The sequence below is a fragment of the Pedobacter sp. UBA5917 genome (assembly GCF_002432345.1).
GTDB lineage: Bacteria > Bacteroidota > Bacteroidia > Sphingobacteriales > Sphingobacteriaceae > Pedobacter.
The window spans coordinates 1-48,054 of the sequence record NZ_DJDT01000033.1 but is presented as its reverse complement, the minus strand read 5'-3'; the positions used below and the strand labels follow the sequence as shown (position 1 = coordinate 48,054).

34 protein-coding genes and 1 tRNA gene are annotated in these 48,054 nt (G+C 39.0%); 14 read left to right on the top strand and 21 right to left on the bottom strand.

Annotated elements, in window-relative coordinates; genetic code table 11:
- The 5 genes from B2V92_RS02335 to B2V92_RS02315 form a co-directional block, all read left to right on the top strand.
- A partial coding sequence (locus B2V92_RS02335; RefSeq protein WP_293304482.1) for a TIGR02594 family protein occupies positions 1–3,354 on the top strand: 3,354 nt, incomplete at its 5' end.
- Positions 3,338–4,546 (top strand): hypothetical protein, encoded by a 1,209-nt coding sequence (locus B2V92_RS02330; RefSeq protein ID WP_293304480.1) that lies wholly within the window; start codon positions 3,338–3,340, stop codon positions 4,544–4,546. The genes B2V92_RS02335 and B2V92_RS02330, both read left to right, overlap by 17 nt.
- Before the next feature lie 142 nt (positions 4,547–4,688).
- The gene (locus tag B2V92_RS02325; RefSeq protein ID WP_293304479.1) at positions 4,689–5,291 is read left to right on the top strand and encodes a hypothetical protein; all 603 of its coding nucleotides are present in this window, start codon (positions 4,689–4,691) and stop codon (positions 5,289–5,291) included.
- Between the two features lie 4 nt (positions 5,292–5,295).
- On the top strand, positions 5,296–6,756 hold the full coding sequence (locus tag B2V92_RS02320) for a hypothetical protein (RefSeq protein WP_293304478.1): 1,461 nt from the start codon (positions 5,296–5,298) through the stop codon (positions 6,754–6,756).
- Between the two features lie 10 nt (positions 6,757–6,766).
- Positions 6,767–7,450, top strand: coding sequence for an SMI1/KNR4 family protein (locus tag B2V92_RS02315; RefSeq protein WP_293304476.1), 684 nt, complete (start codon positions 6,767–6,769; stop codon positions 7,448–7,450).
- 515 nt (positions 7,451–7,965) lie between these two features.
- Here B2V92_RS02315 and B2V92_RS02310 read toward each other — a convergent pair.
- The 10 genes from B2V92_RS02310 to B2V92_RS02265 all read right to left on the bottom strand — a co-directional run bounded on the left by B2V92_RS02310 (position 7,966) and on the right by B2V92_RS02265 (position 20,849).
- Entirely contained in the window at positions 7,966–8,976 is a 1,011-nt protein-coding gene (locus tag B2V92_RS02310) for a YncE family protein (protein ID WP_293304474.1), read from the bottom strand.
- Between the two features lie 60 nt (positions 8,977–9,036).
- Positions 9,037–12,102 carry an efflux RND transporter permease subunit gene (locus B2V92_RS02305; RefSeq protein ID WP_293304472.1) on the bottom strand — a complete coding sequence of 1,022 codons (3,066 nt, stop codon included), beginning with the start codon at positions 12,100–12,102 and terminating at the stop codon, positions 9,037–9,039.
- Between the two features lie 2 nt (positions 12,103–12,104).
- Positions 12,105–13,031, bottom strand: a complete 927-nt coding sequence (locus tag B2V92_RS02300) for an efflux RND transporter periplasmic adaptor subunit (protein WP_293304470.1) — start codon at positions 13,029–13,031, stop codon at positions 12,105–12,107.
- A gap of 2 nt (positions 13,032–13,033) precedes the next feature.
- Positions 13,034–14,281, bottom strand: coding sequence for a hypothetical protein (locus tag B2V92_RS02295; RefSeq protein WP_293304469.1), 1,248 nt, complete (start codon positions 14,279–14,281; stop codon positions 13,034–13,036).
- Positions 14,282–14,612: 331 nt separating this feature from the next.
- Entirely contained in the window at positions 14,613–16,130 is a 1,518-nt protein-coding gene (locus B2V92_RS02290; protein WP_293304467.1) for an ArnT family glycosyltransferase, read from the bottom strand.
- Between the two features lie 100 nt (positions 16,131–16,230).
- Entirely contained in the window at positions 16,231–17,022 is a 792-nt protein-coding gene (locus tag B2V92_RS02285; RefSeq protein ID WP_293304466.1) for a phosphatase PAP2 family protein, read from the bottom strand.
- 2 nt (positions 17,023–17,024) lie between these two features.
- Positions 17,025–17,432 carry a PepSY-like domain-containing protein gene (locus tag B2V92_RS02280; RefSeq protein ID WP_293304465.1) on the bottom strand — a complete coding sequence of 136 codons (408 nt, stop codon included), beginning with the start codon at positions 17,430–17,432 and terminating at the stop codon, positions 17,025–17,027.
- Positions 17,433–18,253: 821 nt separating this feature from the next.
- Complete coding sequence (locus B2V92_RS02275; protein ID WP_293304463.1) at positions 18,254–19,507, bottom strand: sensor histidine kinase; 1,254 nt, start codon at positions 19,505–19,507, stop codon at positions 18,254–18,256.
- Entirely contained in the window at positions 19,504–20,181 is a 678-nt protein-coding gene (locus B2V92_RS02270) for a response regulator transcription factor (RefSeq protein ID WP_293304462.1), read from the bottom strand. Before B2V92_RS02270 ends, B2V92_RS02275 begins: the two co-directional genes overlap by 4 nt.
- Positions 20,182–20,249: 68 nt before the next feature.
- Positions 20,250–20,849, bottom strand: coding sequence for an HD domain-containing protein (locus B2V92_RS02265; RefSeq protein ID WP_293304460.1), 600 nt, complete (start codon positions 20,847–20,849; stop codon positions 20,250–20,252).
- Positions 20,850–21,495: 646 nt separating this feature from the next.
- On the opposite strand from B2V92_RS02265, the gene B2V92_RS02260 reads away from it, so the two are divergent.
- The 4 genes from B2V92_RS02260 (at position 21,496) to B2V92_RS02245 (ending at position 27,213) form a co-directional block, all read left to right on the top strand.
- Complete coding sequence (locus B2V92_RS02260; protein WP_293304459.1) at positions 21,496–23,919, top strand: TonB-dependent receptor domain-containing protein; 2,424 nt, start codon at positions 21,496–21,498, stop codon at positions 23,917–23,919.
- A gap of 117 nt (positions 23,920–24,036) precedes the next feature.
- Entirely contained in the window at positions 24,037–24,741 is a 705-nt protein-coding gene (locus B2V92_RS02255; RefSeq protein ID WP_293304458.1) for a hypothetical protein, read from the top strand.
- A gap of 127 nt (positions 24,742–24,868) precedes the next feature.
- Entirely contained in the window at positions 24,869–26,848 is a 1,980-nt protein-coding gene (locus B2V92_RS02250; RefSeq protein WP_293304457.1) for an LTA synthase family protein, read from the top strand.
- Positions 26,848–27,213, top strand: a complete 366-nt coding sequence (locus B2V92_RS02245; protein ID WP_293304456.1) for a helix-turn-helix domain-containing protein — start codon at positions 26,848–26,850, stop codon at positions 27,211–27,213. Before B2V92_RS02250 ends, B2V92_RS02245 begins: the two co-directional genes overlap by 1 nt.
- 10 nt (positions 27,214–27,223) lie before the next feature.
- Here B2V92_RS02245 and B2V92_RS02240 read toward each other — a convergent pair whose 3' ends face one another.
- The gene (locus tag B2V92_RS02240; RefSeq protein ID WP_293304454.1) at positions 27,224–27,718 is read right to left on the bottom strand and encodes a DUF416 family protein; all 495 of its coding nucleotides are present in this window, start codon (positions 27,716–27,718) and stop codon (positions 27,224–27,226) included.
- Positions 27,719–27,896: 178 nt separating this feature from the next.
- On the opposite strand from B2V92_RS02240, the gene B2V92_RS02235 reads away from it, so the two are divergent.
- A complete protein-coding gene (locus tag B2V92_RS02235; protein ID WP_293304452.1) occupies positions 27,897–28,703 on the top strand; it encodes a helix-turn-helix transcriptional regulator in 807 nt (268 codons plus the stop codon).
- 73 nt (positions 28,704–28,776) lie between these two features.
- A complete protein-coding gene (locus B2V92_RS02230; RefSeq protein WP_293304450.1) occupies positions 28,777–29,733 on the top strand; it encodes a nitrilase family protein in 957 nt (318 codons plus the stop codon).
- Positions 29,734–29,790: 57 nt separating this feature from the next.
- Here B2V92_RS02230 and B2V92_RS02225 read toward each other — a convergent pair whose 3' ends face one another.
- The 4 genes from B2V92_RS02225 to B2V92_RS02210 form a co-directional block, all read right to left on the bottom strand.
- Positions 29,791–30,597, bottom strand: a complete 807-nt coding sequence (locus tag B2V92_RS02225) for an AraC family transcriptional regulator (protein WP_293304448.1) — start codon at positions 30,595–30,597, stop codon at positions 29,791–29,793.
- A 56-nt stretch (positions 30,598–30,653) separates the two neighbouring features.
- Positions 30,654–31,673 (bottom strand): SDR family NAD(P)-dependent oxidoreductase, encoded by a 1,020-nt coding sequence (locus B2V92_RS02220; protein WP_293304447.1) that lies wholly within the window; start codon positions 31,671–31,673, stop codon positions 30,654–30,656.
- A 197-nt stretch (positions 31,674–31,870) separates the two neighbouring features.
- Positions 31,871–34,243 (bottom strand): ABC transporter permease, encoded by a 2,373-nt coding sequence (locus B2V92_RS02215; protein ID WP_293304446.1) that lies wholly within the window; start codon positions 34,241–34,243, stop codon positions 31,871–31,873.
- 674 nt (positions 34,244–34,917) lie between these two features.
- Positions 34,918–34,990, bottom strand: a tRNA-Lys gene (locus B2V92_RS02210).
- A 403-nt stretch (positions 34,991–35,393) separates the two neighbouring features.
- Here B2V92_RS02210 and B2V92_RS02205 point away from each other — a divergent pair.
- Positions 35,394–36,026 carry a Crp/Fnr family transcriptional regulator gene (locus B2V92_RS02205; protein ID WP_293304445.1) on the top strand — a complete coding sequence of 211 codons (633 nt, stop codon included), beginning with the start codon at positions 35,394–35,396 and terminating at the stop codon, positions 36,024–36,026.
- A gap of 153 nt (positions 36,027–36,179) precedes the next feature.
- Here the strand turns inward: B2V92_RS02205 and B2V92_RS02200 are convergent, their stop codons facing one another.
- On the bottom strand, positions 36,180–40,058 hold the full coding sequence (locus tag B2V92_RS02200; protein WP_293304443.1) for a TIM-barrel domain-containing protein: 3,879 nt from the start codon (positions 40,056–40,058) through the stop codon (positions 36,180–36,182).
- Positions 40,059–40,246: 188 nt separating this feature from the next.
- Between B2V92_RS02200 and B2V92_RS02195 the strand changes: the two genes are divergently transcribed.
- Together B2V92_RS02195 and B2V92_RS02190 are read left to right on the top strand one after the other, a co-directional pair.
- Positions 40,247–40,690: a hypothetical protein gene (locus tag B2V92_RS02195; protein ID WP_293304441.1), complete on the top strand. Its 444-nt coding sequence runs from the start codon at positions 40,247–40,249 to the stop codon at positions 40,688–40,690.
- A 685-nt stretch (positions 40,691–41,375) separates the two neighbouring features.
- Complete coding sequence (locus tag B2V92_RS02190; protein WP_293304439.1) at positions 41,376–41,759, top strand: LytR/AlgR family response regulator transcription factor; 384 nt, start codon at positions 41,376–41,378, stop codon at positions 41,757–41,759.
- A gap of 250 nt (positions 41,760–42,009) precedes the next feature.
- Here the strand turns inward: B2V92_RS02190 and B2V92_RS02185 are convergent, their stop codons facing one another.
- From B2V92_RS02185 to B2V92_RS02165, 5 genes are all read right to left on the bottom strand, one after another.
- Complete coding sequence (locus B2V92_RS02185) at positions 42,010–42,798, bottom strand: NIPSNAP family protein (protein ID WP_293304437.1); 789 nt, start codon at positions 42,796–42,798, stop codon at positions 42,010–42,012.
- Positions 42,799–43,025: 227 nt separating this feature from the next.
- A complete protein-coding gene (locus tag B2V92_RS02180; RefSeq protein ID WP_293304435.1) occupies positions 43,026–43,916 on the bottom strand; it encodes an AraC family transcriptional regulator in 891 nt (296 codons plus the stop codon).
- Positions 43,917–44,067: 151 nt separating this feature from the next.
- Positions 44,068–45,309 carry an NAD(P)/FAD-dependent oxidoreductase gene (locus B2V92_RS02175; RefSeq protein WP_293304433.1) on the bottom strand — a complete coding sequence of 414 codons (1,242 nt, stop codon included), beginning with the start codon at positions 45,307–45,309 and terminating at the stop codon, positions 44,068–44,070.
- Positions 45,310–45,339: 30 nt separating this feature from the next.
- A complete protein-coding gene (locus B2V92_RS02170) occupies positions 45,340–46,341 on the bottom strand; it encodes a 4-hydroxyproline epimerase (RefSeq protein WP_293304431.1) in 1,002 nt (333 codons plus the stop codon).
- Positions 46,334–47,920, bottom strand: a complete 1,587-nt coding sequence (locus B2V92_RS02165; RefSeq protein ID WP_293304429.1) for an aldehyde dehydrogenase (NADP(+)) — start codon at positions 47,918–47,920, stop codon at positions 46,334–46,336. Before B2V92_RS02165 ends, B2V92_RS02170 begins: the two co-directional genes overlap by 8 nt.
- Between the last annotated feature and the right edge of the window lie 134 nt (positions 47,921–48,054).

The window sequence follows — 48,054 nt, the reverse complement described above, 5'->3', positions numbered from 1 at the left end:
GAAACTAAACTTATTGCCACAACGCTGGAAAACAAACTGCTCAACCTCAATTTCGGTCAGTGTAAAGTTCCCGATCCGAGTAAACCAGTCCCATGCACGGCTAAATTGGAATGGAAAGATTATTATGAAAAGATAGTACTTCATAATGGAGCATATGTACTTACCGATAAAAGTACTGCATTATGTACGGCAAAAGGAGGAAACATAAAAATTGTACAACATGGTCAACAAGCCAACATTACCGCACAAGTACTTGAAAATGCCAGTTCAGGCAGTTGGGCCGCTGATGGTCCATTAATCACTGAAGAACTAATACATACCGAACAGGAAGCAAAAAACGATGATGAAGATGGTGCAGCCGTAAAATCGATATCTACTTTAATGTATGGTGGAGAGCAACCTTTAAATAGTCCTATAACCTTTAAGGCAAATTTTATTGGCCAGCCAAGCGATGAGGATAAACGGGGTGTTAATTGGGTGGTTTATGATGCAGATGGCAGACCAATTCAATTGAGAAGTGATGCAGGAGAAATGCTGACAGTAACCTTCAAAAAAGCCGGCACTTACCTGATCGAAGCTTATGGCAAAGCGAGTGGTGATAAGAAAGTAACCAAAACTTATACCATTAAAGAAAATGAGATTGAAACTGTAACTACAATTGATGGACAAACAAAAGTAAGGATACAAGTACCGATTGAATTCAGGCTTAAAAGTCTTTTTCCAACTGTAGCTATTCCCGGCGACATCCGCGCAATTACCTGGGAAGTAACCAAAATTAGCGGAAAGGGCAAGCCTGCCATATTAATACCCACAGGAAACATGACCAAGGTAGTTTGCCATGACGAATGTTCTTACGTTGTGTCTGCCTGTTTTAATGGCATTCCAAAACAATCGGTAAAGATACAGGCTATAAAAAATGGGATTAAATCTATTAGCGCTTCTATTGAAAGTACGAGGATAAATGAAGGAGTAAGCTTTAGTGTAAAGGATCAGTTTAAAATATTACCTGCCCTGCCAGAAGAAACTGCTGCAATAAAATGGCAATGCAAAGATGCTGAAGGTAAACCAATTGAAGCATTTAAATCTAAAACAGGAGAAACCATTAGCCATCATTTTATACAACCCGGCGAATATACCGTTCAGGCCTATTTAGAACAACCAAGCTCCAAAGTGGCAGTTAAAATAACCGTTGCCCAACCCGAAATTATACTTGCCCAATGGGAATACCCCGAAGGTGGCAAAAAAACAAAAACAGGCTGGGGAGAATTAAACCGTGCCTATCTAAAATTTAAGGCAGCCGAAGGCATAATGGTAAATCTGGAATATGGTTATCTAGATACTTCAGGGAATACCAAATCCATACATATTATTAAAGGGTTCAAAATACCACCAAGTCAGGTTTTAGATACCGTTGGCTATGATTTTGTACCGCACGCAGAAAAATACCGGAAGCTGTTAAAGGAAGGCACAGAATTTTACTTTAAAGTAGCGTCAGCCAACAAAAAATATGAGATTTTAAACGGAAATATCCCCCAGCCTTTGCAAAAACTACAATTGGTTACAAAAGAAGAGATTGTAAGTATTGAGTTTTTGGCCGACAACAGGCAGGTTATACAGGCTTTGTATGGCAGTAAAATGAAATGCCGCATCCGGACCCGAAACCTGAGTGCAAGAGAAATAGCTGTTAAAATATACCGTAAAGAAAGCCGCTTGGGGTTAGATAAGTTAAGAAAAGACACCATTGTACATCATCATAAATACCCGTTAAATGCTAACGGTGTAGTTGAATTTGATTTTACCTTATCCAAGAACTGGGAGAAAACCTACAGCGAAAAACTCCATCATTTTTATGCTGTGATTGAAGAAATGGAGTTTTTTGGCATCAGTAATACTTTGGTTGCCTTTAAAAATGATGTTCCGGCAAATGGAGGAAAGGCTTTGGTGGGAATAGGCCGACAGGAAGGGCACAGCGAAGGTAACTGTCCGAGATGTAATGCAGCGATAACCATAGCCGAATTGAAACAGATTTTTAAAGATGCTGATGATGGAACAATCAAAACCGTAGCCGAAACCTACAACAAATATATGGCAGAATTTGGTATGAACACCTGTTGGGTAAAGGCACATTTTTTTGCGCAGATCAGGGTCGAATCGAGCACTAAACTCCATGTAAAAACCGGAGAGAATATGAATTATAGTGCAGATACTTTAATTAACGGCAACCTGAATAAAAAGACAGGAAAACGCGATAATCCTCCGTTTTCATACTTCGTTAAACATAAAGAAGAAGCTTATAAATACGGCCGGACAAAAGACCATGCAGCCAACGAACAAATGATAGCCAACCTGGCTTATGCCGATAAAAACCGTAGTATTAACAACAGGGTTGGCAATACGCAAGAGGGTGACGGCTGGAAATTCAGGGGCAAAGGTTTGATACAACTTACCGGACGGGAAAATTATGCGAAGGCAAATACCTATACTTTAAAATATGAAAAAATAGATATCCTGAAAGATTCTGACATCGTTGCGAAAGATATTAAGATTGCAGTTTTAACATCGATGGCTTTTTTTAAGTGGAGGGGGTTGGTGGCGAAGAGTAACGGATTTCCTCAAGCGGAGCCAGTATCTAAGGGTGTTGGGAGTGAAGTCGGAAATAGTTACACAGAAAAACAACACGCTTTTGATAATTATACTTCCAAAATATTCAAAATAAAAGATTGTGATTGGAAAGAAATTGACATTAAAATAATTGGTACTAGAGCACCATGGATGACCATCGCTCTTAACGAAGCAAAAGCAATGAAAGGGTGCTACGAAGGCAAAGAACCAATGTATTCAAAGGCAAAATCTTATTTAAAATACTGCGATAATAGTAATGAACCAACCGATGGAGATAAAGGACCTTGGTGTGCGGCTTTCATGAATTGGTGTATTAGCAGAACAAAGAACTCAAAAAACAAAAATGAGCCTTTCAGTCATACAAACTCTGCAAGTTCTTTAGCTCCAATAAATAATCCGAAGTATAAAAAAATATCTACTCCTATTTATGGCTGTTTCGTCGTCTATCGACATATCAATGGCAAAAAGGGACACACAGGCTTATTATATGGTAAAAGTAGTAGTGGTAAATATATATTACTTGGTGGTAATCAAGACGATTCTATACGTTTTAGTGAATATGGCGAATATACCAGCCAAAATAAAAAGAAAAAGTTATACGGATTTTATATTCCCATCGATTATGTAGAAAAAGAAGAAGATAAATTGACTGAAAAGGACATCTATCCTAACGCTAGTGTTCTTAATATTAAAATAGGAATTAATGATCAACAATATGGAAAAACAAATTAAAAAAACAAATATGGGTACAAATAGAATAGTAATCTTATGCACCGTTTTTTTATTACTGGCAGTATCATGTAAGAATAAAGCAATTAACACTAAACAACCTCAAATGTCTCTAAGTCAAGTAGAAATTAGCCAAATCAAACAACATATGGACTATCAGAAGAGAATTGAATCTGATGAAATAGAACAGGATAATCCTTATAAAATGACAGAACAGGATTTAATTTTAGCTTCGAAGATAGTACTTGAAGGCCTAAAAAGTCAGGGATTTATAAAAATTTCTGAAGAAGCATTTAATCAGAAACTTAAAGAAGTATTTGGGATAGAGAAATTAAAAAGTGTGCATAATAAAATACATGCAAAGGAGAATTACATTTCAATTTTAGATAAGGAAGATCAATTTCAATTTAAAAAGATACTCGAAGATGAATTCGGTAATTCATCACTGATGCCAATTTTATTTTTAATGAGAAAAGATCATATAATTACAGAAGCAGAAACACTGAAAAATATAATCCAGATCAATAGTGATAAAACTTATAAGATCACTATCCAACCACATATTATTCATAGGAATAAATATTTGTTTAATAATGACAAAGCCAGTTTAGCTTGGCTTTTAAATAATGAGCAATACTTTTTGATTAAGCTACTTGATGATTTTGGCTATGATAAGGAGCCTAAAATAAATAAAATGGTATTGGATTCAATTTACAAGAAAAACCTAAATTATAGCCCCTTATCAGGACAGCGAATCGCAAATCTTTTTTTTGTAAAAGACTTAAACAATAAGTTAGAAATAAGGAAAGGGTTATTAAAATATGTAGAAGCAAATACAAGTTCAACTGACAACCGTTTTATCTATGCATTAGGAAGTTTTATAAGTACATTATATTATGGCGATGGCAACAAAATCTTCGATGAAGACCCTTCCAAAAAATTCACTGCTGTAGAAAAAGCAGAAATCGTAGCTAATATTGCCAACATCGAAAACCCAGCTATAGAAAAATACAAATCTCTCGAATCATCAGATGTATGGAATTTACCCGGTTCTTCTTTATACAACCTCTCCGTTTCGCATCCCGAGGTAATTATAATAATAGAACAGCATAATTATTTCGGTTTGCCCAAAATGAAAGCGATTATAGCCAAACTACAGGAAGAAGCACCGCCAACAGGGGCTGATCCGGAATAAAGGATAATCACTTTAAAAAATAAATTTAAATACAAATAACCACACTAAATTTTATTAGTAAAACTCCGAAAGCCACTTAAACTATAAGTACTATAGTATTTATAAAATCGTCCCTCTCACATTTTAAAAATTTAAATTAACAATGAAAAAATTAACACGCTTTAAAGGCAAAGCAATGGCTTGCCTAATCGTAATGTGCCTGCTCCTAGCATCCAGCTGTAAAAAAGACCTATTACAGCCGAATTCTAAAGATCTTCAAAATGGGCTATCTATTGCAGAGGCCAAGAAATATTTCGAAGCGAATGTAAAACAGATTGCAAAAACTAAAAAATTAATGTCATCGGGTAATGTTACTCCCACCACCGATGAAGAATCTGCAGAAGCAATCTTAAACAGTAGAGAATTGATTTGGGAGAGTGCATACCAAAAATTAATTTCTACGGGCAATGCTGTTAAAATACCGCTCAATTTTAGTAAAACGTATGCTGTTGTTGATGTGGAAAAGAAAGAGCTCATACCATTTGGAGCTCTAAATTATCTTTTCATGTATAGAGATAGTCTACACAAAATTAATTCAGAATGGGTGACACTGCTTCCTGATAAAGCTTGGCTCTATGGAAAGAGAGACCAATATATAGGCAAAATAGTTGTGAAAGATTGGGAAGGCAATTTTATTAAAGCTTACGATTGTAAACCGGTTGCTCCAGTAACAAGTATGAATATTGGGCCGAAAAAAATCAACTAATACCTTGACTAACTCTATTCCTGGATCAGTAGAGCCACCGATAACTCCGCCTGGACCAAATGCCCCTAGTGTATGGGTGATATGCCTTACAAAGTGTCATGAGTTTTGTGGAACAACTATAGTTGATAGCAGAAAGTGCATCATGATTCGTGGCACTGAGGGGCCCGGAGATGACGGCTGGGAAAATGGCAGTAGTGGCAACACTAATGGAGAAAGTAATGCTGGAGGCCCTGGTTGGGCCGGTGGTACCACCAGGGCTGATTATTACCCTCCAAACGGCCTCAATTGTAATCCAGATCCAGCGTATAAATTGCCAAATTATCCAGCTCCCGAAGGTTATAGTTGGCTATTGCCATGCGAAGGACCTGGCGCTATTCCTGTTCCAGTAGGACCATCTGTTAATTCTGTAAAATTGAGTTTCATCATTAATTTTATGGGCATAGCCGATCCTGATAAACAAAATTTTCTGTTGGCACATGATGAAATTTACGAGGCATTAGAAAATTATATAGCAATAAACTCAGTTTCTCCAAATAAGGAGCTTGTTGATTGGGCCGTTGGTTATTTGATAGAAAATCCAAATAGTTTTAATCAAGCGTTTAAAGATCTACTAAATGGCACATATAACGAAAATTCTCCTATTTATATACCCAATAATTTTGATGTAGTATATGATCAACAGTGGTATGATAATGAAGATGAACTGGGGATTATTGATGTGGAGCTACAACAACAGGGACTGCCCAATGCTGATCCTATACCTGAATCTTATTATATAAAAGGTACAGGCATTGACATGACAGCTGCCATGCCTAGAAGTGGCCGAACCGTGCATGGAAATCCAAGGAATGCAAAATATTTTTGGGATCAATTGATTAAAAAAAGGCCAGAAATGTTTAGTCCTGAAAATAGAGCCTTTATTGCAAAGAATCAATTTAATAAAGTTAATGCTGATGACCAGTGGATTAAGTACAACCCTACACATAAATCGTATAAATTTAACCAACTTGTTCATCATCACCACAAACAACGTAATATTGCTTTTGCTATTCCTCAAAAAGTGCATCAAAAGTGGACAAGCAGATTGCATTTAACAAAACTAAATTTACCAAAAATAAGGAATAGGTTAAATTCATTGGGGCCTTTTATGGAATTGTTTTCCATCTTTACCGATATCAAAACTGGTAATCCTGATGCATGGGTAAATGGTTTTGGCGCAACGGATGAAATTGGGAAATTGTACAAAGAACAATTACAAAATTTTTATTTTGAAATTATCGATCAACGTGTGTTTAAAAACTCTAGTGGTACAGTAATTAGAGCAGTTGTTACTTATGATGCTTTTGAAGACTATATTTGGGATGAAGATGAAAGGCGTTACATGGGAATTTTTAAAATTGCGACTTACGAAGAAGATATTGACGTAGCCAATCATCGCACAAATAGCTTAAAAAAAATCAATTAAATTGAAATATATGAATGAAATAATCCATAACTTTTTTAAGGCTTATTTTAAGTATTCCGATTTTTCATTAGGATATGATGAAGAAAAAACCCCAAAAAATATGATTAATTCATCTGTTAATCAAAGTGGATATTACATATGGAAACCCATTGACGGAACATTAGCAGATGAAGACTATTATAGTATTGAACAAAAATTCAACATAAAATTTCCTAAAAGTTTTATAGAATGGCATAAACAATACTTTTTTCTCGATTGTTCCTGCCAGCTTATGGGGTTACCTATTTCATCTCCAACCGAACCGCTACAGCAGATTATTGATAACCTAGATTATTCCTTGGCCAAAGATCTTATTGATGCAAAGCTGTATCCATTTGGTGATGAGGGTAATGATGCAGGCCCGTTAGTTTTTGATGGCAGATATGAAGTTGCGAACAATGAATATCCGATTAGGGTTTACGATCATGAATATGGTGGTGATTTAGATGGATTAAGCGAAATTATCTTTTCGTCTTTCACTAAACTTTTAGAATGTTTTACACATTACATACAAGAGTTAAAAAGCAGAAAAAATTTTGAGATCATCCCGGATTTTTTTCAGATTGACCCTAATGGTGCAGGGAAAACGGGGATTGATTATTGGTTAGATTGGGTGGCAATGGAAAAAGAAAACGATGAACTTTTTGGCGATTGATTAAAACATTCGATAGATAATGAATAAACTCTTTTAAATATTTTTCAGACAAATGTATACTTTAAATATCTTGATGTGAAAGTGCTAAAAATTATTTATGTCGTAGCATTATCAATCTGCGCAATTCAGTTATTTCAATTCCTATTTGGCTCGAATGGTATCTTTTATTCATTTAAAGATGCCTTGTTTACACCAGCAAAAGATGGCCGGATAATTTCGATAAGTTCACATTACAATTTCGACAGTAATTATGTCAAAGTCCTCAAATTATTGAGTAAGCTTAACACGATTGGCTATTTTATATCCTTGATTGGAACATGTGTATCACCTTCATTTTATAAAATGGATCGAAAAACTAAATATATCATTGGGATTAGTTTTTTTATTGCATCATTAGTATTCTCTCTAATTACTGGACCGATATGGGTTCATCTTCTTCAGAAAAGTTATTCAGGCTAAGCAGGTTGCCTCAAATGAGGCAACCTGCTTTATTATAATACTATATATTTCTCCGCCTAGCCTTTCCCCACCTCCAACACCTTAAAACTACCCGGCACACGTGCTGCCTTTTTACCACCATTGCTACCTTTTTCGAACTCGGCAGTGGGTAAAAACAGGTGATGTGTAGTGGCATCAAGTGTTATGGTCCTGGCCCCTACTGCTGTTTTTACCGTTTCTACCACAGCAAATTTATTGGCGTTTATTTCTTTTACTATGGTAATATTACCCTCGCCATTGGCACTGTAGGCCAGTTTAGTTGCAGGATCGAAAACCACACCATCGCAGTTATCGCCGATGGGTAACGAAGCTATCTGTTGGCCTGTTTTGGCATCCAACACAATCATTACCTTATTGGCACATACGGTAAATAACCTTGATGTAGCTCTATCAATAGCCAAACCCGATGGTTCTTCGGCATTTTTTAATTTATACCTCGATAAAACTTTGTAGCTGTTTATATCAAAACAAACAATTTCGCCAGTATCCTCGATATTTACATATATTTTGCCTTTTCCATCTGATACACCTGCCTCTGGTTTGCCACCCAAAGCAATGCTTGCCACTACCTTGTCGGTTTGTGGATCGATAATGCTGGCATCGGCACTTTTGCCATTAAAAACAATTACTTTTTTGCTGTAATCATCAAAAAAAGTGGCATCGGGGTTTTGCCCTACCTTAACCTCTCCTAAAACCTTAAAATTGTTCAGATCGAAAACCGTACAGGTACCGGCTTTGCCATTGGTGGTATAACCCTTGCCAAAAGCGCCGGCAACGGTAATGCCGTGCACACCCGTAGTATTGTTAATTACCCCTACCGAATCGCCCGTGGTTTTATTTAAAATATTTACCTGGTTACCGTGCGAAACAAACAGGTGGTTACGCTGCCCATCGATAGTTAAATAATCCCAGCCGCCATCGCTTTTAATTTTATGCACGGCCAATACTTTTAAAGTGCCTTTTTGTTGGGCCATCGTGGTAATTGCAAGGGCTAAAAAAGCCGCTGTGCATAATAACTTACTTTTCATTTTTTGTGTTTAATATGGTTTAAATTTTATAGTCACTTCGGGCTATAACCTGTGCAGCAATTAAATATTGTGCTGTTTAAGCAGGCTTTCCCTAGCCTGCTCCGATTGGTAAACTTTCCTGATCAGGCTTGGCAGCGCCACCAACAATAAAGGCAGTGCGATGATAAAACCACCGATTACGGCAATGGCCAATGGCTGGTGGAGCTGTGCACCTGCTCCTATCCCCAGCGCCAAGGGCATCAGCGCGATGATGGCCCCAAGGGCTGTCATTAACTTTGGCCTTAAACGGGTAGATATGGCAAAAGTGATGGCATCATCTACACTTTGGTTATTTAGCGATTCTTTAAACTGCAAGAAGGTAAAAATGGCATTTTCGCCAATAATGCCCACAATCATAATCAGGCCGGTATAACTGCCCACATTTAATGGCGTATGGGTTAAAAACAGGGCCAGGTAACTGCCTGCAATACCCAGAACAGAGATTAATAAAATAAGGAAGGCAATTTTAAAATCCTTAAAGAGGAACAAAATTACACTGAACACCAGCAAACTCGATGCAATAAGAATGGTTAACAATTCTGAAAAAGATTGTTGCTGCTCTTTATAGGCGCCGCCATATTCGATATGGTAGCCCGATGGCAGGTTAACATCTGTATTTACAGCTTTCTGGAGATCCTTCATTACGCTGCCCAAATCGCGGTTATCCAACCTGGCGGTAACCACACCGATGGTTTGCAGGTTTTCGCGTTCTACCTCCGCATTACCTGCTTTCAGCTCTACCTGGGCCATTTGCTGTATAGGTACAGCTGTAGCATCGGGCAGAAAAATCTTCATTCTATTGATATCGGCCACTGCAAAAGTGCGGCTGCCCGGATATACCATGCGGATGGGCGAAAGCTGTTGTTTATCGTACAGATCACCGATTAAACTACCCTGCATAGCGGTTTGCAATTGCGATTGGAACGAAGCCGGGCTTACTCCATACTGTGCCAGCAAAGCAAAATTTGGCCTTACGTTAACGGTTGGTCCCGAGAGTACAATACCATCAAAAACATCGGCCGTGCCCGCAACATGCGAAACAATGCCCGCAACCTTTTTCGATAAAACCTGTAATTTCTCCTGGTCGTTACCAAAAATCTTCACTTCAATCGGTTGGGTAGAGCTCATTAAATCGCCAAGCATATCGCCTATTACCTGCCCAAAATCTACCTTTAATGCAGGCTGCGTATGTTCGATATGTGTACGGATATCAGAAATTACCTCATCGGTACTTTTGCTTCGGTTGGGCTTTAACTGTATCAGGTAATCGCCGGTATTAGGTTCGGTAATAAAAAAGCCCATCTGTGTACCCGTTCTGCGCGAGTATGCCTGTACATCGGGGATTTTTACAATTTCCTTTTCTACTTCTTTCAGCATCCTGTCGGTTTCTTCTAAAGAGGTGCCCGGCGGCGAAGCATAATCGAGTACAATACTCCCCTCGTCCATTTCGGGCAAAAAGCCGGTTTCCAAACGTGGAAAAACGAGTACAATGGAGGTAATCAATACCAGAAGGAATACAATAGAAATATAGGGCCGTTGTATAAAATAGCGTACCCAGTTCTGCGGTTTTACCTCGTGTACTGCTGTTTTTTTACCCGATGCGGCATGGCTGCCGCCTTTGCGGGTAAGCAAAAGGTAAATTACGGGCAAACCGATCCAGGTAACAAAAAACGAACATACCAGCGTAATGATCATGGTATTGGTCATTACCTGAAAATAAGAACCCGCAACCCCGGTCATCAATACAAAAGGCACAAATATAACGATGGTACTGATGGATGAGCCCAACATGGCCGGGAACAGATAACCTACGGCCTTGCTTAACAGCCGCATGGTAATTTCTTCCGGGTGTTCCTCATGCGTTCGGTGTATCTGCTCTACCACTACAATGGCATCGTCTATAATTAAACCAATGGCCGCTGCAATGGCACCCAGCGTCATGATATTGAGCGAATAACCGATAAAATAAAGTACAATTACCGTTAAACAAAGGGTAACCGGGATGGTAATTAATATGGTGGCACTCGCCTTTACCGAACGGAGGAATATAATGGCCACCACAATGGCCAGGGCCAAACCGATCAATAAACTATCGCGCACACTTTTTACCGATTCGTTTACAAAATCAGCCTGTACATAATAAGGCTTAATACTTACGCCGGCTGGCAAAATGCGTTTTAACTGTTGTACTTTGGCGTACATCTCGTTAGAAAGATCGACCAGGTTGGCGTTGGGCTGTTTAATTACCGCAATCAGGATCCCATCTTTACCATTAGCGTTAATGCGGGTATACTCCACACTTTGCTGGATGTTTACTTTGGCAATATCCTGCACCCTGATCATCCGGTTGCCTTTTCTGCTCAATACCAGATTTTCCAGATCACTTTTATTTTTTACCGTGGCATCAGTTACCGATAGGTACAGGTAATTATGATCGGCCAGGTAACCATTAGATTTGATAAAATTGGTTTGGCTAAGGGCGTTGCTGATCTGATCGGGTGAGATACCCAGTGTCTGCATTTTCTGTGCATCGAGCTCCAGCCAGTACTCTTTGCTTTTACCGCCGATAACTCGGATTTCGGAAACGCCATCAACCTGCGAAAGAAAGGGTTTTACGGTATAAGTGGCAATTTTTTTCAGCTCGGCGGGCGAGTAATTATGGCTTTCTAAACTGTAACCGCTTACCGGAAGGATAGACGGATTCATCTTCTCTACCGAAATATTAACCCCTGCCGGCAATGAGGCACTAATTTTGGCAATCTGCGATTCGATGCGCTGCTGACTGAGATCGATATCGGCGCCGGGATTCATAAATGCAGAAAGTTCGCAACTGCCCCTGCTAGTTGTACTGCGCACCAATTGAAGATCGGGCACTTGTTTTACGGCATTTTCTAAAGGACGTGTTACTGTAACCACCATTTTATCAACCGGCTGCAGCTCGGCATCGGCAATAATTTTGATTTTCGGGAAAGTAATTTCAGGAAAAAGCCCGGTTTTGAGCTGTGTAAAGGCATATACCCCACCCACTATAATAATGAGCAGAACAGCCAGGATAGGGTTTTTATGGGAAATGAAAAACTTGTTCATGGCTATTTTTGGATTTTAACTTTGGCCGTATCGGCTATGCCATAATTCCCGCTGGTAACAATCCGGTCGGTTTTTGCAAATTTTGGCTCCAAAACTTCGATACTGTTATGGTTCTCGATACCTTTTTTTACGTTTACCTTTACGGCTGTAGAATCGTTGATGAGTTTCATTACCCAAAACTGATCTTCGGTTTCGTTAGCCAGTACGGCCGATTTTGGCAACACCTGTGCCTGGCTATGTTTTATTTTGGTTAACCGCACCTTGGCAATCAGACCTTCGGGAATATCTTTACCGGCGGCAACTTTAAGAATGTAACGCTGCGTTTGTGCGGCAGAGTCAACAGATGGCATGGTACCAGAAACCGATCCGGCAATTTTTGTCCCATCAGGCAACAGGATATCCAATGTACGGTTCTGGTTAATGAGCTGATTATATTCGTAAGGCAGATCGAGCAGAAAAACAAGGCTATTGCGGTTGCTTATGGTGGCCAAAGCTTCACCATCCTGCACATAATCTCCCTTTTGATGGTTTACCTGTACAATAGTGCCCGCCTGATCGGCCCTGATGTTCGAAATCCCTGAAAATTTAAAACCTGCATCGAGTTTGTTTACGCTGTTACCGATCGATTTTGCTTCTTTAGTAATCAAACTGAACAAAAGTTGATGACTCCCTACCTGTTTGCCTATAACGGCCTGTGCACTTTCTACATAACCATTGATGTTGGCCTTTACAAAACTCTTTTCAAGATAAGCCGAGACTGCCGAAAGCTCTACCGTTTCTGCTAATGAGCTATCGCTTACCGTTGTAATCTGAACAGGCGTAACGGGCGAAGGTTCATCTACGGCATCGGCCGGTGCAGAAGGATTACATCCCGAAAAAACAAACATTGCGGCTATACCTGCACACATTAATTTTAGATCGCTATTCATGGTTATCGGTTCCAGTAATTAAATTGATTGATCAGTTTTAAACGGTTAATATTGGTTTGACGGAGCAAGTTCTGTGCTGCCATATAGTTATTGATGGCGATTACGAAATCGGCTACCCTTAAATCGCCGGTATGCATCAGTTTGCTATCTACTTCGATTAAACCTTTGCTAAAGCGGATCTGCTCGTTTATTTTAGGGAATAACGCATCGGTCTGGTTAATCTGCTGGCGGATGAGGTTTAACTGTTGTTGCTGTTGCCGGATAAAAAAATCACGGTAATTGGATACGGTTTTGGAAGCCAGGTTAAGTTTATTATACTGCATTTTTTTCTGGTGACCATCATAAATGGGTACCGAAAAAGTAAAACCTACACTTGTACCAAAGTTTTTATAGGACTGCAAAATAAAGGAAGAATTATAGCCTCCGTTTGCATATACCCCTAATTTTGGTTTATAATTAAAATCGATGGCGTTTTTTTGATTGATGTTTTTTAAACTGTCTATTTCGAATCGTTTTGTAAAAAAACGCTGGGCCGTTGTGCTGAAATCCGTCTGTAATTTTGGATCGGCGAGTTTAACCGTTGTGGTATCGGCAATGCCGGCCAGGTAATTTAAAGTGGCATAATCGTTTTTAAACTGTAATTCGGCCTGTTTTACCACCAGTTGCTGTTGCTGCAAGGTAACCAGAAAGGTTAAATACTCTGATTGTTTATAGATATTGCTCCGCGTTAATTTTTTAAGCAGGGTTTCTTCTTCCTGGAGTAGTTTAACAACCCCGTAGTTAAAATCAACCTGCTCCTGACTGGAAAAAGCCAAAATATACTGATCAACAATGGCTCTTTGTAAGTCGAAACGTGATAATTGTCCGGCATATTTAATAGAATCACTTTGGATTTTAATACCTTCCAACTGGTTATTGATCTGTTTTTTGTTCAGCAGATCGTAGTTTACATTAAGCAAGGCTTCCAAGGCCTGTCCGTTGGTAAGCACTTCATCAAAACCATAACCGCGGATAACGGGCGCATACATTCCGGCAGAAGTGGCCGTAACCTGTGGTTTTGCGGTAGCGCGGACAATTAAACTATCGATACCTGCGGAACGTTGCTGGTTCTGAAAATCTTTAAGCGCCGGATTGTTAAATTCAGCTTCTTTTAAATAATAATCGAGATTTTTTACCGGTTGCTGCGCCATTGCCCCAATAGATGAAAAGGCAAGCAGGTAAAAAATCAGGTATTTTAACTTTAGGTCCATTTTATTTTTTATTGCACTACAGGTGTTTTTCGTTTTTATTCACCATTAAGGAGTTAAGAAAAATAAGCTACTTTCTTAATGTCCTTAATTTCTTAATGGTAGTATTGTTTAGTTATTTTTTAACCATTAAGGGGTTAAGAAAAATTAAGTTTTATATCCTCACTTCCTTAATGTCCTTAATTTCTTAATGGTAATAGTGTCTAGTTATTTTTCAACCATTAAGGAGTTAAGAAAAGTTAAGTTCCATTTTACTGCTTTCTTAATGTCCTTAATTTCTTAATAGCCAGGAACTACACATAAACTAATTTTGTTTTATTAGCCAAATTACGGATCAATTATGAAGAAAATCTGTAGCGGCTTTATTTGGATGGTATTTATAACCTTTGCACAGGTAGATAAAAAATTTACGTACTGCTTTACCTTTTTCGTTAATAATAACAGGTTTTAACTGTGTAACTGAATCGAAATAAGGGAGAACAGCAACAGGGCGAACAGCGCTTAGTTGATTATCATTAAAGCCAGGATCAGAATTTATATAAATTGCATCCATACCATTGAGTGTGATCAGTTTAGTACCAATATAATCAAACTGTAGCGCATTTTGTCCGATTACATTTTGCCCGTAAATAAAATAACTACTGTACAGATTAAGTTCGGCAGCGGTTTTATAGTTATCAGCCGAAAACACAAAGTCGGCATGTTGTTCATTTTTTATCTGCGTAATTTTTTGGTGTAATTTTTCCCATCCTACCCAGGTATCATCTGATTTGATGGGAACAGGATAAAACAACAGTTCGATAAGCAGCCCGAAGTGGATAATAAATGAGGTAATGATTTGTATGCTTAACCATTTTTTATTGATATAAGATGCGGCAAGCATAACTCCTGTAATATATGCAGGCATCATCCAATTGATCTTGATCCAGTAAATGGGTGATAACAACAGAAAAGCAACAAAAATCGGCAGGAAAAAGCAAAGCAGGAACAGGTTAGTTACAGGTACTGTACGTAACGAACGTACATAAGTTTTAACGGCCTTATAAAGCATTACCACAACGGCAATAAAAAGTACGGGGATCAGCAGCAAAAGCTGGTGCCCTAAAAGGCCTAACACAAATTTCGGTTTTAGCTCGAGTGCAGCAGCAGCATGCATTCGCTGCGATCCCTGAAAGGCAAACGAGGCAAAGTGGTTTCTTACATTCCAGATAATTACCGGCGAAGCAATCAAAACCATTATAACAAGACTTAACCAGGGCCATACCGTTAATAAAAGTTTCCTTTTGGGTTGATTGAGTAACAAGAACAAAAGTGTTCCCAAAGGCAGGAAAACCGCTGTATATTTACTGTCGAAAGCCAATCCCATTAAAACTCCAGCCAGTAGCCACCAAGCTTTTTTTTCTTCGAACAGGGCTTTATAGAGTGCAAACAGCGAAAGTGTCCAGAAAAAAAGTAAAGGTGTATCGGGCGTAGAAACCAACGACAGGATGCTTACCATAAGTGTACTCAAAAAAAGTACAATAATCTTCTGCGATTGATTTTGGTTAAAGAATTTTAACGCAAGCCGATAAACCGCTACGGAAGTTAATGCTGTCAAAACTGAATCGGCCAGTTTAATGGCAAATACATTTTTCCCTAAAACCCATGTAAATAATTTAAGCAGGTAAGCAATGGCAGGTGGATGATCAAAATAAGATAAATCGGGATGTTGCGCATAAAAAAAGTAATAAGCATCCTGTGGCATAGGTCCCATTAAGCCTATGGCAATTAATCTGATCAGCAATATGCCAACAAACAGGAAAAATGGTATTTTATTGAGTGTAAAAACTGTACTTTTTTCTCTTAAATCCATGTTATTAAGGGAGATATAACCAAAACTATCTTTGGATTCTGTAGAAATGCTGAAGAAATGGCTATTGTAAGTGAAGCGTTACAAAACTTCTATTCCTAGCTCAAAACCTGCCCGAAAGCATTAAACCTGTACTTCCTGGTTGGTGAAAAGGCATAAAGGTAAAATTGCCTTCTTTTTTTGCAGTGAAAAGACTTTTAATATAGGGATATACCAGATAGGATATTTTGGTTGAGGCAATCCCAAAACCTGCACCTGCCACCACATCGCTAAACCAGTGTTTGTTGTTGTACATGCGCAGCGTGCCGGTAGCAGTAGCTACAAAATAACCTGCATAACCGATCCAAGGGTTAACATCTTTATATTCCTGGTGCAAAAATTCGGCAGCCATAAAAGCAGAAGCAGTATGGCCTGACGGAAAAGAATTTTCTCCATTTCCGTTCGGTCGCATCCTGCCAACGCCCTGCTTTACAAAATGTGTTGAAACACCCATAATTGCAGCCGATGTTGCATATAACATAGATGCATCGAACAGGTTGTGCCTGCCTTTTACACCCGATAAATTAAGTGCATATACAGCAGCTGCCGGTGCGAACTGGAGATAATCATCAACATGGGCTGCAAATAATGGATGGTCTTCCTGTAACTCCGCCCTGGTACTTACATCGAGCTGTTTTAATGCGCCATGATCATAAACTGCTGCAAAACCATAGCCTGCCAATACCACTGGTGCAATAAAAGCAACCGCCTTAAATTTCTGTTTAGGCATCGGATTGCCCGAATACCATCTTCCCAGCGAATCTGATGATATGTTTTGAACAGAATCTACCCTTTGGGCAGCGCATGAAAAACTGAATGCAACGAAAAGTACGGTGCAGTGGAAGAAATTACGCATAATTAGGGTTTTACCGGGTTTCCGTTAGCATCAAACAATAGATCTTTGCCTTTTACCTCTGCTTCGTAATAAATGGTTCCATCGGCTTTGGTAATTTTGGCAGCCTCAGCAATTTTAGCACCTTTTAATTTACCCAGTACCGCAGCTGGTAATTCGGTAGATTTAATCTCCGTTTCGGTTTCTAAAAGCATACCTTTTGCCGAGTAAACTTCCGAAGTTTCTTTGCCGTTCAATGTAAAACCAGCTTCGTAATCCTGCTTTTCCATTTCCCATTTAACTTTGGTTCCGGCATGATTTTTAGCGAATGCAGCAATAACGGGAGCAGGTACTTTAGCTTCGTTAAGTTTCTGTGCGTGCGCAGCGGTAGCCATACCACCCACAAGCAATAAAATTCCAAAAATTGTTTTCATAGTTTTTAAATTTTAAATCAAAACTATAAGCCAATTATGGAGAAATTCTGTAGTTATGAGGGTTTTAGGGAAAATTCTGAGCAAATCGTATTAAATCTGCGAAAGAAAATGAGGCGGTAGGGTTTCCCGCTGATTACGGGGATTTTCGCAGAAGGAACTTACTTTGACAATCATTTAGAAATATGCCCGTAAGATTGTCAAAGTTTATATTAATTGACTAAATAAATAAAATCGTCATTTCGACCGAAACGCAGTGGAGTGGAGAAATCTATCTCGAGACAGATTTCTCGCCTGCGTTGCACTCAGCTCGCAATAACAAATTATAAGATCTGCGTGCATCATCTTAAATCTGCAGGAGAAAATAAGGCGTTAAGGTCCCCTCTGATTACGCGGATTTTCGCAGAAGGAACTTACTTTGACAATCATTTAGCAATATGCCTGTAAGATTGTCAAAGTTTAGGTTAAATAACCACTTCAATTCGCAATGACGAATTACGGAATTTGCGTGTATCTTTTAAATCTGTGGGAGAGAATGAGGCGTTAAGGTCCCCTCTGATTACGCGGATTTCCGCAGAAGGAACTTACTTTGACAATCATTTAGCAATATGCCTGTAAGATTGTCAAATTTTAGGTTAAATAACCACTTCAATTCGCAATGACGAATTATGGAATCTGCGTGCATCATCTTAAATCTGCGGGAGAAAATAAGGCGTTAAGTTTCCCGCTGATTACACGGATTTTCGCAGAAGGAACTTACTTTGACAATCACCTAGCAATATGCCTATATGATTGTCAAAGTTTATATTAATTCAGGATGACAATCAACCTTCAAAATAAACAGCAAAAACATGTTCTCCATTTATTTCCCGGTACTCAATTCTGAAACCATAAAGATTACAAATTTGCTTGGTGATGGCCAAACCCAGGCCCATTCCCTCTGATTCTACAGATTTTGAGAAACGATCAAAGATTTTGGTCTGCAGGTTAGCTATTTTACCAGAATTGGAAACAGTTAAAGCGTCTTTATTCAACGTTATATTGATATGCCCACCAGCTACATTATGCCTTACGGCATTGCTAAAAAGATTGTTCAGGAGAATATCCGCCAGGTAGCGGCTCATTTTAATTTCAACCGGCACGAGTTTTTCATTAAGCACCAATCCATCTTTTCCCAATAGTTCCTGGAATTGACGGCCTTTTGCTTCCACCATTTCTTTCAGTTCGATGGTCTGCAGATCGGAAATCAGGTTATTTTCGATTTTTGCCAGCAGTAATAAAGATTGGTGCAATCTGGATAGTCTACCCGTAGCATGATAAATATCTTCCAATAAGGCACCCTGTTGTGCGGTAAAAGATTCGGTCTGTAGTAAAGAATCCAATTTGGAGTTGATCACGGCCAAAGGCGTCATCATTTCGTGCGAAGCATTATCGGTAAAACTTTTCAGTTCCTTATAATCCTGACGCACCCTTTCGGCCATGGCATTTACGGATTTGTTGAGCTCGTTAAACTCGTCTATTTTGGTTGGCTCGTGTTCAATATTATCCATCCGGGTTACCTCAAAAGCTTTCATCCGGTTTAAAATGGAATAAAAAGGCCGCCAAAGCCTGTTCAGTACAAACCTGTTGATCAATAACAGCGATAAAAGCAGTACCAGGGTAATGCCAACGGTAATGAGTAATATAATCCTCACCAAATCTTCTGATTCTACCCTCGATTTGGTTATGGTTACCTCAACGGCCTTACCATTTACATGTACAACGGTAATTAAACTCCGCCCGGGTTCGTTCTCCTGTTCTTTAGGGTTATAATAAGTGGTGTATAAAAATTCGCGTTCGGGGCTAATGCCTTTGATATTCTTATAAGCAATCTGCTGATCGAGGTAACTGGCAGGCAGCGGAAGTTTATGAAAAGTGCTTACATACTGGTTAATTTCGTTCTCTTCTACAGCTAAATCGCGGTCTAATTTTTCGGTTAAAATAAAATGGATTACCACATAATAAATAACTCCTGTAATGATAAGTACCACAATGGAAGTTAAGATATTTACGCGGTTATAACGGTTGGAGAGTTTCATATATCGCCAAATTTATATCCGATTCCGTAAACCGAGCGCAGGTAATCAGCTGCTCCGGCCTCCAGTATTTTTTTACGGAGATTTTTAACATGGGTATAAATAAAATCGAAATCATCCGAAAGGTCCATTTCATCGCCCCAAAGGTGCTCTGCCATCGCATTTTTGGTTACCACTTTATTCCGGTTGGAAAGGAAATATACCAGCAGATCGAATTCTTTTTTGGTAAGGTTAACCGGATTGCCTTTAACGCTAACTTTCATTGCCGAAACATCGACTGTTATTTCATTAAAAACAATCACATTGTCGCCATCAAAATTTTTCCTACGGATAATGGCACTTACGCGGGCCTTAAGTTCGGATAAGTGAAAAGGTTTTACCAGATAATCGTCGGCACCAAGATCCAGACCGGCAAGTTTATCATCCAAAGAGTGTCTGGCCGAAATAATCAGCACACCATCCCTTTTTTTCAGTTGTTTAAGCTTAGTCAATAATTCAAGTCCTTCGCCGCCTGGCAGTCCAAGATCCAGGAGAATACAATCGTAATTATAAAGTGATATCTTTTCGTTGGCAGAGGCAAAATCAGAAGCATGCTCACAGATGTTACCTTCACCGGTAAAATAGGCAAGGATACTTTCCAATAAAGCCTGTTCATCCTCAATAACTAAAATTTTCATGGTAATAAAATATGTTTCTCAATGCGCATCAATAAAAACCGGAATCTGAATATACAGTTTTAAGCCGGTTAGGTAAAACGCTGCACCAGTTTTTCGATGTTCAGGTTCTTTTTCTTTTGCAGGATTTTTTTACCATAACCGGTAAAATATTGGTGGCCGGTAAGCATATCTAAATTAATAGCGTCCCACTCTCTATTATTATATACTAAATGCAGGCTTTCTTCCCACTCTCTTTTTAATCTATCGGCGAAAGCTGTATAATTTTGGAGGGAAAAATGATAAAAGTCGGCATCGCAGATAATCTCCTCTAAACTATTTTTTGGTAACTGTGGGTATTTTGTTGCTAATATCAAACTTGTTACCGTTTCAATATGGAGCGGATCCAATTCGTTTTCGAGCAAAAATGTTCTGGCAATCTGCGTACTGGCCAACTCGTGCCCGATGTATTGTTTGGTATAGCCCACATCATGTAAAAAAGCGGCCAAAGTGAGCAGAAATAAATCATTTTCGGCAATATTACTTTGCTTACCAATGAGTTTAACGCCCTCAACCACCAATAAAGTATGCTCAAAATTATGGAAGTACATATTTTGGGGCAGCTCTTTTTCTAAAAGTTCTTTAACGAAAGTTTCGGCTTTTATCAGCAAAATATTATGCTCTTTTTCCATTTACCTATCTCCAATAAACATACAATAGTAGCAGTTAATTCTGAAGAAATACTGTAGAGTGTATGTCTTAAAAAAGAATAAATTATATAGTATCCATAAATATTATCGCATATTAACCTTTACATTGATTTTTCGAATATTGTTAATAATATATTTTCTCTTTCGCTCCTATGCCGCTAGGCATGGTAGTTTTTCACGGTTATTGTTGTTTTTAATTGTGTTCAAGAATGCTTCGCATTTTGGAGCGCCAAAGTACCCAAAGCGCTTCGTCAATCCAGCTATGTGCTTCCCACAAGCCCTTTCATATCAAAAAAACAGCGGCACTTTGTTTAATCAGTTTTAAATATATTTTCTTTTGTCTGATTGAGCCCTTCGGGGTTTGTGCAGAAAAGATGCTAGAATGATCAGAGGTTTGGCAAGGTCTGCACAAAACCACTGCGTTTAGGTTTGGAAGTGGCAATTGTTCTGTTTTGCAACTGTTTTTTTGATCCCCGCACTTGGGATTGACTGGCGTTCTTCGGTAAAACCTATTTGTGCTTCAAAGCAAGCCTACATAATGCCAAAAAACATAATATTAATCAAACCTCATAGCGTTCAGATTCTCTTCAGAATTGCTTTCTAATTTGCCGGCGGAAAACTTACAATTATGAAAAACTACAAACGGATATTAAAGCTATTCTGCTTTTCTATATTCCTGTTGGCGGATGATATCTGCGCACAGGAAAAACCCATTACGGTATCAGGACAGATTAAAGAAGCGAAAAACAAAACTACGCTACCCTATACCAACATTGTTTTTAAAAAACCAAACGATGAGAAATTTCTTTTGGGTACAATCAGTGATGACCAGGGGCGCTTTTCGATCAAAGACCTCCAACCTGGCAATTACCAAATGCAAATCAGTATGATGGGTTATCAAACTTTAAAAAAAGACATTAACATTGGTACATTGAGCCCATTTCTAGATCTCGGTATTTTCGAACTGCCCGAAGATGCCAAAACCCTGCAAACGGTTAATGTTCAGGGCACTCAGAATGAAGGGTTAAGCAACAAACTGGATAAAAAAACTTACGATCTTTCCAAAAATACCAGTCAGTTAGGTGGATCGGTGTTACAGGCCATGCAGAACCTTCCGGGTATTACCATCCAGGATGGAAAGGTACAGTTAAGGGGAAATGATAAAATTGCCGTACTGATTGATGGCAAACAAAATGCCATTACAGGCTTTGGCAGTCAGACCGGGCTCGATAATATCCCTGCTTCGGCCATCGAACGTATCGAGATTATCAATAACCCTTCCTCAAAATACGATGCCAATGGTAATGCAGGCATCATTAACATCATTTATAAGAAAAACAAACAGGAGGGTTTTAATGGTAAACTGGGCATGAGTACGGGTTTGGGTGCTTTATGGTTACGCAGGGAAAATCTGCCCGGAATCAGTGCACAATACCAGGCCACACCAAAATTTAATCCTTCGTTATCGTTAAATTACCGGAAAAACAAATTCAATACCTTTTTACAGGCCGATTATCTGTACACCCAAACGTTAAATAAAAACGAATTTTCGCAAAGGTTTTACGATGATGGTACTATTCTTAACCAACAGGTAAAACGCAACCGTACCACCACATTCAGCACGGTAAAAAGCGGTTTCGATTTCAATCCGAATGAACACAATAGCTTCACTTTTTCGGGCTTTTTTAACCGCGAAAAAATCGGCGATCTCGGTGATATTCCCTATTTCAACAGCGATTTTTCGGTACGGAACCGTTTATGGCAATTTGTGGAGGATGAAGTAAAATATACAGCAACGGGTTCTGCAGTTTATCAGCACAAATTTGCACAGCCAGGACATACTTTAAACGCAGGCTTTAATTATACATGGCACAGGGAAGACGAAAAATATTTCTTCACCAATATTATGCCCGCCTTTACGGGAATGGATGCCTTTAAACTACTATCGGATGAACATGTTTCGGATTTTAACTTAGATTATGTACGTCCGTTAAAACACGGACGGATTGAAGCGGGGGTTAAATACCGTTACCGTTTTATCCCTACCGATATGCAATTTTATCCGGGCTTAAATTCTCCAATCGACGTTAATGCTGGTGGTTGGGCCGATTACAGTGAAAATATCCCGGCCGTATATGGCAATTATGTTTACGAGAACAACAAAATCGAACTGGAGGCTGGTTTGAGGATGGAATATGTGAAAGTAGATTATAAGGTAAATCCGAACCACAACACCTATAAAAGTGATGGTTACGAATATTTCAGGCCCTTTCCCAACCTGCGTTTCGCTTATAAGATTAACGAAAAGAATAAAATCAGCGCTTTTTATAACCAACGGGTAGATCGGCCGAACGAAGTAGACATCAGGATATTCCCCAAATACGATGAGCCAGAGCTGTTAAAAGTGGGTAACCCTACCCTGCGTCCACAGTTTACCCATGCCATCGAACTCGGCTATAAAAACAATTGGGATAAGGGCTATTTCTATGCTTCGGCCTTCCATAAAATCGTAAACGGTACCATTACACGTATTGCAACCGTTGTTCCCGGCAATACCATTATTTATAACATTTTCCAAAATGCCGGGAGAAGCTTTAATTCAGGAGGAGAGTTACTTTTACAACAGGAACTTGCGCCATGGTTTTCGTTTAATCTGAGTACAACGATTTACCAGAACAAGATCAATGCTTTTACCATTACCAATCAATATCCGGTACCAACGGTATACAGCATGCCTGAGCAATCGATCGTATCGGGCAATGCGAAATTTAACGGACAGTTTAAGCTACCCGGAAAAACAGACATCCAGCTATCGATGGTTTACCTTGCCCCCGACATTATCCCTCAGGGAAAAATCGGTGCAAGATTTTCAACCGATCTGGGTATTAAAAAACAGATCCAGCAAGGAAAAGGGGAAATTTTTCTGAATGGGAATGATATTTTAAATACGTTAAAAATCAAAAAAGAAATCAATGGAAATGGTTTCAGGTTAAGCAGTACCGATTATTATGAAACGCAGGTTTTTAGGTTAGGTTATAGTTATAAATTTTAGATATTGGGTTTAAAGGGGTAAAAAGGGCATTTTTAATGCAACTTCAGAATTGCTACAGAATTGAACTGTACATTGAATACTGAAGTTTAACTAACTTTTTACCCCTAACCAAACAACATGAAAAAACTTTACACCATTACTTTAGCGGCGCTTTCTGTGCTGTTATTAACCAATTGTACTAAAAAGGATGTAGTGGCCGACACCAAATTGAGTTACAGTTTTAGCGCAGGCAATTTAAATGCCTCGTTGAGCACCAATGCCAGTGCAAGTGGGGCTGTGGTAGCTGCCGGTACAAATGGAAGCATTAACTGGACAACTGCCAGTGTTAACATTGCCAAAGTAGAATTCAGTGCTACAAAGGCGAGTACACCGATATCGTTAGAATCTAAAAATTTTTTCCTGGTTAATGCCTTAAAACCTGATTCTTTATCTGGTACAGTTTCTCTGGCATCGGGCGTTTACGAACATAATGAGTTTAACCTTAGCCTAAGCAGTTCGGTTAGCAACCCACCTTTGTTGTTAACCGGAACGTATATTGAAGCATCGGGCACCAAAATTCCGGTTAGGTTTGAAATGAACCAGGCCCAGGTAATTAAACTGGAAGCTGCCAGGGTTGAAGTTACCTCGGGTACATACCTGGCCAAGGTAAATATAATGTTAAATGCATTGGTAATTGGATTAACAGCAAGTGATTTCGGACAAACCACACGCACAGGCACCAATAATATGATCATTATTTCCAACACGATAAACAAAACATTGTACGATAAATTGGTGGCCCGATTTGCTTCAACATTAAGTGTTAATTTTTCAAAACAATAATCCGTTAACAAATGATTTATTAATAAATTGTTAAGTCGGTTACTTATCAATATCTTTAAACGCTAACCAAACCTTCAGGATTCCTTCAGAATTGGAACTTACCTTCGCCCTTTGCTTGCATAAAAGTATGGCGGGTAAGATCAATTTTTCGGATCCAATCATTAAAATGAGTATTAAAGAAAACACACTTAAATTATTAAATAACAGGTTTGGTCCTGTTTTCCTTGTTACCGCTTTATTGTGCGGCATATCGTTGCTTACCAGACTTTCCTTATTGCTTTATAGCGCCTCATCTGTTGATTGGTCGGTACTTAACCTGCTTAAAGTTTTTATTATTGGCCTATTTTACGACCTTGCTGCTGCATCGTTTGCGGTAATTCCGATTGTAATTTATTTATGGTTAATGCCTTCGAAATGGTACGACCGTAAATTCAACAGAATATTGTTGTTTATCTATTTTTTCTTTGTTGTTTTCACACTTATTTTCAACGCCATTTCCGAATGGTTCTTTTGGGAAGAGTTTTCTGTACGTTATAATTTTATAGCGGTCGATTACCTTGTTTATACCACAGAAGTAATCGGAAATATCCGCCAATCATACCCTATCAACAGCATTATGCTTGTTTTAGTGATTGTAACGGCCATAGTTGTTTATTTTCTAAGGAATTACATCACACCATCAACCACCAATAAAAGTACTTTCGGCAAAAGGACAAAAGTTGCATTAGTTCTTCTATGTCTGCCGGTATTTACCTATTTCTGCGTAAGCCATAAATTGAAATACCTGAGTAAAAACCAGTATGTTAACGAACTTTCGGGCAATGGCATGTACGATTTTGGTTTTGCTTTTTGGAACAACCAGCTCGATTATAATACTTTTTATAAAACACTGCCGATTAAAAATGCCGAATCGATCCTTAATGGCTTATTACAACAGGATTCGACTGCGAAAAACGGAACATTTAAAAATACTTCGAGAAACATCAATAATGTAGGCACTGAAAACAAGATGAATGTGGTGCTGATCAGTGTAGAAAGCTTAAGCGCTGAATTTTTGGGCACCTTCGGCAATACGCAGCACATTACGCCGCAGCTCGATTCTTTAGCGAAAGAAGGCTTGCTTTTCAGCAATTTATATGCCTCAGGCACGCGTACGGTACGTGGTTTGGAGGCCCTTTCGCTCTGCATCCCCCCTACGCCCGGCCAATCGATTGTGAAACGTCCGGATAACCATAATCTATTTACATTAGGTAGTATATTCCGCACCAAAGGTTACAACAGCAGGTTTATTTATGGTGGTTATGGTTATTTTGATAACATGAATGAGTTTTTCTCCAACAATGGTTACCAGGTAACGGATAGAAGCGCATTGCAGGATTCGGAAATCCACTATTCTAATATCTGGGGTGTTGCCGATGAAGACCTGTTTACCCTATCGTTACGTGAGCTGGATAAGGACTACAAAAACAACAAGCCTTTTTTCGCACAGATTATGACGGTTTCGAACCACCGTCCTTACACCTATCCTGATGGAAGGATCGATATTCCTTCGCATACGGGCAGAGAAGGCGCAGTTAAATATACCGATTACGCAATCGGAAAATTTATCCGCGAAGCCAAACAGAAACCATGGTTTTCGAATACTTTGTTCGTCATTGTGGCCGATCATTGTGCCTCAAGTGCAGGTAAAGTAGAACTTCCGGTAGATAAATACCATATTCCGATGATTTTTTATAGTCCGGGACACATCACACCGGGTAAATTCGAAAAATTAACTGCTCAGATCGATATCGGACCAACTATTTTAGGTTACCTTAATTTCAGTTACGACAGCAAATTCTTTGGCCAGGATGTGTTTAAAATGAAAAATACTGATGAAAGGGCCTTTATCAGCACATACCAAAGTTTAGGTTACATCAAAAACAATAAATTGATCATTCTCGATCCGAATAAAAAAGTGGCTACTTATAAGCCAGATTTTGCAACCGGAAGTGCCGTAACTATACCCGCAGATCAAAAATTAATTAACGAAGCGATAACGAATTATCAAATGGCCTCGTATTTATACCAAAATGGTTTGTATGGTTTTGAATTTAAAAAGAAATAATGGGCATTAACATTGGTATGCTGATCTGGAAAGAGATGAAAATAAAATCCATCAGCAGAGAAGAACTGGCATCTGCAATTGGTATTACTAAACACCGCGTAGGCACTTTACTTAAATCGGCATCAATAGATACCGACATCTTAAAACGGATTTCGATAAAGCTCGGCGTTAATTTTTTTGAGTATTACCGTAAGGATGAAGATCTGAGCCGATTTGAAATCGATCTGGTGGTACAGAACCATCAGGAACTTAACCAGCTAAAAGAGTTGATCAAAGAAAAAAACAGGTTACTCGAACTTTGTGATGAAACCATAAAAAGTCAGAAGAAAATTATTCTTTCGTTAGAAAATTTACGTAAATCATAAAAATCAGTAATTATTTGCTTAATTCTAACTGATAATTCCATTCTTTCAACATTTCGGGATGTTTTAACAGGTCTTCTTCATTCAAATCGGTTTCCAGTTCGCTTAATTTAAAATCAAGGGTATCTGTTATTACACTACTGATGTTTAATAAATGATCTATTTCAGGATCGATCAGATATTCCAGCAGTTCGAACACCGCACAAGCGGCATTTAAGGCATAAGTACCTACTGGATCGGTAAATTCTTCCGTATCCGGTATAACTTCTTCCAACCCGGCTAAAAGCTGATTTACCTTTTCTTCATCAACAACATCAGCAACAGAATCCTTAACGTACTGGATTGATTTTTTTAATATTTCAGGATCTCCCCAATTAAATTCATGGTGAAATTCAATATAATCAGGCAAAAGCCTTTCGCAAATATCTAATCCAAAACTGATCAGTCGATGTTTAGGTAAAAAGGTTAATTGCTTGCTTAAGCGCTCGTAAAACTGCGTAGAATCCATTTATTGTAATTGTTCGAAAATCACTTGGCCATTAAATAACTCATATAATTAAGAAATACGCTTAATCTCTAAATGCATAAATGTGCCAGGCCGCAAAGATAGACGTATTTTTTACCGGAACAATTTTATTCCCCCTAATGGTTCTCGTGTTTTATACAATTGCTACATTTGTTTGCCTATGCAATTACCTCCACATCATTTACTTCAGGGTTTTGTTAAACATTACTTAATTATAGACCAAAAAATTAGTAATGCGCAATCCTACCGTATGTTTTCTGATGGTAATCCCGGCATTGTTTTTCATTTAAAAGATCCGTTTTTGCAGTTAAACGATGAAAATTCGGCAGCTATTCTACAACCACAAAGTTTTGTTTATGGACAACTGAGCCATCACAATACGATCCTTATTCAAAGCGATTTGAAGATGATAGTTGTGGTTTTAGCGCCTTGTGCATTATTTACCCATTTCGATACTGCAGCGTATGAATTAAATGATGAAACGGCACCTTTGGCTATTTTTTTCGGACAGGAAGCCCGCGATGTTGAAGAACAATTGATTACAACTTTATCAACTGCTGATGCCATTGCCATCATTGAACGGTTTTTAATTAACCGGCTTACTCCATTAAGATACTTAACTACCGATTTTAGTATGGCCATACGTAGCATTTACCAGCACCATGGCTTAATCAGTATCGAAGATTTACTTCAAACACTCCCCATAACCGAAAGACAGCTGGAGCGTAAGTTCCGCGAGTATGTGGGTACCTCGCCAAAAAGATTTGCAGATACCATAAAGTTGCAACACTTTCTTAAATTACTTCAAAAACAGCCGGATAAGGAAAAAATAACCGATTTGATTTATATTTCGGGATATTACGACCATGCCCACCTTAACCGTAATTTTAAAAAAATGACTGGTTTTACACCTTTTCATTATAAACATACGAACCAAATGCTGGCAATAAATCTGATGCGGCTTTAAATCTATCAATTGTCGGTTTTATACAAATTTTTCCTGATGGTGCTGATTAGTTTTGATCAGTTAAAACATCAAAATGGAAAACTTTAAAATAGCCACAGCGCAGTTTGAGAACCGGAATGGCGATAAGGTATATAACCTTTCTATAATTGAACAGCTTTCTAAAAAAGCCTCAAATCAGGGTGCACAGGCAATTGCCTTCCACGAATGTTCGGTAACGGGTTACACTTTTGCGAGGCACCTTAATAAGCCGCAGATGCTCGAACTGGCAGAATTAGTGCCCCATGGCCCCACTATCAGGCGTTTAATCGAAATTGCCAAAGAATATAATATCGCTATCCTTGCCGGGTTATTCGAAAAAGATGAAAACAACAACCTCTTCAAAGCCTATGTTTGTGTTGATGGAAATGGCCTTATTGCCAAACACCGAAAACTGCATCCGTTTATAAATCCACATCTTTTACCGGGCAATGCTTACACGGTATTTGATTTATATGGTTGGAAATGCGGCATTCTAATCTGCTATGATAATAATGTTATCGAAAATGTGAGGGCAACAACCCTGCTGGGGGCACAAATTATTTTTATGCCCCATGTAACCATGTGCACACCATCTACCCGCCCTGGAGCCGGTTTTGTAGATGCTAAACTTTGGAAACACAAAGAGTTGAACAGCGCCATTTTACGTCAGGAATTTGATGGCCCTAAAGGCCGTGAGTGGCTAATGAAGTGGCTTCCTGCCCGCGCTTACGACAATGGAATATATGCTGTTTTTGCCAACCCCATTGGCATGGACGACGATCAGCTTAAAAACGGATGTTCGATGATTATTGATCCTTTTGGGGATGTTGTGGCAGAATGCAGGTCGTTAGGTAGTGAATTTGTAATTGCTGAATTAAGCCCCTCCAAACTTACAGATGCCGGAGGATACCGATATATCCAGGCCAGAAAACCAGATCTTTATAAAAATATCATTGGTAAGCCACATGAAAGTAATCAGCAGGTGGCCTGGCTTAAAAAGAAGGCTATCTGATCGGCTAGGTGAAAAATAAAATCAGACAACATTTTTATATTGTCTGATTTTAATATTTCATTTTATTAAGGCAGAAGGTGCATATCCAAATTCCTTTTTAAAGGCAAAAGAAAAGTGCGAAAGGTCTTCGAAACCCGATTCCATATATACTTCAACAGGTTTCTTATTTTTTTCTACCAGTTTATAATGCGCCAGTTCGAGCCGTTTTTTGGTGAGCCATCTTTGCGGCGAAAGATTAAAAGCTTTTCTAAAATCACGGTTAAAGGTTGATAAGCTGCGTCCGATCAGGTATCCGAATTTCTCCAATGGCATATTGAACATGAAATTTTTCTCCATAAAATCAACAAGATCCATTTTACCGGGTTCCTGAAAATCGGCCAAAACATGGTCTATTCCCTCATCGATAAACCGCAGAATATTGATGGCTTCGTTGATTTTCATTGCAGCAATATGCTCCGGAAAGGCTTCCTGAAGATCGAAATATGGAATTAAAGAGGCTAAACAGCTTTCGAGCAAAGGATGGTGACTAAAACTCAATATTTTCTGCGATACCTGTACCTGTGGCTTTATTGTAATGCTGGCATAAAAATCGCGCAAACGATTGGCCGATAAATGCATCACCACGGTTTTATGTGGCAGGCCATCTTTTGGGTAATTGATAATGGTAGCCAGTTGATTTCTTGGGATTAAAAAAATATCGCCTGCGTTAAAAACATGCTCTTTATCTGCTTCTATAATCTTAGTTTCGCCTGAGATAAACCAGATCAGCATGTGGTTATCAAACACCACTTCCGTTTTAAACAACTTGTCCTCATAACAGGAAAGTTTAATTTCGGGCGTTATATATTTCGTTTGAAATTCCATTTATGGTGAGCTGATCGGTTTAAATTACTTTTCTAAAATACAAATAATCTGTTTTATTAATCGGCATCGAAAGTAATACCCAATAATTGCTCGCTTAAATCCCAAAGACGTTTCGCATTGGTTTCATCAACAGCATATGGCTGCACGCCACGTAAAGTAGAAGGTTCAGAGATCAGGTGTTCGATATTTCCCAAATCCAGTTCGGCCACATCGGCATCTTCGCAGTAAACCCCACCAATACCATTCAATAAAGGGCTTGTGGCACACCAAACGGTGGTGGCCGCACCCTGCGAAAGCTGTTTAAGTTTCTTTTCTACCTCCGGAAAAATATTTCCATCGGCATCGTGTGTGCCCATTTGCTGGTATAGTTCCATTGGGGCTTCCCTACCCAAATCGGTGTGGTTAACAGAACCTGGATGTAATGAATATGCCCTGATACCGGATTTGGCAGCGCGTGCATCCAGTTCAACTGCAAATAGATTATTGGCCGATTTAGATTGTCCGTAACCTACGAGGGTTTGATATTCGTGCTGTTCAAAATTAGGATCTTCAAAATTGAAAGGCGCAATCTGGTGGCCGTATGAAGATACATTTACCACCCTTGCACTTTCCGCTTTTTTAAGTGCAGGCCATAATTTAGCTGTGAGTTGAAAGTGGCCTAAATGATTGGTAGAAAACTGCGATTCGTAACCACGGGCATCCCTGCGTAAAGGCACCCACATAATACCGGCATTGTTGATCAACAGATCGAGCGGACGGCCACTGGCTAAAAACTTTTCTGCAAAGGTATTAATCGAGTCAAAATCCATTAAATCCATGGCTTCAACTTCTACGTTAACCAGTCCGGTTAGGTTCTTTCTTGCTTTTTCAATGTCGCGGGCTGGTACAATCACTGTTGCCCCAGCCTGTACAAAGGTTTTGGTGGTTTCTAAACCGATACCTGCATAACCGCCGGTAATGATAGCTGTTTTTCCTTTTAAGCTAATACCTTTTATTACTTCATCTGTTGTTGAGCTTGCATTAAATCCTGAACCGATTGGTTGTTGTAATGCACCGTTGTAATTATTGCTTTTCATTTTTTATTGTTTTAATACACAACAAAAATAACGGGCTTAACAACAGGCCGCTTTGCTCAAAATGTCAATCTTACTTTGTTTGAAATGTCAGATTTTAGAATAATTGATATCATTTATAATTTGACCATATCAGAAATGTAAGGGCATATAAGCTTATATGAAACTTATATACCTTATATGGTTAACCAATTAACAACTTACTCATATTTCAAAGCCTCAACCGGATTGGCTTTGGCCGCTTTATAAGCCTGGAAACCTACCGTTAAAAAGGCAATAGCTGCTGTTCCTACAATAGAAATTAGAATGATAGAGAACGATATCGTAGTCCTAAATTCAAAACTGGCGAGCCATTTATTCATGAGGTAATAAGCCAATGGTACGCCGATAAATGCGGCCACAAATACCATTTTCAGAAATGAGAACGAAAGTAACTGCATAATGCTGTTTACCGAAGCACCCAATACACGGCGTACACCAAACTCTTTTGTGCGTTGTTCGGCGCTGTAAGCTACTAAACCATAAAGTCCCATGCACGAAATTAATATGGCTATGCCACCAAATAAATTTGATAAAATGCCTAAAATCTTTTCAGCCTGCAGTTTCTTTGCCATCAGATCGTTTACAAAATTAATTTCTACCGGATATTGTGGGTTGATATTTTTGGCAATCGCTGTAATCCGTTCTACATTTTCGCTCAAACTATTATTTGGATTTAATCGCAAATTGATGTTCCCTCCATGGTTTTTACTAAAATTCACTACCATCGGAAGGCCGGAACGGTAAGGGGATTTCCATATAAAATCATTAAAAATGCCGATCACTTTTACTTTATTGCCAAAGAGATCCAAACTTTTTCCCAGAGGATTTTTTAACTGCATCATTTTTACGGCCTTACTGCTTAACAAAATGCCGGCAGTATCAGAAGCAAAATCTTTAGAAAAATCTCTTCCGGCTAAAAGTTGTACTCCACTCGTTTTTACGAAATCGTATTGGGTTTGCAAGCGGTTAAATACAATTTCTTTTCCTTTTTCTTCCATTCCGGGCCATGTAAGTCCATAAAACCAATTGCGTACCTCTGTCATACTCTGCGATGACTGGTTAACCCCAATGGCTGCACCACTGTTGAGTACCTGTGTTTTAAACAGCTCGAATTTACCGGACAAATCGCCATCCTGGGCCATTTCTGCAAGTAGATTGGTATTATATCCTATCGGTCTGTTTTTGATGAACTGCATCTGTTTATAAATCACCAATGTGGAAATGATCAGCATAATGGCGAAACAAAACTGGCCTACCACAAGCACCTGTCTTAAATTAATGGGAATAAGTTTCGCTCTTGCCGTTTTTCTTTTAAGGGTTTGGATGGGATTAAACGAAGAAAGGAAAAATGCAGGATACATGCCAGATAAAATACCGGTTAGCAGGGCAACGCCTAAAATCCCCATCCAATATCCCATATTGGTATAACCGATAACGATATCAATATCGAGGAGGTTATTGAATATGGGTAAGGTAACTTCAACAATTACCACTGCAAATAATACCGCAACTATTACCAACACCATAGCTTCGGTTAAAAACTGAACCACCAAAGATGTCCTTGTTGCGCCTATGGTTTTTTTAATACCCACTTCTTTGGCCCTGCGCTCTGATTTAGCGGTAGCCATGTTCATGAAATTAATACAGGCCACCAGTAAAATACCAAAAGCAAGAGCAACAAAAAGATAAACACGATCTATATCACCGCCAACGTTTTTACCGTTTTTAAATTCGCCATGTAAGTGCAGATCGGAAAAGGGAAACAAAAAATTCTGGTTCTTCTGATCTTTATAGTTCTCGTTGAAGAGCTTTTTAACTTTAGCATTAATAGGTTCGATAAGCACAGGATTACTAACCCTTGCTATGGCCAGAAAGCTAAAATTACTCCAACCGGGGTTTCTAACATAATCGTTTATGCTAGAGTAGAAAGACCAGGGCATTAAATAATCAAAACGCAAGGTACTATTGGCGGGTAAATCTTTCATTACACCCGTCACTTTTAAATCGAAAGCATTTTGATAACGGACAGTTTTATTTAGCGCATCGGTAGTGCCGAACAAAAGTTCGGCCATATGCTTGGTTAATACAATTCCATTGGGCGTATTTAAGGCCGTATTCGGATTGCCTGCAATAAATTCGTATCCAAAAACTTTCAGGATTTCGGGATCGGCAAAAAGATCTGTTTTTTTAAAGCTTTTTTGTCCGTTGGCAATAAGTGTATTATCTCCTCCACCAATGCGTGTAATGGCATCAACCTCAGGTATTTTTGATTTAATGGCCATGGCAATTCCATTTCCGGGTATTCCACCTGTACTGGTAATTTTACCTGAGGCATCCTGAAAATTGGTCATTACCTGATAAATTTTGTCCGGATCTTTAAATTGCCGGTCGAAATTCAGTTCGTAGTTTACATATAACAGCAGCAACAGACAGGCGGATAAGCCAACGGCCAAACCGATAATATTGATTACAGAAGAGATCTTATTCCTCCAAAGGTTGCGCAAAGCGATTTTTAAATTAAGACTGAACATGGCAGCAATGTTTTTGCATTAAACAAATATAATGTACTGAGCACAACCAAGTATGTGCCAATAACGAAAAACACATTATACGCGCAAACAAGCCAGTATTCAAGCTTAATAATAATATAGAGCGTTCATTATCGAACATTTGGTGTGCATCAGCGAACAGTTGAACATTGCAACTTACAACCTTCACACAATTAAACGTTTTTCACCATATAAGGAATTTAAAAACATGTAGGTAGATTCTAAATTTAATTACCTTCTTAAATATAATATTTGGCGGCAGAGCATTCCAACTTTACAACATCATTTTCACCACCTGAGACACCTGAGTGCACCTTAGTTTTTAAGCTACAACAAATTTACTGGCGAACAGTTAAACATTGCAACTTTACAACCTTACAACAATTAAATGTTTTTCACCATATAAGGAATTTTAGAACATGTAAGGTAGATTCTAAATTTATTACCTTCTTAAATATGATATCAGTTGGCAGAACATTCCAACTTTACAACATTTCAACATCATTTTCACCACCTGAGACACCTGAGCGCACCTTAGTTTAAAGCTTATATAAAGCTATTTCATGAATGCGCTAATTGGATTCCCCAACGAAATCAGATTCTGGTTTAAACTGGGGGTAAAACAAAAAAGCTCCACATTTCTGTGAAGCTTTCTGTGATCCCGCTGGGATTCGAACCCAGGACCACTACATTAAAAGTGTAATGCTCTACCAGCTGAGCTACGGAATCATTTATCCCCCTTGCGGGGCTGCAAAGATAGAAATTAAATCTATTCGTACAAAGAATAATGAGAATATATTTAATAAAAAATTAACAATAACTAAATAAAACAGGGTTAAAACTTTATGGTTCAAAATGTTAAATACAATAAAAAAAATCATTTTTTAAGCAGATTTTTGTCTACTTTGTACCTTAACTAAACAAAACTCAAAAACAATTATGTTTTTATCCCACCGCGAACCGCTAAATGCATACCTTCTCCAATTGAACAACAGATCAGCTCAAAAACAGTTGCAGATTAAACATTTATCCTAATACAGTATTTAATATTCCTGAAAGTTGTTAATGGACTTGATTATTTTTTTATTCTTTTTATTATTTTCATTTTTACATATACATTGAAGTTTCCCTAATGAATATCGAAAATATTTATGGTGAAGATAAATGGACAGCATTCGGAGGTTTTTCGCCACTGATTACGATCTTTAAATCTTACCATCCGCTCAGTCCCGAAATTGAAGACATCATTAACACCTACACATTTCCAGTCCGTTTTGGCAAGAATAAACACATTGCATCGCCGTTAAAGCAGAACCGTTATATTTATCTCATCCTCGAAGGTGCGGTACATGGTTACCTCAAAATGGGAAATAAAAAAATTACCACCTGGATTGTTGCCGAAAACGAGCTGGCCGGAACCATCAGGAATTTATGGGAGAATGAGGTATCTGACGAATATATCGAAACCATCGATCCGGTATTTGCGATTGCCATCCCCCACGAAATGTCGAAATTATTGTATGAGAACTTTCCCATTGCAAACTATGTTGGACGCAAAATGACTGAAATCTATTTTCAGGGCGCAACAGAAAGGGCTTATATCTGCAGGTTACCAACGGCGTTAAAACGTTATCAGCGTTTTTTGGTCTCCTATCCGCACCTGATCAATCGGGTACCACTTAAATATGTTGCCTCATTTATCGGTATGCGATTGGAAACGTTGAGCAGAATCAGAAAACAGACGCTAACAGAAACTGATAAATAAATTTTAACTAATCCTTTGCTCTGGAATAGAAAGAGATTGAACCACAGTCCCATTTCCATACAGAAGTTTGTCACGTTGAGCCTGTCGAAACGACATACACGGAGTTATGGCGTATCCTTCAACAGGCTCAACATGAAAAATCTATATTTTATATTAAAACTTAACCGTATTCAGGTTTTTATCCACTAAAAGTCCATCTTTTATTTTGAGGTTAAACTGAAGCTTACGTTTTGCTTTTAATTTCAGGATAAACAAATCGCCGGTTCCGCTTAATGCTTCTTTATTGCCAACATTTACAAAAGTTGGGTATAATACCTTTTCTCCGTTAGTATGTAAACGATCGTTGGTCAGGTTATCCATCTGTTTCACACTTAAACTTTGTACACTTACAAAATCATAATCCTGTGGATTATAAGGCAGGGCAAAACTTAAGGCATTTACTGATTTTAGGTTAGCCCCTTTTACCTTCACTTCGATTATTTCATCTTTGTTATACGCTTGTTTAGCCGTGCTGATTTCCAGTTTACCGGCAACTTTATCAAGTTTGGCATCACTTACGCCACCATCCAACTGGGTAGCCACTACAGAAACGTCGTAAGCATCGATCAGGTTGTTTTTATTGATATCGCCATTACTGATGTAACCTTCAAAATCGGCATCGCCTTTTCGCAGCCCGGTATAATTGATATAGGAAGTTAAATCGTTCCTATCAATTAAGCGGTCGTTATTGATATCACCTGGCAGGTAACTTTCGGTACCGGGAACTTTAAATACATATAATTCGCGGCCCGATCCAAAGCCACCTACCCCATCGGCAACTGCAATTTTAATATAGCGTGCTGTTGGATGACCTGCAAAATTGAATATTTTAACATCGCCATTATTTGCCCATTCAAAAGTTCCGGCATCATTCCAGGTTTCTTTATTGTTACCATAAAATATTTTGCCCTTTAGCAATATCCCGTTGCCCCTTCCGCTGCGTGGCAGATAATGGAATTTATCCAGCTGGTTGATGGATTTAAGGTCGATTACCACATCAAACGGAACCGATTTTGTGCCCCATTTGGTGTGCCACATATTACCTTCATCAAAATCGAACAGTTTATCAATACCTTCACCGCCCTGATTTTCGGCCGTGGTTTCGGCAACAATACCCTGAATGGCAAATTCGAGTGGATTGGATTTTGTAACAGCCTTAATTTCCGTCCAGTCTGAATAACCGTCTTTATTTACTGCACGGAGTTTAAATGAATAAGCAGTTTCGGGCGATAAACCATCAAACAACAGCGCCGTATCGCGTATTGTGGTATAATGCATCCCGTTAAAATCAATCTCGTAAAAATCGGCATTATCCACTTTTTTCCATGTTGGTGTGAGCGTGTAAGCCTCCCTGTTTTTATCGCTGATACCTGCAGTAAGCGGAGCTGCTAATTTTCCGGTCGAAATGCGCTGCTTATCTACCGGATCGAATTTAAATCCTTCTACCGTAACTGTAACAGGGTTTAAAGTAATATCTGTTGCCTGTATTTTAACCAATACCTGCGGATTTTTCACCATCGCTACTTTTTCAAAATCGCTTCCTTTTGTAGTAAAACGGTTTAAATTCGGCGCCGCATCATAAAAATAAGCATTGGTCTGTTTTAAAAATTCTTCTTTCGAATTTACCTCCGTGAGTTTTATTTTATCTTTTCCAACCTTTGCAATCAGTTTTTTTGGCTTTTCGGTTACGTTGATAACAAATTCGGTTGTTTTCTCTTTAATAAAGCCTTCGAAATCACCTTTCGTGGTGTTAATCGTAACCGTAGCATTATTTTTCTGGTCGAGTTCTGATTCGATTAATGTTGATGCACCTTTGCCTAATCTGTAGGCTTCTGTAGTGCCGTCATCATCATATTCGGTGAAAGTGGTTTTCCCGAACGGATAGAACTCATAAATACGGTTGGTTTTATTGATTTCAGAAATATTGTTATTTGGATTTGCCATTGGGATAATTGCCCCACTTTTTACAAAAACAGGCAATTTCCAGATCGGTGCATCAAAACTGTTGAGGATGCTATTTCCTGCATATTTTTCGCCTGTAAAATAATCAATCCACGTTCCTTCAGGAAGGTAAATACCATTACGGATATCGTTACCCTTATCATCTGACTTAGTAGCCTGATAAATCGGCGCCACCAAAAATGACGGGCCATACAGGTACTGGTATTGTGTAGAAATCCCCTTTGTATACGCATTTGGATACTCAAGAAACATTGCCCTGATGATCGGCAAACCTGTTAATGCTTCTTTGGCAATGCTATAGGTATAAGGGATCAGTTCCGATTTCAGTTTTAGATAATTACGGTTGATCGATGCAACGGGCTCCCCCAGTGCGTGCGGATATTTTTCATTTGCTCCCCAACCATCCATATTCAACTGCATTGGCGTGAAGGTTTTCCATTGAAAATCGCGGGTATTGATCACTGGATTTTTACCACCAAAAATGCCATCCATATCAGAGGTAATGTTGGGCTGACCTGATAAACCGGATCCGATATAAGTCGGAATATGGAATCGAATATATTCCCATACACCACCGGTTTGATCGCCCGACCAGATACCTGCATAACGCTGCGTACCTGCCCAACCATCCAACGAAATAATAAAAGGCCTGCTACTATTGCCATAATAAGGCATAATCTGTGCAACATCGGCCACACCGTTTAACCCGAAAGAATAGCCTGCACCCACCCATGCCACATCGGTTTTTAGTACACGAACACCCGCATCCCTTGCTTCTTTAATAATATCGCGCTGTAATAATGCACTTATACCGGTTTTTGGATGAAGATCTGATTGTGTCCATAAACCTATTTCCACACCATTTTTACGTGCATAATCGCCAAATTCCTTTAAATTCTCGATATTACCGTCCAAAGTTTCGGTTTGTCCGTAACCTGCGCCATAACCATCGTTGGGAAGCACCCAGCCTAAAGGCATATCGTGTTTTTTATAACGATCGATCACCGCCCTGGCCGAAAACTGATAGTTGTTTTTTTCGCCGTTCAATGATTCTTTAACGCCGCCATTATCTTTCTGGCTCTCTTTGTAACGTTTGCCGTCTTCGAATAGCGTTCCTTTTTCATCTTCTTTCCAAAAATCGCGGTTGTAGGCATTTAAATGGCCCTCATAAAAGCCGAATTTAGGGAGCAGGATTGGATTTCCGGTGAGCTGGTAAAAATCGTTCAACAGCGCTACGGCGCCATCATTTACCATAAAAAAAACATCCAGGTAATCGGTTTCGTGTGCCAGTTTCACGAGGCCTTTCTCTTTAGCACCAAAATTGTAATTTCCTTTGTTAAAGGTGTACCACATTAGGGCATAACCATTGGTAGACCAGTAATAAGGTGTTGGAGAGGCTACACCGCCATCTGTCCAGCTGTTTTGATTTTCAATAGCTATGGCTTTACCCTTATGCGAGAAACGTCCATTTTGCACACCTCCACCGTAAAAATATTCATCTGCGTTTTCTTTTAGAGAGAGTGTTGTTTTTCCTTTTTCAAATTGAACAGGTGCCAATTCTTCTACAACTACTTTTTGGGTAGCCAGGTTGATGATTTTGATCAGTGAGGTATTTTTATCGATTAATACGGTAATTTTAGAAGTAGAAATAAACAGTTGGTTGTTCTCATCCTTTAATTCTAATTTCGAAACCGGTCTGCGTGGATTTTCGACCAAAATTTTAGCTTCAGGTTTTGCTTCAGGATCGCGAATAAAACCTCCTGCTGGATCTTCGAAAACCCGGAAAATGTTATCGCCATAAAAATCAAGTGTTAACCGCTGACTGTTGGAAAGCAATAATTCTATTGTTGTAGTATTGATTTTTTTGACCCCGGTTACTTTTATATTTTCGGGAGCTGTTGCAACTGTTTTCGGTGTTGTTTGCTGGGCAGAAATAGATAAAGGCAGCGTTAACGGAAGAAAAGCAGATGCTAAAAACACTTTTCTAACAATAAGGGTTTTAAAAGTTTTTTGAAAAGAATGCAGGATCATTAATGGTTTGATTTGGTTATGTTTTTATTTAAGCATGGCCATTATTATGGCTGCGTTTTGATAAAGTTAGTAAACAGAGGCAAGGAAATGACCTGTTTTTAAGGGCAAATACCGCGCAATCGTTTGTCTATCCGATTTTTTACCTCAGTTGAGGGTTTTATTTTAACTTAGATTTTTATTAAAAAATAATGAACATAAAAAACTATGGGTCTTATCTGATCTTAAAAGTTATTTGGAAAGACATCCACATGCTCGAAATAGGAGTTGAGGTAACAAATGGACGATATTCGGGAAAAACAGAATTTTATGAAAGTGCAGAAAACCTGAAAAAATTTGCAACATTATTATCCGGTTATCCTAATGGGAATAATGCAGCAATATATGAAGCTGGAGAGAAAAACGGCTACTCATATTTTGGAGCTAAATTTTCGGTTCTTAATCGTTCAGGGCATATTAGTGTACTTATTAATTTAGAAGAAAACGTTTCTACAGAATATAGAGCGGATGAAAAGGATAAATTAAAACTGGAAATTATAGTGGAACCAAATGCTATTGATATTTTTCAAAAACAATTGTTACAACTCGCCATAAATGAAGAAGGAGTGGCCATATTATGTGGAAGAAAAAATTAACTATCATCAAAATTTGAAATGGTCTAAAACCGAAAGTGATGGAATCGATCATTGAAAATTGATTATAGGTGATTCACCCCCTCATCCATCTTCCATTTTACATTTTACATCTCCCCACCATTAAGAAATTAAGAACATTAAGGTTTTAACATTAGATATAAAGCGATCGCTATTGAGCATTGGGAATTTATCTTATTGGTGATTTACCCCCCTCATCCATTTCCCATCTTACATTTTCCTTCTTTTGACCATTAAGAAATTAAGAACATTAAGGTTTTAACATTAGATATAAAGCGATCACTATTGATCATTGAAAAATTGATTATTGGTGATTTCCCCCTCATCCATTTTACGTCTTACATTATACATCATACAGTATTCGGTACATTTCCAGCTTTAACTACACGCATTTAGTCACAAAAAAAGAAGTTACTGAGAAATATTATACAGGAATCTATGTAAAAAAATTAAAACAATCGGGTTATATATCTTCTACAGGGTTAGGAAAATGAATTGGCAGATATTTAAAAAAACGGCAATAAAGCTAAAAAACAATGATTTTAGCCACATTCGGATATTATCCAAAATAAAAAGCCATAAGCAATACAAGCGGCTAAAAAATAACACATAAAATTAATGGCACACCTGTGGCAAGCATTTTGCGTAATACAGCAAAACAACTATAATGAACCTTTCAATTTCTCAACCCTATAGCTGCGTAATTATCGACGACAGCCGCATGAGTAAACCACTTTTCGAAAATTTCGTTTCCCAAATAGATAAACTTGAACTTAAAGGCAGTTTTACTGATAAAGTAGATGCCATGGCGGCCTTTTGGACCTTTGGCAAAATTGATTTCCTTTTTTTAGATGTGCAGATGGATATGTCCGGTTTGGATGTTGCCAGAATGCTAAAAAACAGCGTTAAATATGTGGTAATCCTTGGTGCTCAGGGAAGTCATGCAATTGATACGTTTGCCAACAATTGTAAGTTTCTGGCTAAACCCCTTGATTTTACGAAGTTCTCAAACATGATTGAGCAATTGATTTCTATTAATGCTAAGCGATGAGTTGATTTTTAGCAAAGGCATTAAGGCCGACAATCATTTTTCAGTTAACAGTTTTCAACACAATCTCTAAAGAAATGCTCCTCCTTAGATCCTGAAACAAGTTCAGGAGGACGGTTTGCGGGAGTGGGCAATGAATGAATGAATGAGGGAAGGAGTCAATGATTGAATGAGAGCAGGAAGCAATGATGAATGGCAAATGAACCAATGATCAATGAACCAATGACCAGTGAACCACTGAACTAATAAAAGTCTAAATATCGGAGTAATCTGTCGGAACCACGAATTTAGTATCGTTTTTAGAAACATTATGCTGATACTCTAGCATAGTGGAAAGTTTTTTCCAGTAGTCATCTGCAGAGAAAGCTTTCCAGTGTGCATCTCTATCGGCTTTGTTCTCGAAAGTGGTTAGGTACATAAGATTAGGCATACGGCTGCCCGAAATCACTTCTGCATAAAATACAGCGTTAAAATTGAGCCTTTTAAACAATCCGATTTCATCGCCTTTGTTAAACATCTGTACCTTGTTTTGATAATATTTTTCTGTTGGCGATTCGTAACTCCTCAATTCATACACCCGATCTTTCATTGGCGATTTTAAATTGGGAAGCATAAAATTAGGGGCGTCTTCAAAAGCTTTTAAAATGATAGATTCTAAACGTTCGTAAGGAGCATCGTTGTACACGGCATCTAAATATGCTTTGCCATCGCTTAAATATTGTTGATCTTTTACTAGCTTTTTATCGAGATCTAAAACACCATTAAATGTTTTTAAAGGAATAAATACATAGATCAATTTTTCCGCAACCGTGGTTTGATCGCTTACAAGGGGCTTAAATACCCCAACTTTTGCAATTCCGGTGCGGTGAAGTGCTGGCAAATAGGCTTTCTGTAAATAATCATCCAGCATTTTTTCCTGTGCATCGGTTTTTAAATGATAGATTTTAATCTGGTAGAAATCTGCTTTTGAAGCATTGGCCATTAAGGCAACGAATAATAAAACCAACAAAAATGGAAATGATTTTTTAATTCCTGGCAACATATTAAGAGATGATTAGAAACATGGATAATGTGCTCCAAAGTAAGGATTTATTTTTAACGGATTAAGGGATTAAGGTTAGTTAATAATATTTTTACCATTAAGGACATTAGGAAGCAAGCAATGATTGAATGAAAGAAGGAATCAATGATTGAATGAGGGAAGGAAGCAATGAACCAATGACCAGTGAACCAGTGAACCAATGAACAAATGAACCAATGACCAATGACCTAATTTACCCTGCTCACATTATTATAAGTATCTATATAAGCCCTTGGCGATTGGCCGATAATGCTTTTAAATACCCTGTTAAAATTGGTGATACTGTTAAAACCGGCTTTGTAGGCTACGCCTGAAATGCAATCGGCCTTTTCTCCGCCTATTAGACTCTTACAGGCATCGTTAATCCTCACTTCATTTAAAAAGGAGATAAAAGTATGACCGGTATGTTTCTTAAAATATCGGCAAAAAGCTTGCGGGGTCATGAAAGCAGTATTGGCCACATCTTCCAAAGAGATCTGACTGTTGTAGTTTTCGGTGATAAAGCTGATAATTTTACTCAACCGCATGCCTTCATTTTCGCTAACATTGGAAGAATATAGATCGGAACAGAGCGATTCTACATTTTCGTTCAGATCCTGAAGGCTATTGATCAATTTTAAAAAGTTAAATACCACATCTACCCCAGATGCCTGATGAACCCTGAAAATTTTAGGAATTAAACTTTCGGCAAAGCCATACGGAACTTTAAAACCATGTTTGTTTTTAGCCAAAAAAGTGTTCGCCATTTTCATTTCGGGCAGATTGAACAGAGGAGCCAAAATACCGTTGGGATTAAAGTAAACCGAACAGGCTCTAATGGTTTTATTGCTATCTAACGAAAAATATTCGGGATTACTTTTAAATAAATGTGGGAGTTTGGCGCCGATCACAAAGATATCGCCCGACCGGAAGGCATGCATATCGTTACCGGCAATTAATGTTCCTTCGCCACGTTCTACGTAGGTAATCTGCCATTCATCGTGCCTGTGGAGGTATTGGTAAAAAAAAGGCAGTTCTATGTGCTCGGATATTACACTCTTATCATCGGGCACAAGCAGGGTGAATGGTAATACTTTCATAATTTGGTTAATTCGGCTTATCGACCAGGAGTTGAATTTAATGATATTAACTCAAAACACACAACAAATGCCAAATCAGGTTAAAATCCTGCTATTATCTGATAATATTTGAAGAAAAAACCGACTAAGAACTGCACAAACCTGACTTCTTTTAACGCGACACTGCAAAAGGTTTCAACTCCAATTCGGTAGCTGTCCCATCAATTAACTGACTAACCATTAATCCGGTTGCAGGGCCTAAACTTAAACCCATCATCCCATGCCCTGTGGCAACAACCAGATTATCCCTTTTTTCGCTTCTGCCAATATAAGGCAAACCATCCGGAGAGGAAGGACGGAAACCATACCAGATCTCTTTTTCTGCAGGAAGTGCAGGTTTTAAATCAGGAAAATAAGCTGGTACCGATTCCACTATCCCCCTAACACGCTGCATGTTTATGCGATTGTTGATTTTATCCAGCTCCATTGTACCACCATACCTGATCTGGCCGTTCATAGGTGTTATGGCTACCCTGGCCTCGCATAGCAGTGCAGGTATAGTTAAACGGTTCTGCGGTTCGGCTTCCATAAAAGAATAGCCTTTACCGGGCATTAAAGAGATTTTAACACCGGCCATTTTGGCCACTGCAGGCGACCATGAACCGGTTGCAATTACGTATTGATCTGCCTCCCAAACCTCGTTTCCTGTAAAAACTTTCATCACCCGGTTACCAACAACTTCAATTTTATCCACTTCTTTGCCGCGTTCGATTTTTACACCGTTATTGGTTAAACACTTAAGCAGGGCATGCATCAGCTTGGTTGGATAGAGGTGGGCATCGCAACGGTAATGCACAGCGCCCAGCACATCCAATTTTAAATCAGGTTGTAAGGCCCGGCATTCGGCAGGCGATAACACGGCCATATCAAGGCCTAACCCGATAGCTTTTGTTGCCAGATGGGCCTCTTCTTCGGCTGCTTTTTCTGTTTTATAAAAAGCGAGAATGCCGTTATGGGTAAGCTCGAAATCAAAATCGGGCTCTTTTGCCAAATCTGCGTATAATTTCTTGCTCAGCAGGGAAAGATCACGCAGTGGTACTGCAGATTGGTTAACATGTTTTACAGTAGCATGTTTCATAAATTTAAATCCCCAGTTAACGAGATCTGCATTTAACGAGGGGCGTACATAAAACGGGCTTTTACTGTTAAACATCCACCTGATGCCCTGTTTAATCATTCCCGGTGCGGCCAAAGGCACGAAATGGCTTGGCACAATCATACCAGCGTTACCAAAGGAGCAATTATCGCTAATATCGCCCTTATCCAAAATGGTAACCTCATAACCTTTTCTCTGCAGGTAATATGCAGAAGTTAAACCCACAATCCCGGCACCAATAATTAAGACCTTCGACATTTTTTTTATATAAATTGATTTAAAAAATGGTTAAATCACCTGAAATCCATGCGCATAAGGATCGTATTCTGCATCGATTTTAATGGTGTTGTAACCAAATACTTTCGCCCATCCCTCTACACTTGGAATGATGGCCCTTATTCCGTTTAGTTCTACTTCTTCCTCCACCCTACCTGTAAACTTGCTGCCGATAAAACTTTCGTGGATAAAATCTTCTCCTACTTTTAATTTCCCCTTGGCGTGCCACTGTGCCATGCGGGCAGATGTTCCGGTACCACAGGGCGACCGGTCAATAGCTTTATCACCATAAAAAACAGCATTCCGGGCAGTAGATGCAGGGTCGATGGTTTTGCCTGTCCATAAAATATGGCTGCAGCCGTTTATGGTTGGATCTAGCGGATGGACGAAGGTATATTTTTCATTGATGCGTTTGCGGATGGTTTGGCTCCAGGTAATCAATTGAGAAGCAGAATAGTTTTCGAGACCCGGAAAATTTTCCTGAGGATCTACAATCGCATAAAAGTTGCCTCCATAAGCCACATCGAAAGTGAGCAAACCCAAATCGGGACATTCTACCTGAAGGTTTTCGGCCGCGAGATAAGAAGCTACATTTTTAAGCTTAACCGATTTAACCTTTTTTCCTTCCTGTTTATATTCAATCAGTACCAATCCGGCCGGTGCTTCCATTCTGATTATACCTGGCGTTTTTGGCTGAATCAGTCCTTCTTCTATGGCGATGGTGATGGTGCCAATAGTACCATGTCCGCACATCGGCAAACAGCCACTGGTTTCGATAAAAAGTACCGCTACATCGTTCGCCGGATCATGAGGAGGATAAAGAATACTGCCCGACATCATATCGTGGCCACGGGGCTCGAACATTAAACCTGTTCTGATCCAATCGTATTCTTTAAGAAAATGTTGACGTTTTTCGCTCATATTGGCGCCGGTTAATTGCGGACCACCACCTGCAACCAACCTCACAGGATTTCCGCAGGTATGTGCATCTACACAAAAAAAGGTTTTACTCATGGGATTTGGTTATTTTTTGGTTCAGGGTTCTATAGATGTTGAGGGGATTTCCGTCTTTAAGTTCATCAGGCAATAGTCCCTGATCCCAATCCTGGTAAGCTAATGGCCGTACAAAACGGTTAACTGCTGTAGATCCTACAGAAGTGAAACGGCTATCGCTGCTCGCGGGAAAAGGTCCACCGTGTTGCATTGCAGCACAAACTTCTACACCGGTTGACGCGCCATTTAATATGATCCTTCCCGTTTTATCAGAAAGTTTATCTATCAGGTTTTGATAATTCCGGAGTTCCTGCTTTTCGGCCATTAGGCTTACCGTGAGTTGTCCATCCAGTACCTCAACTGCTTTTTCCAGTTCTTCCATATCATCCGCTACGACCAGAAGGGAATAAGGTCCGAAAATTTCTTCACGCAGTTTTGGATTTTCTATAAAATCATTAACACTAACCTGTGCAATTTTTGCCTGTGACTGATTTTTTAATTCTTTATTTACCAGATTTGAAACCACAATAACTTCAACTCCTCCTTCATTTATAATCTCAGCAGAAAGTTCCGCATAATGATCGGCAATCCCGCTGGTAAGCATCGTTGCGGATGGAACAATCTCAATGGCATCTTTTAAGTGCTTCTTGAAATTTTCGAGGGCTGGCGATTTAATGGCCAGCAGTAAACCTGGATTGGTGCAAAACTGGCCCGCTCCCAAAGTAATGGATGCAGCATACTTTTTAGCCAGTTCTTCTGTCCGGTTTTCTAAAGCCTCCGGCAGAAAAACTACGGGATTGATGCTACCCATTTCAGCAAAAACAGGAATAGGTTGCTTACGTTGCTGTGCTAGCCTGATCAATGCCATTCCCCCTTTAAACGATCCGGTAAAAGCTACGGCTTTAGTTAAAGGATGTTGCACCAAAGCTGCACCAACAGTATAACCATCATCATATAACATCGAAAAAACACCTTTTGGCATAGCCGTTTTTTCAGCAGCTTTTATGATTGCTGCAGCCACCAAAGCGCTGGTACCGTAATGCGCAGGATGTGCCTTTACAATTACCGGACAGCCTGCTGCAAGCGCCGAAGCAGTATCGCCACCAGCAACAGAAAAAGCCAGCGGAAAATTACTGGCACCAAAAACCACCACCGGGCCTATTGGCACCAGCATTCTTCTGATATCGGGCTTGGGCAAAGGTTGCCTATCAGGCAAGGCCGTATCAATTATCGCATCCACCCAGGAGCCTTCTGCTACCAGGTTGGCAAATAACCTTAACTGACTGGTAGTTCTGCCCAATTCGCCCTGTAAACGGCCCAATGGTAAGCCACTTTCTGCCGAAGCCCTGTTTACCAATGCTTCACCAATATCTGTGATTTCATCGGCAATGGCATTTAAAAAAGCCGCTTTAAGATCTTTATTCAGATTTCTACATTCATAAAAAGCTTTTGCTGCAGCTTTCAAAGCATCATCAACCAGGTTTTCGTTAGCTTTAAAAAATGCTCCTTCGAGCGTTAAACCTGTTGCCGGATTAACTGCATTAAGGCTTTTTCCATCTGTTTCTATGTAGCTACAGGCAACAATATTTCTTCCGTCCATATTTTGCTGGTTAAACTATTTCCCCCAACTACCGTCAGGCAATTGTGGACGGGCAGCCAATGCATCGTTTATAATCTTCAATACTTTTTCCCTTTCGGCCCCACTTACCGGTAAACGCGGTGCACGCACCGCTT

Coding starts and splice junctions, on each gene's coding strand:
- B2V92_RS02330 (WP_293304480.1), top strand. CDS start 3,338: ATGGAAAAACAAATTAAAAAAACAAATATGGGTACAAATAGAATAGTA.
- B2V92_RS02325 (WP_293304479.1), top strand. CDS start 4,689: ATGAAAAAATTAACACGCTTTAAAGGCAAAGCAATGGCTTGCCTAATC.
- B2V92_RS02315 (WP_293304476.1), top strand. CDS start 6,767: ATGAATGAAATAATCCATAACTTTTTTAAGGCTTATTTTAAGTATTCC.
- B2V92_RS02310 (WP_293304474.1), bottom strand. CDS start 8,976: ATGAAAAGTAAGTTATTATGCACAGCGGCTTTTTTAGCCCTTGCAATT.
- B2V92_RS02305 (WP_293304472.1), bottom strand. CDS start 12,102: ATGAACAAGTTTTTCATTTCCCATAAAAACCCTATCCTGGCTGTTCTG.
- B2V92_RS02300 (WP_293304470.1), bottom strand. CDS start 13,031: ATGAATAGCGATCTAAAATTAATGTGTGCAGGTATAGCCGCAATGTTT.
- B2V92_RS02295 (WP_293304469.1), bottom strand. CDS start 14,281: ATGGACCTAAAGTTAAAATACCTGATTTTTTACCTGCTTGCCTTTTCA.
- B2V92_RS02290 (WP_293304467.1), bottom strand. CDS start 16,130: ATGGATTTAAGAGAAAAAAGTACAGTTTTTACACTCAATAAAATACCA.
- B2V92_RS02285 (WP_293304466.1), bottom strand. CDS start 17,022: ATGCGTAATTTCTTCCACTGCACCGTACTTTTCGTTGCATTCAGTTTT.
- B2V92_RS02280 (WP_293304465.1), bottom strand. CDS start 17,432: ATGAAAACAATTTTTGGAATTTTATTGCTTGTGGGTGGTATGGCTACC.
- B2V92_RS02275 (WP_293304463.1), bottom strand. CDS start 19,507: ATGAAACTCTCCAACCGTTATAACCGCGTAAATATCTTAACTTCCATT.
- B2V92_RS02270 (WP_293304462.1), bottom strand. CDS start 20,181: ATGAAAATTTTAGTTATTGAGGATGAACAGGCTTTATTGGAAAGTATC.
- B2V92_RS02265 (WP_293304460.1), bottom strand. CDS start 20,849: ATGGAAAAAGAGCATAATATTTTGCTGATAAAAGCCGAAACTTTCGTT.
- B2V92_RS02260 (WP_293304459.1), top strand. CDS start 21,496: ATGAAAAACTACAAACGGATATTAAAGCTATTCTGCTTTTCTATATTC.
- B2V92_RS02255 (WP_293304458.1), top strand. CDS start 24,037: ATGAAAAAACTTTACACCATTACTTTAGCGGCGCTTTCTGTGCTGTTA.
- B2V92_RS02250 (WP_293304457.1), top strand. CDS start 24,869: ATGGCGGGTAAGATCAATTTTTCGGATCCAATCATTAAAATGAGTATT.
- B2V92_RS02245 (WP_293304456.1), top strand. CDS start 26,848: ATGGGCATTAACATTGGTATGCTGATCTGGAAAGAGATGAAAATAAAA.
- B2V92_RS02240 (WP_293304454.1), bottom strand. CDS start 27,718: ATGGATTCTACGCAGTTTTACGAGCGCTTAAGCAAGCAATTAACCTTT.
- B2V92_RS02235 (WP_293304452.1), top strand. CDS start 27,897: ATGCAATTACCTCCACATCATTTACTTCAGGGTTTTGTTAAACATTAC.
- B2V92_RS02230 (WP_293304450.1), top strand. CDS start 28,777: ATGGAAAACTTTAAAATAGCCACAGCGCAGTTTGAGAACCGGAATGGC.
- B2V92_RS02225 (WP_293304448.1), bottom strand. CDS start 30,597: ATGGAATTTCAAACGAAATATATAACGCCCGAAATTAAACTTTCCTGT.
- B2V92_RS02220 (WP_293304447.1), bottom strand. CDS start 31,673: ATGAAAAGCAATAATTACAACGGTGCATTACAACAACCAATCGGTTCA.
- B2V92_RS02215 (WP_293304446.1), bottom strand. CDS start 34,243: ATGTTCAGTCTTAATTTAAAAATCGCTTTGCGCAACCTTTGGAGGAAT.
- B2V92_RS02205 (WP_293304445.1), top strand. CDS start 35,394: ATGAATATCGAAAATATTTATGGTGAAGATAAATGGACAGCATTCGGA.
- B2V92_RS02200 (WP_293304443.1), bottom strand. CDS start 40,058: ATGATCCTGCATTCTTTTCAAAAAACTTTTAAAACCCTTATTGTTAGA.
- B2V92_RS02195 (WP_293304441.1), top strand. CDS start 40,247: ATGAACATAAAAAACTATGGGTCTTATCTGATCTTAAAAGTTATTTGG.
- B2V92_RS02190 (WP_293304439.1), top strand. CDS start 41,376: ATGAACCTTTCAATTTCTCAACCCTATAGCTGCGTAATTATCGACGAC.
- B2V92_RS02185 (WP_293304437.1), bottom strand. CDS start 42,798: ATGTTGCCAGGAATTAAAAAATCATTTCCATTTTTGTTGGTTTTATTA.
- B2V92_RS02180 (WP_293304435.1), bottom strand. CDS start 43,916: ATGAAAGTATTACCATTCACCCTGCTTGTGCCCGATGATAAGAGTGTA.
- B2V92_RS02175 (WP_293304433.1), bottom strand. CDS start 45,309: ATGTCGAAGGTCTTAATTATTGGTGCCGGGATTGTGGGTTTAACTTCT.
- B2V92_RS02170 (WP_293304431.1), bottom strand. CDS start 46,341: ATGAGTAAAACCTTTTTTTGTGTAGATGCACATACCTGCGGAAATCCT.
- B2V92_RS02165 (WP_293304429.1), bottom strand. CDS start 47,920: ATGGACGGAAGAAATATTGTTGCCTGTAGCTACATAGAAACAGATGGA.